Source organism: Catenisphaera adipataccumulans (assembly GCF_014202755.1).
Lineage (GTDB): Bacteria > Bacillota_I > Bacilli_A > Erysipelotrichales > Erysipelotrichaceae > Catenisphaera > Catenisphaera adipataccumulans.
The window spans coordinates 1-57,671 of sequence record NZ_JACHHK010000005.1; the positions used below are offsets into that span (position 1 = coordinate 1).

At 48.2% G+C, this 57,671-nt stretch carries 55 protein-coding genes and 2 tRNA genes (1 of these 57 running past the window's edge); 43 read left to right on the forward strand and 14 right to left on the reverse strand.

Annotated features, from left to right (window positions below; genetic code table 11):
- Positions 1-76 precede the first annotated feature (76 nt).
- From rpmE to HNQ47_RS06825, 8 genes are all read left to right on the forward strand, one after another.
- On the forward strand, positions 77-286 hold the full coding sequence (gene rpmE, locus HNQ47_RS06790; RefSeq protein ID WP_183328649.1) for a 50S ribosomal protein L31: 210 nt from the start codon (positions 77-79) through the stop codon (positions 284-286).
- Between the two features lie 57 nt (positions 287-343).
- Positions 344-1,513, forward strand: a complete 1,170-nt coding sequence (locus HNQ47_RS06795) for an aminotransferase class I/II-fold pyridoxal phosphate-dependent enzyme (RefSeq protein WP_183328650.1) — start codon at positions 344-346, stop codon at positions 1,511-1,513.
- Positions 1,514-1,548: 35 nt separating this feature from the next.
- On the forward strand, positions 1,549-2,676 hold the full coding sequence (locus HNQ47_RS06800; RefSeq protein ID WP_183328651.1) for a helicase-related protein: 1,128 nt from the start codon (positions 1,549-1,551) through the stop codon (positions 2,674-2,676).
- On the forward strand, positions 2,601-3,260 hold the full coding sequence (locus tag HNQ47_RS06805; protein ID WP_183328652.1) for a ComF family protein: 660 nt from the start codon (positions 2,601-2,603) through the stop codon (positions 3,258-3,260). The genes HNQ47_RS06800 and HNQ47_RS06805 overlap by 76 nt, the downstream gene beginning before the upstream one ends.
- A 34-nt stretch (positions 3,261-3,294) precedes the next feature.
- On the forward strand, positions 3,295-4,572 hold the full coding sequence (locus tag HNQ47_RS06810; RefSeq protein ID WP_183328653.1) for a GumC domain-containing protein: 1,278 nt from the start codon (positions 3,295-3,297) through the stop codon (positions 4,570-4,572).
- A gap of 83 nt (positions 4,573-4,655) precedes the next feature.
- On the forward strand, positions 4,656-5,645 hold the full coding sequence (locus HNQ47_RS06815; RefSeq protein ID WP_183328654.1) for a bifunctional UDP-N-acetylglucosamine diphosphorylase/glucosamine-1-phosphate N-acetyltransferase GlmU: 990 nt from the start codon (positions 4,656-4,658) through the stop codon (positions 5,643-5,645).
- Positions 5,646-5,699: 54 nt separating this feature from the next.
- On the forward strand, positions 5,700-6,674 hold the full coding sequence (locus tag HNQ47_RS06820) for a ribose-phosphate diphosphokinase (RefSeq protein WP_183328655.1): 975 nt from the start codon (positions 5,700-5,702) through the stop codon (positions 6,672-6,674).
- Positions 6,675-6,715: 41 nt separating this feature from the next.
- On the forward strand, positions 6,716-7,708 hold the full coding sequence (locus HNQ47_RS06825; protein ID WP_221248072.1) for a D-isomer specific 2-hydroxyacid dehydrogenase family protein: 993 nt from the start codon (positions 6,716-6,718) through the stop codon (positions 7,706-7,708).
- A 25-nt stretch (positions 7,709-7,733) separates the two neighbouring features.
- Here the strand turns inward: HNQ47_RS06825 and HNQ47_RS06830 are convergent, their stop codons facing one another.
- Positions 7,734-8,489 carry a TatD family hydrolase gene (locus HNQ47_RS06830; RefSeq protein WP_183328656.1) on the reverse strand — a complete coding sequence of 252 codons (756 nt, stop codon included), beginning with the start codon at positions 8,487-8,489 and terminating at the stop codon, positions 7,734-7,736.
- A 48-nt stretch (positions 8,490-8,537) separates the two neighbouring features.
- Here HNQ47_RS06830 and HNQ47_RS06835 point away from each other — a divergent pair, with 48 nt between their 5' ends.
- On the forward strand, positions 8,538-8,939 hold the full coding sequence (locus tag HNQ47_RS06835) for a DUF3284 domain-containing protein (RefSeq protein WP_183328657.1): 402 nt from the start codon (positions 8,538-8,540) through the stop codon (positions 8,937-8,939).
- Between the two features lie 8 nt (positions 8,940-8,947).
- Here the strand turns inward: HNQ47_RS06835 and galU are convergent, their stop codons facing one another.
- Entirely contained in the window at positions 8,948-9,832 is an 885-nt protein-coding gene (galU, locus tag HNQ47_RS06840) for a UTP--glucose-1-phosphate uridylyltransferase GalU (RefSeq protein ID WP_183328658.1), read from the reverse strand.
- A 108-nt stretch (positions 9,833-9,940) separates the two neighbouring features.
- On the opposite strand from galU, the gene prfA reads away from it, so the two are divergent.
- The 4 genes from prfA (at position 9,941) to HNQ47_RS06860 (ending at position 13,157) form a co-directional block, all read left to right on the forward strand.
- The gene (gene prfA, locus HNQ47_RS06845) at positions 9,941-11,017 is read left to right on the forward strand and encodes a peptide chain release factor 1 (protein ID WP_183328659.1); all 1,077 of its coding nucleotides are present in this window, start codon (positions 9,941-9,943) and stop codon (positions 11,015-11,017) included.
- Positions 11,014-11,859 (forward strand): peptide chain release factor N(5)-glutamine methyltransferase, encoded by an 846-nt coding sequence (gene prmC, locus HNQ47_RS06850; protein WP_183328660.1) that lies wholly within the window; start codon positions 11,014-11,016, stop codon positions 11,857-11,859. The genes prfA and prmC overlap by 4 nt, the downstream gene beginning before the upstream one ends.
- Positions 11,860-11,873: 14 nt before the next feature.
- Positions 11,874-12,743: a type I methionyl aminopeptidase gene (gene map / locus HNQ47_RS06855; RefSeq protein ID WP_183328661.1), complete on the forward strand. Its 870-nt coding sequence runs from the start codon at positions 11,874-11,876 to the stop codon at positions 12,741-12,743.
- A 111-nt stretch (positions 12,744-12,854) separates the two neighbouring features.
- On the forward strand, positions 12,855-13,157 hold the full coding sequence (locus tag HNQ47_RS06860; protein WP_183328662.1) for a hypothetical protein: 303 nt from the start codon (positions 12,855-12,857) through the stop codon (positions 13,155-13,157).
- Between the two features lie 41 nt (positions 13,158-13,198).
- Here the strand turns inward: HNQ47_RS06860 and HNQ47_RS06865 are convergent, their stop codons facing one another.
- Genes HNQ47_RS06865 through HNQ47_RS06875 form a run of 3 tightly spaced genes read right to left on the reverse strand, consistent with a single transcriptional unit; the run spans position 13,199 to position 15,573 of the window.
- Positions 13,199-13,945: an HAD-IIB family hydrolase gene (locus tag HNQ47_RS06865; RefSeq protein ID WP_183328663.1), complete on the reverse strand. Its 747-nt coding sequence runs from the start codon at positions 13,943-13,945 to the stop codon at positions 13,199-13,201.
- 20 nt (positions 13,946-13,965) lie between these two features.
- Positions 13,966-14,763, reverse strand: a complete 798-nt coding sequence (locus tag HNQ47_RS06870; protein WP_183328664.1) for an HAD-IIB family hydrolase — start codon at positions 14,761-14,763, stop codon at positions 13,966-13,968.
- Between the two features lie 12 nt (positions 14,764-14,775).
- Positions 14,776-15,573 (reverse strand): HAD family hydrolase, encoded by a 798-nt coding sequence (locus tag HNQ47_RS06875; protein WP_183328665.1) that lies wholly within the window; start codon positions 15,571-15,573, stop codon positions 14,776-14,778.
- 92 nt (positions 15,574-15,665) lie between these two features.
- Between HNQ47_RS06875 and HNQ47_RS06880 the strand changes: the two genes are divergently transcribed.
- The 7 genes from HNQ47_RS06880 (at position 15,666) to srtB (ending at position 26,096) form a co-directional block, all read left to right on the forward strand.
- The gene (locus tag HNQ47_RS06880) at positions 15,666-16,331 is read left to right on the forward strand and encodes a cytidylate kinase-like family protein (protein ID WP_183328666.1); all 666 of its coding nucleotides are present in this window, start codon (positions 15,666-15,668) and stop codon (positions 16,329-16,331) included.
- 183 nt (positions 16,332-16,514) lie between these two features.
- On the forward strand, positions 16,515-17,900 hold the full coding sequence (locus HNQ47_RS06885) for an MATE family efflux transporter (RefSeq protein WP_221248073.1): 1,386 nt from the start codon (positions 16,515-16,517) through the stop codon (positions 17,898-17,900).
- A 203-nt stretch (positions 17,901-18,103) separates the two neighbouring features.
- Positions 18,104-20,152, forward strand: a complete 2,049-nt coding sequence (locus HNQ47_RS06890) for a SpaA isopeptide-forming pilin-related protein (protein ID WP_183328667.1) — start codon at positions 18,104-18,106, stop codon at positions 20,150-20,152.
- A gap of 116 nt (positions 20,153-20,268) precedes the next feature.
- Entirely contained in the window at positions 20,269-23,571 is a 3,303-nt protein-coding gene (locus HNQ47_RS06895) for an InlB B-repeat-containing protein (protein WP_183328668.1), read from the forward strand.
- Complete coding sequence (gene lepB, locus HNQ47_RS06900; RefSeq protein ID WP_183328669.1) at positions 23,568-24,089, forward strand: signal peptidase I; 522 nt, start codon at positions 23,568-23,570, stop codon at positions 24,087-24,089. Before HNQ47_RS06895 ends, lepB begins: the two co-directional genes overlap by 4 nt.
- Positions 24,090-24,104: 15 nt before the next feature.
- The gene (locus tag HNQ47_RS06905) at positions 24,105-25,232 is read left to right on the forward strand and encodes a DUF7601 domain-containing protein (RefSeq protein ID WP_183328670.1); all 1,128 of its coding nucleotides are present in this window, start codon (positions 24,105-24,107) and stop codon (positions 25,230-25,232) included.
- A 3-nt stretch (positions 25,233-25,235) separates the two neighbouring features.
- On the forward strand, positions 25,236-26,096 hold the full coding sequence (gene srtB, locus HNQ47_RS06910) for a class B sortase (RefSeq protein WP_183328671.1): 861 nt from the start codon (positions 25,236-25,238) through the stop codon (positions 26,094-26,096).
- Between the two features lie 14 nt (positions 26,097-26,110).
- Here the strand turns inward: srtB and HNQ47_RS06915 are convergent, their stop codons facing one another.
- The 5 genes from HNQ47_RS06915 to deoD all read right to left on the reverse strand — a co-directional run bounded on the left by HNQ47_RS06915 (position 26,111) and on the right by deoD (position 35,282).
- Positions 26,111-27,445 carry an NCS2 family permease gene (locus HNQ47_RS06915; RefSeq protein ID WP_183328672.1) on the reverse strand — a complete coding sequence of 445 codons (1,335 nt, stop codon included), beginning with the start codon at positions 27,443-27,445 and terminating at the stop codon, positions 26,111-26,113.
- Positions 27,446-27,543: 98 nt separating this feature from the next.
- Positions 27,544-30,615, reverse strand: coding sequence for a UvrD-helicase domain-containing protein (locus HNQ47_RS06920; protein WP_183328673.1), 3,072 nt, complete (start codon positions 30,613-30,615; stop codon positions 27,544-27,546).
- Between the two features lie 2 nt (positions 30,616-30,617).
- The gene (locus tag HNQ47_RS06925; RefSeq protein WP_183328674.1) at positions 30,618-33,143 is read right to left on the reverse strand and encodes a PD-(D/E)XK nuclease family protein; all 2,526 of its coding nucleotides are present in this window, start codon (positions 33,141-33,143) and stop codon (positions 30,618-30,620) included.
- A gap of 65 nt (positions 33,144-33,208) precedes the next feature.
- The gene (locus HNQ47_RS06930; protein WP_183328675.1) at positions 33,209-34,573 is read right to left on the reverse strand and encodes an NAD(P)/FAD-dependent oxidoreductase; all 1,365 of its coding nucleotides are present in this window, start codon (positions 34,571-34,573) and stop codon (positions 33,209-33,211) included.
- A gap of 1 nt (position 34,574) precedes the next feature.
- Positions 34,575-35,282 (reverse strand): purine-nucleoside phosphorylase, encoded by a 708-nt coding sequence (deoD, locus tag HNQ47_RS06935; RefSeq protein WP_183328676.1) that lies wholly within the window; start codon positions 35,280-35,282, stop codon positions 34,575-34,577.
- Positions 35,283-35,387: 105 nt separating this feature from the next.
- On the opposite strand from deoD, the gene HNQ47_RS06940 reads away from it, so the two are divergent.
- The 16 genes from HNQ47_RS06940 (at position 35,388) to HNQ47_RS07015 (ending at position 49,694) form a co-directional block, all read left to right on the forward strand.
- Positions 35,388-36,224 carry a YitT family protein gene (locus HNQ47_RS06940; protein ID WP_246346106.1) on the forward strand — a complete coding sequence of 279 codons (837 nt, stop codon included), beginning with the start codon at positions 35,388-35,390 and terminating at the stop codon, positions 36,222-36,224.
- A 53-nt stretch (positions 36,225-36,277) separates the two neighbouring features.
- A complete protein-coding gene (gene rnmV / locus HNQ47_RS06945; protein WP_183328678.1) occupies positions 36,278-36,844 on the forward strand; it encodes a ribonuclease M5 in 567 nt (188 codons plus the stop codon).
- Positions 36,798-37,658, forward strand: coding sequence for a 16S rRNA (adenine(1518)-N(6)/adenine(1519)-N(6))-dimethyltransferase RsmA (gene rsmA / locus HNQ47_RS06950; RefSeq protein WP_183328679.1), 861 nt, complete (start codon positions 36,798-36,800; stop codon positions 37,656-37,658). Before rnmV ends, rsmA begins: the two co-directional genes overlap by 47 nt.
- Positions 37,636-38,487: a 4-(cytidine 5'-diphospho)-2-C-methyl-D-erythritol kinase gene (ispE, locus tag HNQ47_RS06955; RefSeq protein ID WP_183328680.1), complete on the forward strand. Its 852-nt coding sequence runs from the start codon at positions 37,636-37,638 to the stop codon at positions 38,485-38,487. Before rsmA ends, ispE begins: the two co-directional genes overlap by 23 nt.
- Positions 38,469-38,681: a DUF1146 domain-containing protein gene (locus tag HNQ47_RS06960; RefSeq protein ID WP_183328681.1), complete on the forward strand. Its 213-nt coding sequence runs from the start codon at positions 38,469-38,471 to the stop codon at positions 38,679-38,681. Before ispE ends, HNQ47_RS06960 begins: the two co-directional genes overlap by 19 nt.
- Position 38,682: 1 nt before the next feature.
- A complete protein-coding gene (locus HNQ47_RS06965) occupies positions 38,683-39,603 on the forward strand; it encodes a rod shape-determining protein (RefSeq protein WP_183328682.1) in 921 nt (306 codons plus the stop codon).
- 1 nt (position 39,604) lies between these two features.
- Positions 39,605-40,654 (forward strand): MraY family glycosyltransferase, encoded by a 1,050-nt coding sequence (locus HNQ47_RS06970; RefSeq protein ID WP_183328683.1) that lies wholly within the window; start codon positions 39,605-39,607, stop codon positions 40,652-40,654.
- 48 nt (positions 40,655-40,702) lie between these two features.
- Positions 40,703-41,254, forward strand: a complete 552-nt coding sequence (locus HNQ47_RS06975) for a hypothetical protein (RefSeq protein ID WP_246346107.1) — start codon at positions 40,703-40,705, stop codon at positions 41,252-41,254.
- A 62-nt stretch (positions 41,255-41,316) separates the two neighbouring features.
- Entirely contained in the window at positions 41,317-42,492 is a 1,176-nt protein-coding gene (tilS, locus tag HNQ47_RS06980; RefSeq protein WP_183328684.1) for a tRNA lysidine(34) synthetase TilS, read from the forward strand.
- A gap of 20 nt (positions 42,493-42,512) precedes the next feature.
- On the forward strand, positions 42,513-43,055 hold the full coding sequence (gene hpt, locus HNQ47_RS06985; protein WP_183328685.1) for a hypoxanthine phosphoribosyltransferase: 543 nt from the start codon (positions 42,513-42,515) through the stop codon (positions 43,053-43,055).
- A 12-nt stretch (positions 43,056-43,067) separates the two neighbouring features.
- Positions 43,068-45,086 carry an ATP-dependent zinc metalloprotease FtsH gene (ftsH, locus tag HNQ47_RS06990; protein ID WP_221248074.1) on the forward strand — a complete coding sequence of 673 codons (2,019 nt, stop codon included), beginning with the start codon at positions 43,068-43,070 and terminating at the stop codon, positions 45,084-45,086.
- A 48-nt stretch (positions 45,087-45,134) separates the two neighbouring features.
- Positions 45,135-46,028 (forward strand): Hsp33 family molecular chaperone HslO, encoded by an 894-nt coding sequence (hslO, locus tag HNQ47_RS06995; RefSeq protein WP_183328686.1) that lies wholly within the window; start codon positions 45,135-45,137, stop codon positions 46,026-46,028.
- A complete protein-coding gene (gene dusB, locus HNQ47_RS07000; protein WP_183328687.1) occupies positions 46,012-46,980 on the forward strand; it encodes a tRNA dihydrouridine synthase DusB in 969 nt (322 codons plus the stop codon). Before hslO ends, dusB begins: the two co-directional genes overlap by 17 nt.
- Positions 46,981-47,033: 53 nt before the next feature.
- Positions 47,034-47,110, forward strand: a tRNA-Pro gene (locus HNQ47_RS07005).
- A gap of 124 nt (positions 47,111-47,234) precedes the next feature.
- Positions 47,235-49,067, forward strand: coding sequence for a 1,4-alpha-glucan branching protein GlgB (glgB, locus tag HNQ47_RS07010; protein ID WP_183328688.1), 1,833 nt, complete (start codon positions 47,235-47,237; stop codon positions 49,065-49,067).
- Positions 49,068-49,115: 48 nt separating this feature from the next.
- Positions 49,116-49,694: a class I SAM-dependent methyltransferase gene (locus HNQ47_RS07015; RefSeq protein ID WP_183328689.1), complete on the forward strand. Its 579-nt coding sequence runs from the start codon at positions 49,116-49,118 to the stop codon at positions 49,692-49,694.
- On the opposite strand, the gene HNQ47_RS07020 is transcribed toward HNQ47_RS07015, so the two are convergent.
- The 3 genes from HNQ47_RS07020 to HNQ47_RS07030 form a co-directional block, all read right to left on the reverse strand.
- Positions 49,677-50,663: a Gfo/Idh/MocA family protein gene (locus HNQ47_RS07020; protein ID WP_183328690.1), complete on the reverse strand. Its 987-nt coding sequence runs from the start codon at positions 50,661-50,663 to the stop codon at positions 49,677-49,679. The genes HNQ47_RS07015 and HNQ47_RS07020 overlap by 18 nt on opposite strands.
- A gap of 18 nt (positions 50,664-50,681) precedes the next feature.
- Positions 50,682-51,581, reverse strand: coding sequence for a C39 family peptidase (locus HNQ47_RS07025; protein ID WP_183328691.1), 900 nt, complete (start codon positions 51,579-51,581; stop codon positions 50,682-50,684).
- A gap of 59 nt (positions 51,582-51,640) precedes the next feature.
- Positions 51,641-51,729, reverse strand: a tRNA-Ser gene (locus HNQ47_RS07030).
- 82 nt (positions 51,730-51,811) lie between these two features.
- Between HNQ47_RS07030 and HNQ47_RS07035 the strand changes: the two genes are divergently transcribed.
- Positions 51,812-52,975 carry a cation diffusion facilitator family transporter gene (locus tag HNQ47_RS07035; protein WP_183328692.1) on the forward strand — a complete coding sequence of 388 codons (1,164 nt, stop codon included), beginning with the start codon at positions 51,812-51,814 and terminating at the stop codon, positions 52,973-52,975.
- On the opposite strand, the gene HNQ47_RS07040 is transcribed toward HNQ47_RS07035, so the two are convergent.
- Complete coding sequence (locus HNQ47_RS07040; protein WP_183328693.1) at positions 52,972-53,727, reverse strand: DeoR/GlpR family DNA-binding transcription regulator; 756 nt, start codon at positions 53,725-53,727, stop codon at positions 52,972-52,974. The two genes, HNQ47_RS07035 and HNQ47_RS07040, sit on opposite strands and share 4 nt — an antisense overlap.
- Positions 53,728-53,875: 148 nt before the next feature.
- Between HNQ47_RS07040 and HNQ47_RS07045 the strand changes: the two genes are divergently transcribed.
- The 6 genes from HNQ47_RS07045 to HNQ47_RS07070 form a co-directional block, all read left to right on the forward strand.
- Positions 53,876-54,136, forward strand: coding sequence for a hypothetical protein (locus HNQ47_RS07045; protein WP_183328694.1), 261 nt, complete (start codon positions 53,876-53,878; stop codon positions 54,134-54,136).
- Between the two features lie 27 nt (positions 54,137-54,163).
- Complete coding sequence (locus HNQ47_RS07050) at positions 54,164-54,418, forward strand: hypothetical protein (RefSeq protein ID WP_183328695.1); 255 nt, start codon at positions 54,164-54,166, stop codon at positions 54,416-54,418.
- A gap of 177 nt (positions 54,419-54,595) precedes the next feature.
- Positions 54,596-54,856: a hypothetical protein gene (locus HNQ47_RS07055; RefSeq protein WP_183328696.1), complete on the forward strand. Its 261-nt coding sequence runs from the start codon at positions 54,596-54,598 to the stop codon at positions 54,854-54,856.
- A gap of 164 nt (positions 54,857-55,020) precedes the next feature.
- A complete protein-coding gene (locus HNQ47_RS07060; RefSeq protein ID WP_183328697.1) occupies positions 55,021-55,929 on the forward strand; it encodes a LysR family transcriptional regulator in 909 nt (302 codons plus the stop codon).
- Positions 55,930-55,992: 63 nt separating this feature from the next.
- Positions 55,993-56,868, forward strand: a complete 876-nt coding sequence (locus tag HNQ47_RS07065; RefSeq protein ID WP_183328698.1) for an aldo/keto reductase — start codon at positions 55,993-55,995, stop codon at positions 56,866-56,868.
- A gap of 383 nt (positions 56,869-57,251) precedes the next feature.
- Positions 57,252-57,671, forward strand: partial view of an alpha/beta hydrolase family protein gene (locus tag HNQ47_RS07070; RefSeq protein ID WP_183328699.1) — the 5' portion only. Its footprint extends 354 nt past the window's final position; the window shows 420 of its 774 coding nt (coding positions 1-420); it begins with the start codon at positions 57,252-57,254; its stop codon lies beyond the right edge, outside the window.

The following is a 57,671-nucleotide window of genomic DNA, read 5'->3' on the forward strand; positions in this document are numbered from 1 at the left end:
ACCAAAAGGATTGGTATAATGTTTGCGCACTTACTTTAAACTCGACTGAAGTTTAAGGCGGAAGGAGGAAAAAGCGATGAAAAAAGGGATTCATCCGAATTATCACAAGGTGAAATGTGTTTGTACGTCTTGCGGTAATGAATTTGAGACAGGAAGCACGATCAAGGGCGACGTATTGCGTGTCGATACTTGCAGCAACTGCCATCCGTTCTATACCGGCCGTCAGCGTTTCGCAGCGGCACAGGGACGTATTGAGAAATTTAATAAGAAATACGGTTTGAAGTAAGCCGGGCTCTGACGAGTCCGGTTTTCTTATGCTATAATGAATGCGGCAGGTGAGAATATGAAATTCGCAAAACGGATGGACATGTTTCAGGAGTCCATTTTTACGACATTAAAAGATAAGAAAACAGAATATACAAAAAAGACCGGAAAAGACCCGATCGACTTTTCCATCGGTTCCCCAAATATCTATCCAGAACCTTCTATCATCAAAGTGATGCAGGAATCCGTAACGGTCGGTGATAATTATCGGTATGCAATCAAAGAACTGCCGGAAATGATCGAAGCCATTCAGGACTGGTATAAAAACCGGTATCATGTTGAATTAGCGTATGATGAAATCATGTGCCTGCAGGGCAGTCAGGAAGCCTTGAGCACATTGCCGCTGGCTGTCTGTGATCCGGGGGATATCGTGCTGGTCCCGGATCCGCACTATCCGATCTTCAGCGACGGACCAAAAATAGCCGGTGCGGAAGTCGTTTATATGCCGATGAAAGAAGAATACGATTATTTGATCCAATTCGATCAGATTGATGAAGACGTGGCCAAGAAGGCAAAAATGATGATCGTTTCTTACCCGAACAATCCAACCTGTGCAACGGCACCGGATTCATTCTATGAAAAGCTGATCGCGTTTGCGAAAAAATACGATATCCTTGTTGTACATGACAATGCCTACAGCGAATTGGTCTTTGATGGTAAAATAGGCAAAAGCTTCCTTTCCTATCCGGGGGCAAAAGAAGTCGGTGTGGAACTGAACTCTTTTTCGAAGACATACGGAATGGCCGGTGCCCGACTGGGCGTGCTGGTCGGCAATGAAGAAGTGGTCCGCACTTATAATATATTAAAATCCAACATGGATTACGGTATTTTCCTGCCGGTCCAGTATGCGGGCATCGAGGCGCTGCGGCATGGCGGCTCCAGCATTCCTGAAACGCGGCAGGCTTATCAGGACCGCCGTGATGCGCTGGTCAAAGCGTTCGCAGAAGCTGGCTGGGATATTCCTGTCAGTAAGGCGACCATGTTCGCATGGGCAAGGATCCCGGATACGTATAAAGATTCCGCAGCTTTTGTGTTAGATCTTCTGGACAAGGCGGGCGTCGTCGTGACACCGGGGCAGTCATTCGGCGAAGCGGGCGAGCGTTATGTGCGCCTGGCGCTGGTTCAGGACATCGATCAAATCGAAGAGGCCGCCCGGCGGATCAAAAAATCAGGTATTTTCAGACGATGAATGGTCATCGTCTTTTTTCATGCGTATATCTGTTTATGAAATGTCTGCGTTGTCAAAATGAAGATCCGCGGCTGTTTGCGCAGGATCACGGGGTGTGGTACTGCCGCCGGTGCATCGGGTTCTCGCGTTTGGATGTGGGGATGCCGGTCCAGCCGGCCAATTTGTCTCGTCGGAAACTGCCGGTCCGGCCGGTCATGAACTATTCTTTGACGGAACATCAGGCACAGGCCTCTGCGCAGGCGCTGTCGCATCTCAAAGCCGGTTATGATGTCTTCATGTATGCGGCAACCGGTGCGGGGAAAACAGAATGCACGTTGGAAAGCATTTGTTACTATTTGAAAGCAGGAAAGAAAGTCTGTTTTGCGATCAGCCGCCGGCAAGTCGTGCTGGAGATCCGCGCGCGTATGCAAAGCTTCTTTCCAGATCTGAACGTCATTGCGGTCTGCCAAGGGTATACCGATGTGACCGACGGGGATCTGATCGTATGCACGACGCATCAGCTCTATCGCTATCCATATGCGTTTGATTTACTGATCCTCGATGAGGTCGATGCGTTTCCGTATGCGGGCAATGCCCTGCTGGAATCGATCGCTGCCCAATCATGCATCGGACAGATCCTGTATTTGAGCGCCACACCGGATGAGACATTCCGCAAAGCGATGAAAGCCGGCAAGATGAAAGAAGTTTGTCTGTTTGAACGGCCGCATCATCATCCGATCCCAGTTCCGCAGATCAAACAAATGCCGGCCTGGATGCAGGTGCTGTTTATATTATCGTTCTGTCATCATCATACGGAACCCATCTTGGTTTTTGTGCCGACCAAGGCCGACTGTATCTGGATGGCGGGCTTGTTACGGTGTCCGTATATTCATTCCGGAACAGAAAACAAGGATGAGCAGATGGAGGCATTCCGTGATCATCAGTTTTCCCGTCTGGTCTGTACGACATTATTGGAACGCGGCATCACGGTCGCCAATGTGCAGGTGCTGGTTTATCAGGGACAGCACGCGGTTTTTACTTCCGCAAGCTTGATCCAGATTTTCGGACGGGTGGGGCGCAGTTTTGATGCGCCGCAAGGAGAAGCGATATGTCTTTGTCGCTATGCCGACGACTCAGTCAAAGACTGCGTCAGGCAGTTGCAACAGATGAACGACTATGTCTGATTTGTCAGCAGCCGCTGGCGCCGTGGAATGAAGATGTGATCTGTCCGGACTGCCGGCAGCAGCTGATCGTTCGTAAAGAGATCTATCATGTGCACGGCGCTGACTGGTTCGTACTTTATGAATATGATCCGTTTCTGGAACGTCTGTTGTTTCAATGGAAGGAACAAGGAGATGTAGCTTTGGCCCCGTTGTTTTTGGATCGACGCGTGTTTCGAAAATGGAGCCGGGATCGGATCCTCCTCGGTCCGCCGAGTTCAGCCGAAAAGCGTATGGCACGTGGGTTTGAGACCATTTCGGCTATTTATGAACCATTTGAAATCTATTTTCCGTTCTATAAAACTAGTGCTGTCAAGCAAAGCAAGCAGTCGGCGGCTGCCCGCCGTCAGATCGATCAAATCATTCAGAAAAAAACGTTATATCCCTTACCTAAAGGCCCCTACCTATTGGTTGACGATGTATGCACGACTGGTTCGACATTAACTGCCTGCCTGGATCTGATACCGGCTGACCGTGTCTTTGTGCTGGCCGGGCACCCTTTATGGCTGGAAACGCATTCACAAAATTTAGTAGTAAAACGGCAATGAATTTGGTAAAATACACTCTAAAGGGGAGATCCATATGAAAGACAATGATGAAATTTCTAAATTGATCGACTCGATGGAAAGTGATGATACGTTGGAGCGGAAAATGAATGCGTTCAAGCAGGAAAAAGAGCGCAAGAGCCGCGTACAGCGTTTGCAGAAAAATAAAAAAGAAGAAACGAAACCGGAAGCAAAACCGGTATTAAGTCAGGCGGATCTGAACGATCCGGAAACAGAAGAACCAACCGATGATGCGGACGGCCGGACCATGGCCTGGAATCCGCATCAAATCAAAGAGGAAGAAGACTCGAATAAAACCGTCATCATGAGCGATGATAAGATCCAGAGATTGTGGAAACGGGAAGAATCCGGATCGCAGACATCGGCACAAAAGGATGCTGATGCGCCGAAGTTGGAACGGAAAGTCGTTTCCGGCGGTTCGGGCGGCAAGAAAAAACACAGTGCGCTGAATCAGGAAGATACGCGCAGGATCATTAAGTATATTGCAGTTGCGGTTTTATCTGTCCTTTTAGTGGTCGGTGTAGCCAAAGCGGTGACGACATTGATCGACAACAACGAGAATGCAGCCGAAGCGACCAGCGGTTATTCCGATTTAAAGAAGTGGGCAGAAAGCTATGATTCATTATCTTCTTCTGAAAAACAGGACATCACTGAATATGAGTCGATCTATAACAAGCTGACCGATGCTGAAAAGGATGAAATTGACGCGATCCTGAAAGAGAAAAGCGGTTATACGTTCAATCAGCTTTTAGCAAAGGCAAAATCGGCAAAGAAGAAATCAACCAAAAATAACAACACGAAGAACGCGGAGAAAAAGGCAAAACTGCTGTCAAGGATCAATGCGTTGAAGACCAAGCTGGCCGCCGCGCAGCAGGATCTGACCGATGCGCAGAACAGTGAGACCACGGCGCAGTCGACCATTGATTCGATCAATCAGCAGCTGACCGATCTGGATACCAATCTGAGCAACGCAAAGACAGATTATCAGTCCGCGCAGACCGCTTATGAAGCAGCGAAAAAAGCATATCAGGAAGCGGACAGCGAAGATGACAATTATGATGAATTGGAGCAGGCGTATAATGAGGCGCAGTCCGAATACAACACGGCCAAGAGCACCTATGACGGCCTGAATGCATCCTACAGTTCGACGAAAAAATCGCTGGAGACCCAGCTGTCGAGCGCGAAGGAGGACTTAAGCGATGCGCAGAAAGATGAATCCGATGCGCAGACATTGGTCAATTCTTATACGGCACAGATCAATAAACTGCAGGCGCAGTATGACAGCTTAGACTAAAGAAAACCGGATGATTCCGGTTTTTTATTGATTGATTAAAAAATTTTGCTAGAATAGATATAGCTGAAAGAGGTGGAAGCAAGATGCGCAACGCAATCATTTTAGCAGCCGGCAAAGGAACCCGAATGAAATCGGAACGTTCTAAAGTCATGCATACGATCATCGACCGACCGATGTTATCTTATATTGTTGATGCCCTGCGGCAAGTTCACGTTGAACGAATTGTTGTCGTCGTAGGATATCAGGCTGAAAGCATTCAGTCTTATTATCATGATGTAGAATTTGCACTGCAGGAACCGCAGCTGGGGACTGGCCATGCCGTGATGCAATGCCAGCAGCTGAAAGATGCGCAGGGCGACACTGTGGTCATCAACGGGGACGGACCGTGCATTCAGCCGGAAACGCTGGAACAGTTGTTTCAGGCCAATGAAGGCGCCTCGCTGACATTATTGACCGCGATGCTGGAGGATGCCGGTGCGTACGGACGGATCGTTCACAATGCCGAAGGCAATGTGACGGCGATCGTCGAAGCCAAAGATTGTACGCCGGAACAGCTGCAGATTCGTGAAATCAATGCCGGTGTGTATTGTTTCAAGAATCGCGACCTGTTTGACAATCTCGATCAATTGTCGACCGACAATGCCCAGCACGAATATTATCTGACCGATATGGTGAAGATCCTGGCCGGGCAGGGCAAAAAAGTCAACGGCATGGTGATCGAGAACCGCGAAGAAGTCCTGGGCATCAATGATTGTGCAGAACTGCATCGTGCTTATCGATGGATGTGCAGCCGCATCAATACCCATTGGATGCAGGAGGGCGTGCAGATCGTTGATCCGCAGCGGACGGTCATCGGCAAAGATGTAAAGATCGGGCACGATGTCATCATTCATCCGGGAACACAGATCACCGGGGAATCGATCATCGCAGACGGTGCTGAGATTTTTCCCAACACGGTCATCGATCAGGCGACGATCGGCAGAAATGCCAAGATCGGTCCCATGGCCTATGTCCATGGAACGCAGATTGACGAGGGCGAAACAGTGAAAGCATTCACAGAACGCAGCCGCTGAATTCAGCGTGAGGGAACATTTGAGCAGAGTTACATCAATGAGAAAGGACAACACATGGAAAATACTATTGTATTCGCATTATCATCTAGTAAGGAATTAGCCAAAGAGATTTGTGATGAGTTAGGGATGTCGCTCGGCGATATTGCGATCGAGCATTTTGCCGACGGTGAGATCCTGGTAACACCGAAAGACTCGGTGCGCGGTAAACACGTTTACCTGGTCCAAAGCACGAACAAGCCGGTCAACGACAATCTAATGGAACTGCTGATTGCGATCGACGCCTGCAAGCGTGCCAGTGCGCAGACCATCAACTGCATCATTCCGTATTTCGGATATGCACGTCAGGACCGCAAGGCGAAACCGCGTCAGCCGATCACAGCGAAACTGGTGGCGACCTTGCTGGAAAGCGCCGGAGCCAGCCGCGTCGCAACGGTCGACCTGCACGCGACACAGATTCAAGGATTCTATGATATTCCGGCCGATGATATTGCGGCCAATTCGTTGATCGCCAATTACTTCCTGCACAAGGAAGCCAGTGATCTGGATAAGATCGTTGTTGTTTCGCCGGATCATGGCGGTGCCGTACGCGCGCGCCATTTGGCAGAAGCTTTACATGCACCGATCGCGATCATCGATAAACGCCGTCCGAAACCGAACGTTGCTGTCGCAATGAATCTGATCGGTGATGTGAACGGTAAAGTTGCCATCATCATTGATGACATGGTAGATACAGCCGGTACGATCTCATCCGGTGTCAAGATGCTGAAAGAGCACGGTGCGACCAAAGTGTATGCAACCTGCTCACATGGTATCTTGTCCGGACCGGCGATCGATCGTCTGAAAGCAGCCGGATTGGAAGAATTTGTCTGCACGAATACGATCGATCAAACCGAGAATTTAAAGAAGTTCCCGGAAATGAAAGTTTTATCGGTAGCACCGCTGCTGGCTGGATTGATCAGCTCGGTCGAAACCAATTCTTCTTTATCGGCAGCACTGAAGCATGCCGTACATGGCTACATTGCAGATTGAAAGAGCTGAATTCCAGCTCTTTTTTAGCGGAAAAGAGGATCATGATGAAAATATTTTTTTATGCACTTCGGGAATTTGATGAACTGCCGTATTGTGAAGAGTTAAAGCAGGAAACGGGAATCGATTTTGATTGGGCGGCCGCCTATCCGTCGATGGAAAATGCCGATCTGGCGGCTGGGTGTGACGCGGTCAGCTTTACACCTTGTGCAATGCCGGAAAAGCTGATGAATAAATTCAAGGATCTAGGTGTCAAGTATCTGACATGCCGGTCCATCGGCTACGATCATGTTGACCTAAATGTTGCAGCTAAACTCGGCCTGCGTGTTTCCAACATCAGCTATACACCCAACGGTGTTGCCAACTATGCGATCATGCTGATGTTGATGAGCCTGCGCCGCATGAACCATATCATGAAACGCGCGGAGCTGCAGGATTATTCGCTGAAAGGGAAAATCGGCCGGGACATTTCGGACTGCACGGTCGGTGTGATCGGCACCGGCAGCATTGGCACGACCGTGGTCCGGCACTTGTCCGGTTTCGGCTGCCGGATCCTGGCTTACGATCTGTATCCAAATGAAGAAGCCGCAAAATATGCAGAGTATGTCGATCTGGATGACTTGCTGGCGCAAAGTGATGCCGTCACGCTGCATACCAACGCCACCAAGGATAATTATCATCTGATCAATGAACAAACATTGGCAAAGATGAAAGACGAAGCGGTGATCGTAAATACGGCCCGCGGCAAGCTGATCGACAGCAAGGCGTTGATCCAGGCACTGAAAAGCGGCAAGATCGGTGCAGCGGCACTGGATGTGGTCGAAAACGAAAATGGCTTATACTACTACAATCACATGGGAGATGTCATGGATCAGGATCAGCTGGCCATTTTGCGTTCGTTTCCGAATGTGATCGTCAGTCCGCATACTGCTTTTTACACACGGCGGGATGTCCGTCAGATGGTGGAAGGGATCTTTCAAAGTGTGCAATGTTTTCAGCAGGGAATCGAGAATCCGCACGAAGTCAAAATAAAATAGGGGGAGTGTCCGCTGGGCACTCCCTTTATGCGAAGACATGCGCAAAGTTTTTTTCGATCTGTGCACACAAAGATGGGACTTCCATGTCTTTCAGTTCGGCAATTTTTTCTGCCACATACCGCACATACATCGGTTCGTTTTCATGACCACGATGCGGCACCGGTGTTAAATACGGCGAATCGGTCTCACTTAAGATCCGGTCGGCGGGGCAGGCTTTGACACAAGCCGGCCCTTGCCGGGAATTCTTGAACGTGATCGGTCCGGCAAAGGAGATCACTGAATCCATTTTCAAGGCTTCCTGCATGGTTTCCGGACTGCCTGAGAAGCAGTGAAAGATGATCCGTGTATGCGCGTGCTGCCGCAGCAGATCCATGCAGTCTTTCGTGGCATCGCGCATATGGATGGAAACCGGCAGGTGATACGTATTGGCGATTTCCAGCTGTTTGACGAACAATTGTTTCTGTGCGTCTTTGAATGACGTATCCCAATGGTAATCCAAACCGATCTCTCCCAGACAATCCAGGTGACCGGCCTGGATCTCATTTTCAAGATAGGTCAGATGTGCATCGGTCATTTCTTTGGCATCGCCGGGAAACCAGCCGAACGCCAGTTTGAAAAACGGATATTGTTCCTTGATGACTTTCGCCCGTTCGAATTCGGTTTGATTCGTGCTCATGATCATGCACGATGTGACATGATGCGTTTGTATATTTTGAATGATTTCATCCACTCTTGCGTATAGACGATCGCAGGTGATGTGACAATGGCTGTCTGTGTACATTTTCAAACCTCCTAAGATATATTATAATCATAAAGCAGGAGAAAAACGATGCAAGTCAAGATGAGAGTAAATGTCAGTGCCGAAGCGTTCTATCACGTACTGGTGCAGTCGGCCATGGATGAAATCAAACAAGTCACCGGCCGTACCGTCGATGAAGCAAGGCTGACCAAAGGCATGACCTATCGGAAAAAGAGCGCCGGCCGGTCCATCAAGGTGAAGATCGGCAAATTAGTGCCGAACCGAAAATACACAGCGATATTCGTCACCGTCTTCAGCCGGCTGACCTTCACATACGCGTTTGAACCAATCGATGATCGCTCATGTACGATCACTTATACACAGGACTATCTGGGGCCAGGTTCCATGGATGAAAGGGAAGCGGCAAAACAAGTCAGAAAAACGATCCGGGATGCGGAAAAGCGCATCAGAAAAAAACAATCGGGCAAGTAAATGCCCGATTATTTTTTATAACCTAAATTTTCGATGATCTCTACCATCGCATCGTGTGTATCTTCCCGTGCCAGCGCAAATTCAACCTGTGCCTGCAGGAAGCCTTTCTTATCACCGACATCGTACCGCTTGCCGACGAAATCATATGCATACACTTTTTCTTTCTGCGCCAGACGATCGATCGCATCGGTCAGCTGGATCTCGTTGCCTTTGCCGGCTTGCTGGGTCTCAAGGAAATCGAAGATTTCCGGCGTCAGCACATAGCGGCCTAAAATGGCCATATCGCTTGGTGCTTTGTCAATGTCCGGTTTTTCAACGAACGTCTTGACCTGGATCAGACGGTCGTTGATCTTCTTTTCCGGATCGATCACACCGTATTTATTGACATTTTCATGTTTGATGGTCTGGACGCCGACAACGGTCGCACCCGTTTCGTTGTAGACGTCGATCAGCTGACGGATCGCAGTCGGTCCGCCCGGATTGCGCACGATATCATCGCCCAACAGCACTGCGGTCGGTTCATTGCCGACGAATTGTTTCGCACACAAGATCGCATGACCAAGTCCTTTTGGGTTTTTCTGCCGTACCGCAAATACGTTGATCATATTGGCGATGTCCTGTACCATTTTTAAATGTTCCGTATCGCCGGATTCTTTCAGCTTCTGTTCCAGTTCAAAACTGACATCAAAATGGTCGATGACGCAGTTTTTATAACTGTTCGTGATGATACAGATTTCTTCGATGCCGCTCTGTACAGCTTCTTCGACGATATATTGGATGGTCGGCACGTCGACGATCGGCAGCATTTCCTTCGGAACGGCTTTGGTTGCCGGCAGAAAACGCGTACCAAATCCCGCGGCCGGGATGATAGCCTTACGGACTGGTTTAAACATGACTTTTTCCTCCTTGGTTCAAACAGTATGATTATACCATGGAACATGTATAAAGTTCGAAAAGAAAATGATAAAATGATATATTAGAGAATGAAAGGATGCGAAGCTATGTCAAAAATGGAAGACCGTTTGGACGGAATCGTCGAACGATACAATGAAATCAATGAATTAATGATGCGCAGCGACATCGTTTCAGATCGTAAGACCATGGCCAAGCTCGGCCGGGAACAAAACGAACTGACTCCGATCGTTGAAACGTATCAAAAATATAAAAAGGCCAAAGAAGAACTGGCCGAGGATCAAGAGCTCCTGAAAGAGGATGATAAAGAGATCCGCGAAATGGCCCAGGCCGAGATCGATGAGCTGGAACCCAAGATCCAGGCTGACCTGGATCGCTTGGAAATCTTACTGGTGCCGAAAGATCCGAACGACTCACACAACTGTATTCTGGAGATCCGCGGCGCAGCCGGCGGCGACGAAGGAAACATCTTTGCGGGAGATCTATATCGCATGTACATCAAATACTGCGAAAGCAAGAACTGGAAAACGGAGATCATTGAAGCAGAACCGTCGGAAGCCGGCGGTTATTCATTGATATCCTTTAAAGTCACCGGCGACGGCGCGTACGGTACTTTTAAGTTCGAGTCCGGTTCCCATCGTGTACAGCGGGTGCCGAAGACTGAAAGTCAGGGCCGTATTCATACTTCGACGGCCACTGTTTTATGTATGCCGGAGATCGAAGAGGAAGACTTTGAACTGGATATGAACGATCTGGAAATCGAGACCATGCGTTCAAGCGGTGCCGGCGGTCAGCACATCAATAAAACCGATTCCGCCGTGCGCATCGTACATAAACCGACCGGCATCGTTGTTAAGTGTCAGGACGGCCGCAGTCAGCACGAGAACCGTGCTACGGCGCTGATGACCATCCGCGCCCGTGTCTATGAAGAGCAGCAGCGGGAGAAAGAAGCGAAAAATGAGGCAGAGCGGATGTCAAAGATCGGCACCGGCGACCGGGCCGAAAAGATCCGCACCTACAATTATCCGCAGAACCGCGTGACGGATCACCGGATCGGCTATACGGTCAATCAGCTGGATCGGATCATGGACGGCCGTCTGGATGATCTGATGAATGCCCTGACGGCAGCGGATCAGAAAGCCAAACTAGCAGGAGAACGTTCATGACCTATCATGAATTGGTCAAAGAAGGGCAGGAACGGCTGTATCAGGCCGGGCAGGGGGAACAGGCAGCCCAGGTGCTGATGGTGGAACTCTGCCGGCAGAAGGAGATCAATTTATATTTGGAAATGGACAATGACTGCCCCGAAGCGTTGATGACCGATTATCTGGAAGGCATTCATGAGATGGAGAAAGGCGAACCGCTTGGTTATGTCTTAGGGTATGAATGGTTTTATGGCTATGATTTTATCGTAAATCCTGATGTGCTCATCCCGCGTCCGGAAACGGAAGAACTGGTCGGTCTGGTGCTGCAGAAATTTGATGAGAAATTTTCAGACCGTGAGCAGGTGACGGTATTCGATGTGGCAACCGGATCGGGCGCCATCGGGATCTCCTTAAATAAAGAAGAACCGCGCATGCATGTCATTGCTTCGGATATTTCTGCGGCAGCCTTGAAGGTAGCCCGTGCGAATCGGGAGAAGTTCGATGCGGATGTGCAGCTGATCCGCGGGGATATGCTGGAGCCGTTCATCGACCGTGATCTGCATTGTGATATTTGTGTCTGCAACCCGCCGTATATTCCGCAGGCCGAAAAAATGGAACATAGCGTGGTGGATTATGAGCCGCATGTTGCCTTGTTCGGGGGCGAAGACGGATTGAAATTTTATCGGGATGTCTTTGCGCATGCGGAACAAGTCTGCCGGCCGGATGCTCTGCTGGCATTTGAGATCGGCTATGACCAAAGGGAACGGCTTACGGCACTGGCGAAGTCGTATTTTCCGCAGGCAGTCATCGAAGTGCATCAAGATATGAGCGGGAAAGATCGAATGTTGACGATCGAAAAATAGAAAGAAGCTGAAATATGAAAATGAATAAAAATGCACCATGCTGGTGCGGATCAGGAAAAAAGTACAAGAATTGTCATGAAAAATGGGATGAAACGATCAATGTTCTGCGGCTGCAGGGAAAGATCGTCCCGGGACATAATTTGATCAAAAATGCAGAGGATATCAAATGGATCAAGAAAGCGGCCGCCATCAACAACGGTGTGCTCGATTTGATCGAAGAGAAGATCTGCCCCGGCATGACGACGGAAGAAATCGATCAGATGGTTTATAACTATACGACGGAACATGGCGGTATTCCGGCGGATCTGGGCTTTGAGGGCTATCCGAAAAGCGTCTGCACATCCGTCAATAATGAAGTCTGCCACGGCATCCCGAGTCCGGATGTGGTCTTAAAAGAGGGCGATATCGTCAATGTCGACTGTACGACGATTTTCCATAAACATTACGCAGATGCCAGCCGGATGTTCTGTGTCGGCAAAGTCAGTGAAGAGGCTCAGCGTCTGGTGGATGTGACCAAAGAATGTATGGAGAAAGGCATCGAAGCGGTCCGTCCGTGGGGATATCTGGGCGATATCGGCGCAGCGATCCAGGAACATGCGCATAAGAACGGTTATACCGTCGTACGGGATTTCTGCGGCCACGGTGTCGGCAACGGTTTTCATGAAGATCCGTATGTCCGCCATATTGGGGTGCGCAATACCGGAATGATCCTGGCGCCGGGCATGGTTTTCACCATTGAACCGATGATCAACCAAGGTGTCTATCAGCTGTACATTGATCAGAAAAATGGCTGGACGGCTTATACCAAAGACGGCAAGCTGAGCGCACAATGGGAAAATACCTTGTTGGTGACAGAGCACGGTGTTGAAATTCTGGCGTGGTAAGTTAACCGCTTACAGTTTGCCAAATGGCGCGAAACGGCTTGAAAAAGGCCTTGAAAGCTTGTATTCACGGGTTTCTTGTGCTATTTTATAACCGTATTAGGAGGAAGTATTATGGAAAAATGGACGCAAGAACAGTACGCATCCCGCCTGCAGGAAATGAAGCAGGAAGCGCACGATAAGATGTGGTTATATATCGAAGTCAATGCAAAAGACTTCATGGAAGAAAACGAGCCGGGAGTTAAGAACTTACGGCCGTGCTGCAAGGCCATGTTGGATGCGATGCTGGAAGGTGACGGATTTATCGTTGAACCGAAGGTCCGCACGAAGATTGCCGGTACGTTAACGATTCGTTACTACGTTGACAATCTGGATCCATCACGCCGCAAATACGCTGACGTTGTTGCTGAAAAGTAAACAGAAAAAAAATGGGGCTGTCCGTATCGGGCAGCCCCTATTTAAATGATTTCCAACTGCATAAAAGCTTTATATAAGCCCTCTTTTCCAACCGGGTCTGTCACATGGTCAACTTGCTGTTTGACAACAGGATCGGCGTTGCCCATCGCAACAGAAACATCGGATTTCAGAAACATCGGGAGATCGTTATCCGAATCGCCGCAGGCAATGGATAAATACGCATCTCCGTAGTAACTTTCTACTGTATCGATGGCCGTTCCTTTATTGAAACGGGCATCGGTGATCTCACCGCCGAAGCGGCCGAAACGAGTCAGTTTCAGATCATCCGGCAGCACGGCCCGGATCTCATCATCGAAATGCCGATGGCTGTGGATCGCGATCTTCATGATCTGGCGGTAGTCTTCTGCACGCATCGCTGTGACCGGCGGTTTGGATTCCAGATGCTGCAGCAGGACGTTCTGCGAATTGGCAAAAGATTGCTGCGAGCCTTCCATCGCATAGCGGTAGCCAAGCGTTTTGATCCGCTGCTCGATCTCTTGTGCATCCTTGAGCGGATGATAGAAGATCGGCCGGCCTTCCGCTTCGATGTCGGTGCCTGCTGAAAAACAATAGCCGTTCAGTCCCAACTGCAGGATAGAGCTATTGATCTCACTGCGGGCACGCCCGGTATTCAGGAACACTTTGTTTCCGTTTTTTTGTGCCTGTCGGATCGCACGAATTGCTGAGCGCGGGATCTTGCCGCGGTCCCATAACGTGCCGTCCAGATCCAGGAAGATGATCCTTTTCATACTCTCATATTAGCATGTTTTCAGTCCAATAAACCAAAATGGGCAAAAGCGTTATATAAACCGGCATTTCTGACATCATCGGTCACATAGGTCACGATTTGTTTCACGCTCTGCGTGGCATTTCCCATGCCGATGGATTCATCGGATGCCTTCAGCATCGAGATATCGTTATCGGAATCGCCGGCACTGATGGTGCGGTAATTTCCGCCGTAATAGTTTTTCACAAAATCGATCGCCGTGCCCTTGCTGTAGTGGCTGTCGGTGATCTCACCGCCGGTATTGCTGTAGGTGGTCCAGATCAAATGCTTTGGCAGGGAATCCAGGATCACTTCTGGTTTGAGGATACCGTAATAGTTGATCTGCACTTTCATGATCTGGCGGAAATCTTCCTCCTGCATGTCGGTCACGCTTGGAAATAAGGAACGCCGATGGAACAAGATCTGCCGGGTATCCTGCTGATACAGCTTCTTGAACAAACGGCGGTTGATGCTGTCGGTAAAGCTGATGCGCGAACCTTCCATCGTATATCCGAAATGCAGAGAGTAGATGTGTTCCTGTATTTGTTTGGCAATGGAATCTTTCATCGGGTGATAGAGCAGGCGTCTGCCGCCGATCCATATTTCCGTACCGGCAGAAAGACAGAATCCGTCCAGATCCAGGTCCATCATTTCCCGCATTTCGCTGCGGACCCGTCCAGTATTGATGAATACTTTATGACCGTTCTGCCGCGCGATCCGGATGGCTTCCAGGGCAGAGGGCGGAATCTTTTCGTACAGGCTCAACGTACCGTCAATGTCTAAAAATACGATACTTTTCATATCGTCATTTTATCATATCAAGTGAAAATGTTGAAAGGCGTTGTACAGACCGTCCTGGTGAATGTCAGAAGTGACATAGTCGCCCAGCGGTTTTACGCGCGGACTGCCGTTGCCCATGACGACGGCCAGGTCGGCTTCTTTCAACATTGGAATATCATTTTCGGAATCTCCCATGGCCATGGTCTCATAAGAATCATCGAACAGTTTGCGTACTGTGCGGATGGCTGTGGCCTTGTTGTACTTGCGGTTGGTGATTTCACATTTCCAATCGGCAAACTCTGTAAGCTCTGTGGTCTTCGGCAGTTTAGGAATGATTTGTTCGTAAGGAACATGTTCGATGTTGTAGAGGTAGATCTTCATGATCTGATCATAGTCTGCTTCGGTAAACTCATCCATGCCCGGACTGTTCAGAAAGCGCAGCAGCGCGAAGGTGTTGGGCATCGTGTTGAAGGCATGCAGATACATTCCTTTGTTGATAAAGTTACAGAAGCTTTTTGCGGATCCTTCCAGCGAGATCCCAAAGTGCAGATCGTTAAGCAGATCATAAATGGTCTGAATGTCTTTTTTCTTCAGCGGTTCGTATAAGATCCGTTTTCCTTGATAATAAATTTCACTCCCTGCTCCGAAGCAATAGCCATCCAAATGCAGCGGCTCTAATACATCGATGGCTTCGTTCCGCGTCCGTCCGGTGTTGACAAAGATTTTATGACCGTTTGCCTGGGCCCGTTCGATTGCCCGAACGGCTGAGTGCGGAATGTTTTCATTTTCCCATAAGGTGCCGTCTAAATCCAAAAATACCAATTTATTCATAATGATCCTCCCCATCTATCTTATCAAAAAAGCAAGGCGTTATTGTAATGAATATATTTGTAGATGGAAAAAAATAAGTATAAAATAAAAATATGGAACCACATGTCATTATTACCATCTCCCGTCAATATGGAACTTACGGACGGGAAATCGGCCGGCAGCTGGCGGAATATCTGGATATCGGCTACTACAATAAAGAAATCATGAAGCACATTGCGCAGGATATGCACATCAATCCGGAATTTTTTTCCAATGAAAATGTCAATGATGCCGGCTTTTTCAGTGTCAGCAATCGTCACGGCAGTCTCATCAACATGACGGAGCTGTCGATCAATTCCCAAGTGTTTGAGAAATCCTGTGAATTGATCCGAGGCATTGCCGAGAAGGAGTCCGCAGTGATCATCGGCCGCTGTGCGGATTATATTCTGCGGGATAATCAGCATTGTATCAAGGTATACTTTTACAATGATGTGGAAGAGCGGATCCAGCTGGCGATCAAAGAGTATGAACTGGCACCGAAACAAGCCCGCAAGTTTGTGATGCGTCAGGATGAACGGCGGTCCGGGTTCTATGAATTTTATACCAACCAAATTTGGGGCGAACCGAAAAACTATGATCTGATGATCAACACGTCGCAGATGAGCAAGGACGAGGTCATCGATTTATTGGCGGCGGTCTATGACCGCAAAAAAGGCGTGACCACGCTCAAGGGTGCGTTCAAGGATCAATACATCGAGCAACGTTCTATGAAAGAATGATGCAGTAAATGAATTGAACAAATAACAGACAGGTATGGATATACCTGTCTTTTTATTGATCGTGAAAAAAGATTGACAAATGGAAGGATCGGGATATAATGTAGCTAGCTACAGAAATATGTAGCAAGCTACAGTTCAAAGGGAATCAATGTGATTTGAAAGAATGTAAGGGAGACGATAGCTATGGGACAATCACTTGAAAAATACGATAAAATGACCGTCAGCCAGGCGATCTTCAGAAACGCATTGCCGGCAGTTATCGCGATGTTGATGACGTTGATTTATAATTTGGCGGATACTTTTTTTATCGGTCAGACCCATGATGCGTACCAGGTGGCCGCAGTTTCGCTGGCGACACCGGTTTTTCTGGTATTTATGGCGATCGGAACGATTTTCGGTGCCGGCGGAACGAGTGTGATTTCCCGCGCGTATGGTGAAGGAAAGCATGAGTATGCAGGAAAAGTTGGTTCTTTTTGTATGTGGAGCTGTATCGGAATTGGAATCCTTTTAACGATCTTGATGTTGGTTTTTATGGATCCGCTTCTTTCATGGATCGGTGCCAGTCAGCAGACATGGACCTATACGAAAACATATTTGACGATTGTCAGTTTCTGCGGGACATTTTCCTTGTTATCGAGTTGTTTTTCCAATATCCAGCGGGCAGAGGGACAGGCAACGCGCGCGATGATGGGTCAGATCATCGGTAATCTGACGAATATGTGTCTGGATCCGTTGTTTATTTCTGGTTTTCATTGGGGCGTAGCCGGTTGTGCGCTGGCGACTTTTTTAGGAGAGACACTGGGTGCTGTTTATTATCTACAGTATTATGTGCGCGGTAAATCCGCTCTGGATGTTCGACTGAAAAATTTCACGGTACAGGATCATGTGGCGTCTAACGTGCTGGCCATTGGGATTCCGGCTTCGTTGGGATCGTTGCTGATGAGCGTAGCGCAGATTATCATGAACGCGAAGATGGCAGCCTACGGGGACATGGCTGTTGCCGGTATCGGCGTAGCTATGAAGATCGTCATGATCACTGGTATGATTTCCATGGGGATCGGCCAGGGCGTACAGCCGCTGCTGGGTTATTGTGCCGGTTCAAAAAACACAAAGCGGTTTCATGCCTATATGCGGGCGGCGATGTTGTTTGCCACCGCGTTAGGAATTGGACTGACCTTGCTGTGCTATCTCTTTATGAATCCATTGGTATCGGCATTTTTATCGGAGCCGGCAGCTTTCGACTATGCCGTGGAGTTTGCACGGATCCTTTTGGTCACAGGTCCATTATTTGGTATTTTCTATGTGATGACCAATGCACTGCAGGCCATGGGCGCTGCGACCGCATCTTTGATCGCGAATGTCAGCCGGCAAGGATTGGTTTATATTCCGATGTTGTTTGTTCTTGGTTCTCTTTTCCAGGCCGATGGACTGGTGTGGGCCCAGCCGGCAGCAGATATCGTTTCATTTCTTGTCAGCATCGTGATGTATCGGGTCGTATCCAGGAAAAAGCTGCAGGAAAATACCAATGAAATGGTCCATGAACCATCTTATGCTCACACAAATCGATGACGGAATCGGAAAATGAAAGTGGCAGCCAGCCTGCTGCATGAAGCGGCAGGCTGGTTTTTTGTCTTCAATCACTTTTATATAAAATAAATAGAACAATAATTGACGTATAATTATATTACATAACAAAGATTGAAAAACAGGGTGCGTACTTTTATAATGGTATAGAAAATTCTATTCAGTGATAGAGAGCGGAGGGAATAATTATGAAAAAGAAAATCAGAGGCGTTTTTGCCTTTTTTTTGGCTGTCACGCTTGCCTGCAGCTGCAGGATGCTGATCCAGGCAGATCCTGTTGCAGCCGATCCAGAAGCGGATACAGCCATTCTTCCATCGAATACAGATACGCAGACAACCGAGGCGGAAAATGATACAACCACAGCAGCATCTGATTTTACAGGCTCCCAACAGGAACCGACATCATCAGCGGAAAGAAATGCAGCGGTTTCAGTGCCGGCGGCAGGATCACCGGTTTTGCGCAGAACATCGGCCGGAAGCACAGACATTTCAGCCGCCGCAGTGGATGGCTTGTCAACCAATGTGAATGCGGTCAATGAAGGAGATTCTTTTACTGTTACAGTGAATTTCTCAGAAGATGATGCAAACGGCAGTCAAAAAACAGATCTAGATATTGAAAGCGGCGATAAAATTTATATCACGTGGTCCGCGCCGCAGGGGATAACATTTAAAGGAACAACAGGCAGTAGTTCCAACACAATTGAATTATATGATGAAGGAATTCATCTTGGAACAGCTGTGGTAAGCAACGACCAAGTGGTCATCACCTTTGATGAAAGTGTGAACGATCTGCAGCATGTGCATGGATCTGTCACGTTTACCATCCAGACCACAGGGGAGCTTGAATCGGCAAGTGAGAATACAGGAACGATCACAGCCGGCCGCATAACGAAGTCGGTCACCATCAATTCAAATGGTTCTTCTCAGGAACAGCCTTTTGGATCAAAAGGCGGCGAATATGCTTCAGATGGACGGATCAAATGGACCATCTGGATCAATAATACATTTAAGGAAAATTTGTCCGGAAATATTGTGATAACGGAGCCGCTGCCGGATACGGAAACCTGGAAAGATGACAGTTTTATATCATATTCGCGCGGTGAAGATGATACTGTGAACAATTTAGATGATTTTAAACAAGAAGGCCGTAAGATTGAGATCGACGAAACGAACCATACGATCACGTTCACGATCCCGGCATCGGAACTGAATGGGGAATATGGTGAACTGCAGTTTTATACTTATACTTCCGCTTCAGCCGGTACAACGGTTGCCAACAGTATCATAATGAAACATTCAGAAACCACTGATGATACAACTACGAATTATTCGGATAATTATATCGGCCGGGCTACCGTTCCTGACTCCGGCGGTTCGGTAAATGGACAGCCGACGGGAAAGATCCAGATCAATAAAGTCGTCCGAGACACGACCGATCCGATCGCCGGCGTACATTTCCGCGTTTATCAAGTACGCAGTGAAGATGATCATACACGGGTCGCTGGATGGTACAATGGGGCAGATCATGCAGAAATTGTTACGGATGCCGATGGCACGGCGATGCTGAAAGGGCTGAACGACGGATATTATGAGATCGAAGAGGTGGCTGATGCGCTTCCTAACTGGATCGCGCGTTCCAGTTTGCCGAACAGTGTAGTTGTTGCGGTCAGCGGCACAGCCGGAACCCGTGTGAAAATTGAAAATCAAGTAAAGACCAGATCCATTACGGCCGTTAAGAACTGGGTGATGCCGGATGGAACAACAGCGGATACAGGCGATCATCCGGTCACATATTTTAAACTGTATCGAACGACGGATGGGGAAACCGATGAAGATGCTGGTCAGTCGATAAAAACAGTAAAGACCGTATCCGGAAAAAGCACGGCTTCAGTAACGTGGACCGATCTGCCAGCTTACGATAACAGCGGCAATGCCTATACGTACATTGTGAAAGAAGTGAATGCACAGGGCGAGGATGCAGTACCGGATGGTTACACAAAGGCCGAAGACGGCTTAAGCGTCACCAACCGATCCATTTCAAAAACCAGTACGAATTCCAGTTCATCGGATCATACAACGAGTTCCTCAGCAGCGACAAAAACGAAGGATCAGAAAAAAGTGAAAAAGGCGCAGACAGGGATGCAGACCCAGACCGGGCTGTATTGGATCCTTTGTCTGGGCGGTGCTGCTGCAATTGGAATTCTGGTCTATCTGAACAATAAGAAAAAACAGAAATGATCCGATAAAAAAGCAAACAGAAAAACTGACAAAGGCAGGTGTTCTTTATGAACATCTGCCTTTTTTTGTCAACATTTTCCGATCGTACGTATTTAAGAAAGACTGGAGGGTCTTATATGAAGTGTATCAGGAAAGTTTTATTATTTTCACTATGCATCAGTATGATCGGATTACCGATCCGGGCTGAGGAAACCCGAGACAAACAGCGGCAGACACTGCAGGCAGAAATCTATACCGATGCTTCTTATACGAAACGTATGCAGACAGCTGATTCGATCACCCTTCAGGGAGACTTCGAAAAAGGTACGCAAGTTTATGCCTATCCCACAGATGTTGATCTGCCGGGTGCGAAAACCAAGGCTGCCTACGATATTACGATCATGGATCCGGACAAGGAACCCGTTGAGCCGGACCAACCGGTCACGGTGCAGATCCATACAGAGAAGAAACTGAATACAGATGTAACAAGTGTTTATCATGTGACCGGAAGCATTGATGAAATAACGGCACGATCGGCCGCGCATCAGGTGACGTTTTCGGCTGATTCCTTTTCTGTTTATGCGATCGGTGAAAAATATGCGAGATCGATGGTATTTCAGATGGACGGGGAATCATGGTATCACGAAATCTTGACTGAAGGGGAAATTCCGACACGACCTGCAACGCCTACAAAAGCGGATTGTCATTTTAAGGGATGGAAAAATACCAAAACCGGCCAGCTGATCGATGAAACATTTTGGAACACACCGACGGAAAATTTGACTCAGGATGAAGAAATTCTCTTTGAACCTGTTTTTGAAAAAATATTCCACGTTGCTTATAAAGGCGATGCGCAGGCCTCGGCCGGTATTTTTCATACGCAGGAATATGCCGCCGGCGGTCAGTTAAATACAGCTGCCGTGCCGTTTACACCGGCAGAGGGCTTCAGTCTGGTTGGCTGGAGCACAAAGCCAAATGCACAAACACCGGATGTACAGGATGGTATGACCGTTACGCAGGATCTTGTCTTGTATCCGGTGCTGCAAAGCGGACAGTGGATCACATTTGATGTCAACGGCGGGGAATCCATGAATCCTTGTTTTGTGCCAAGCGGGGAAAAACCGTCGCAATGTATGAAAGAAGATCCAAAACGGACCGGATATACGTTTGCGGGCTGGTATACAGATCCGTCTTTGCAGCATGCCTGGACAGCTGCTGATCAGCCGCTGACCAAGGCTTTGAAGCTGTACGCAAAATGGATACCAGATGATGCGACCTATCAAATTATTTACATGAAACAGAATACATCCGGTACAGGGTATGACTACGATCGATCCGTTACGCGTACGGCAAAAACCGGAACCAAACTGACGGTCGCTGCCGGCGATCCGTATGTGCTGAAGGAAGACGGCAAGACAGTCTGCTCACTGAATCAGACAAAAACGGCGTATTTTCATTATGTACCGATCTCAGTGGGTTCTCAGTCTGTCAAAGGAGATGGAACGACCGTTGTCTATGTTTATTTAGACCGCAATGTCTATCACATTACGTTTCATCTGGAGTCCATGGCTATCGTGAAGAACGGGATCACATACACGTCTGCTTCGCCGTATACGTTGACTGCCCGCTACGGTGAAGAGATCAAAGATCGCTGGCCGGCTGGGGATGACATTAAAAATTTAGACGGCACCAATACCAAATGGGTCGGCTGGAATAATGTGAACCAAAAATCATATTACAGTTCCGAACGACGCTGCACGCTGGAATCGGATATGATTCCTAACGATCTGGCCAATCAAAACGATGCCCGTTTTACCGTGGAGGGACGGACGAGCACGACCTCATACGATGTGAATATCACCTATATGGAGGGGACAAAAGAAGCTCCGATCGGTGTGATCAATCAATTCGTTGGCAAGTCTAGATATAAAGGCGGATATTGGCGCCCAAACGAACTCGCGGGCTTTACGATCAACGGCGGAAGTAACTCGCAGAAGACCTATGTGAAGGCCGGCGAATCGGTGACGTTCTATTTTACCCGCAATATCTACACGGTTGATTGTTACAACGCCGCCGGGACCAAGGTAGAACGATCGGTTCAAGTGCCATATGACAAATTGGTGAAGAACTATCTTCCGAGCAATCTGAAAGCACCGAACAAAGGGTATCAATTCGGCGGATGGTATACCACACCGACGTTTGAAGAGGCTTCTCGCTGGAATGACAATAACAAGATGCCGGCTGCGAACATCCGTTTATATCCGAAGTGGATCGCACCGGTCCATACAGTGCAGTTTGATTTGAACGGCGGACATGCTCCGGATGATCAAGCAGACTATACGGCTCAGTTGGTCGTTGATAAGCAGCAAGCCGTCCGTCCGGCAGATCCGGTGCGTGAGGACAGCCGCTTTATCGGCTGGTATCAGGAGAATGGTTCACCGTTTCATTTCTCGGCCCCGATCACCGCTTCGATCACGCTGCAGGCAAAATGGATCCCGCTGCACAGCACCCATGTGCACTACGACAGCAATGGTGGTTCAAAAGCGGGCTGGACATCGGCGAAAGCGTATACGGTCGGTGCCCAGGCAGAGGCAGAAGAAATGCGTTCGGACTGTCACCCGCCGGAAGGAAAAAATCGTTTCTTGTATTGGAATACAAAAAAAGATGGATCCGGCGCATCCTATTATGCGCATGATTTATTTACCGTTGATCAAGAAGATATGACGTTGTATGCGATTTGGGCGGATCAACGTCATGCGCAGCTGACCTTTGATGCCAACGGCGGAACCTATCCGGATCAGAAAGCAACACGTACCGTACAGTTCAGCGATGCCGACGGGCATACCGGATCGATCCCGAATGATGAATTTACCATTACATCGACATATGTACCGACCCGTCCGGGTTATCGATTCATTGGCTGGACCAAGATTCGTTCCGGAGACGGGACGGAGTATCGTGTAGGGGATAAAGTACGTGTCTCCGGCGATGCGGTGCTCTATGCACAGTGGCAGAAGCTGCATACATTGACGATCGTGAATCAAGTTGAAGGTACTTATGACGATGATTCATTGTTTCATTTTGATGTGACATTGACCGATGCGCAGGGCAAACCTTTATCCGGCACATGGCAGGGCAAAACAGCCGATAAAAATGGAACGGTTTCATTCTCATTAAAAAAGGATCAGTCTTTCTGCTTCGATGAACTGCCGGATCAGGCAGACTATCGTATCGAAGAAACAGGGCCGCAAGGCTATCAAACAACGGTCGAAGGAGATCCGGAAGCCGGTACGCTGAAAGAAAAAGATGATTTTAAAGTTATTTATCGTCATCGTTTCCAGGTCGTTGAAACCGGGATCCGAAAGAATATACATGGTTTATTGATGTGTGTCGGTCTGCTTTTATGCGGGCTTTGGTACCGTAGGAAGTTCATCCGATGAATGATATGAAATCGACGCCCGGACCGCCTTCTTTAAAACAGGCGTGGAAAGCGTTCGGTCTAAAATGCTTGTTTACGGCGTTGTTCCTGGTGCTTTTGACTTCAGTCTTTTTCGGGGTCCAGCAGGCGGATGACGGGCATATGGCACCCGCTGTAAAAGCTGGTGATCTGATATTTTTTGATCGGCTTGATCATAGCTATGTGAGCGGGGATCTGGTCATGGTCAATCAGAAACAGGGAATGGAAGCACGCCGAGTCGTCGCGGCCGCAGGAGATACGGTCGATCTGACGGAAGAAGGTCTGGTGATCAACGGCTATCTGCAGCAGGAAGATGAAATCTATACAGAAACGCTTCCATTCCAGGACGGGATCCGCTTTCCTATCAAGGTCCCGAAAGGAAAGATCTTTGTATTGGCGGATGATCGGACCCATGCATCGGACAGCCGTTTGTACGGCTGCGTATCGCTGCGGTCCGTGCAGGGAAAAGTGATCACGATCATTCGCAGAAGAAATTTTTAGAAAGAAGGATAATAAATGAAAAATAGAATCGTGCATTCGATCATATCGATCTTGACTGCTTTTGTTTTCCTGATCGATCCGGTTTTTGCCGCCGAAGATCCGTCGACATATCCTGTGGCATCGGACGGTGAAAAAACGACGGCTCCGTTTGTGACCAAAGAATTGATCGGAAACAAGGGCGTTTCCTTGACGCATACATTTACGTTTACCTTTACACCGGCCGGTACGACAACGGTAGATGCCGGCGATCATCCAGCAATCGCGGATGTGACCATTGATATCACGAAAAAAGATTCGGAAACTTCCGCTGTCTCATCGGCCGATGTCACTTTGCCAAGTCAGTTTTCCAAACCGGGTGTCTATGCGTATAAGGTGGCTGAAAAAGAAGATGCTGGTTTCAACAGTCAATATGAAACCAACGGAAAGATCGAGTTTGATCAAGAAACTTATACCATGTTGATTTATGTCGACAGTGATCTGCAGATCACTACAGTAACAGCTGTCAAAGATTCGACAAAACAGAAAACATCCTGGGATACAGGAAAAGGAATGAAGTTTGAAAATAAGATCATCAAAAACGCCAATCCGGATCCAGGCAATCCAGATCCGGACAATCCGTCCAGCGACCGTACAGCCGATGTGATCATCAAAAAACAAGTTGAAGGTACTTACGGCGACCGAAACAAAGCGTTTAACTTTACGGTCACGTTCAGTACAGACGGCACCGTGGCACTGCCGAAGGACTGGAGCTTATCTTCGATCACCGGCAGCACCGGCAGCACAAAACTGACCAATAAGAACGGTACATTCACATTTACGCTGAAACATGGCCAGCAGGCTGAATTTTCCAACGTACCGGCCGGGGTCACCTATACGGTCAAGGAAGATGGCGCCAAGGGATATACAGCCGTCTATAAAGATGCCAAGATCACGGATGCGTTTACCGACACCAAAGGCCAGGGAGTCACTGCTTCCGGCTGTCTGATCCATGAAAACGGCGGCGCCAACGGCCAGATGACCAACACATATGAAAATATCACACCAACGGGCATCGTCACGAAAAACGCATCGTTCCTGTTTATGATCCTGGCGGCGGCAGCAGCGGCCATCGTTTCCATTCGTTCGAAACGCGAACAGGATTAATGTATGAAACATCCGACACATAGGCCGGTCTCCCTGGCCTGGTCGGTGCTTCGCCTGGGTGAGGTGTGTTTGGATGGTTTTATTTTTATCTTTTTCTTTTTGGTCGGGCTTTATGGTCTGTACGGATTGATCGACAATCAACGGATCCATGCGCAGGCATCGCCGCAGATTTATGCGACCTACAAACCGACGCAGGATCATTCGATGAGTTTTGAAAAGCTGCAGAAAAAGAATCCGGATGTGATTGCCTGGCTGCAGATTTATGGGACCGGGATCGATTATCCGCTGGTGCAGGGAAAGGATGATGAAGAATATTTAAATAAGGCACCGGATGGATCGGATTGTCTTTCCGGCAGTCTGTTCGTGCATTGTGCCAATGCGCCGGATTTTTCCGATTTTAATACGATCGTATATGGCCACCATATGGAAGACCATAAAATGTTCGGGGATATTGATTTGTTTGTACAGCCAAAGTTCTTTCAAGCGCATCGTTACGGAAACCTATACTACGGCGGTCAGAATCATGGCGTCGAAATCATCGCCTGTCTTATCACCGATGCCTATGATTCATCGATTTATCGTGTTGTTTCTGATGATGCCGATGGATACATGAAACGAATCAAGGAATGTGCGGTCTGTCAAAGAAAAATAAAAAGCACGGATCATTTGATCGTGCTTTCGACTTGTGCAGACGGACAAACAAATCAGCGCAGACTGCTGGTTGCTCGTATTACCGACCAGACCTATAAGAACCATTTCCGATCAAAGACGCCAAGTCTGGATATTCCTGCTCGGCTGCCGTATTGGCCGATCATCGGTTTGGCAGCCGTAGGGATGATATGGTACAAAAAAAGCGGGCATTAAGCCCGCAATTATAATTACATCATTGACGGTGTCGCAAAGTAAATAACGAAGATCACCAACAGGACCCAAACGGTCGGGTGGATCTCTTTACTGCGTCCGTCGGCAATCATCGCAATAGTAAAGGCAATGAAACCGAATGCGATACCATTCGAAATGGAGTAGGACAGGATCATGAAAATGATCGTGATGAAGCCTGCTGTCGCATAAACCATGTTGTCCCAGTCAATGCCGCCGAGCTGCTGAGCCATCATGATGCCGACGACGATCAATGCCGGCGCCGTGACCGCGTTTGTAACAGCGTTCAGGATCAATGGTGAGATAAAGATCGAAAGCAGGAACAGAACACCTGTCGTGCAGGCAGTCAATCCAGTCCGGCCGCCGACACCGACACCGGCTGACGACTCCACAAAACTAGTGATCGTACTGGTACCTAAAACTGCACCTAAGCAAGTACCGATAGAATCCGCCAACAAGGCTTGCTCCGCACCTTCCAGTTCGCCTTCTTCATTGACCAAACCAATACGGTTGCCGATCGCAACCAAAGTACCGGCAGTATCAAAGAAATCGACAAACAAGAATGAGAAGACAATGACGAAGCACGCAAACGGATTCGCAAACAGTTCGCCGAATCCTTGCGCGAACGCACCGAATGTATCCATTTCAAAATCAACAGTGACCCACTGTTCAATTGGCAGCAGGACCGGCATATTTTCGACGCCGCATTTACCCAAGACGACACCGATTGCAGCCGTGATGACCATACCGACAAATACGGCAGCCGGCACCTTTTTAATGACCAGCGCGATCGTGATTGCTACACCGAATAAAGCCAGTAATACTGTCGGATCAGTGAAATCACCCAACGAAACGATCGTGGCATCCGAAGCAACAATGATCGCGGCGTTCCGCAGTCCGACAAATGCGATGAAGAAACCGATACCGGCTCCGATCGCCATTTTCAGCTGTTTTGGAATGGCGTCGATGATCTTTTTACGAATGTTGGTCACCGTAATGAGCACAAAGATGATTCCGGAAACCAATACGGCAGCTAATGCTGCTTTCCACGAATATCCCATGGCACCGCAGATCGTATAAGCAAATAAAGCATTCACACCCATTCCGGCAGACAGCGCTACCGGATAGTTGGCAATGACACCCATGATGATGCTGGTGATACCGCTGGCAATTGCTGTGGCCATAAAGACCGACGGTACGTTCATTCCTGCATCGCCTAAGACGGTCGGATTGACAGCCAGGATGTACGCCATGGACAGGAACGTCGTGATACCGGCAATGATCTCTGTGCGGGCATCCGTTCCCTTTTCCTTCAGATGAAATAAATTTTCCATGTTTTTCTCTCCCTGTCGCATTGAACAACGACGCAATTATTGTAGTACATTCACGGCTTGAATTCAAATGACCCTATACGACAATACGCTCATTCTGTCTATGATAAAGGGATCAGCGCATCCAAATGGAAAGAATACAAATAGGTCCGGACCGGTTTATCCTGAAGCGACTGCATCGCTTTCCGATATGTATCCAGCTGGGCACGGTAGCGGCTGATCAATTCCTGCGCGTTTTCTACATGATCGGTTTTATAGTCGAGGATGATGATCTCATCGGTATCAAAAACCACCAGATCCATGAAACCGTGCACCAAACGTTCGCCGTCTTTGCAGGCATACGGGCATTCAAATCGGTGGGGCTTGGTCATCCATTCTTGGTACATGGGCTGTTCATTCAGCTGCAGCAGCTGACGCAGATCCGTCTGTGAAAGCTCGAAATGATAACGGGATGCCGTTTTCATCAAATCGGCCTTTTGATATGGATATGGATCGGCCATCGCTTCATGAAACAGATCGCCGCGGATCGTAGCCTGGTTTTTTTCCAGCTGCAGCGGCTGCCATTCACGCTTCACTTTGGTGCCGCTGGCGGTCGCATTTCCAAAACGATGGATCACATGATCATAAGTCTTGGCAGAAATAGGAGCTGCCGTTTCCGGCTCCAAGGCCGGCCGCGTACCGTCGCAGACAACACGTTGAAACTGGACCGGGCTGTTTGGATCATTGAAATAAGTATGAAACAGCCAGCCGGTATAACCGGAGTTTTCCAGCAAAGCCGCCGTTCCGAACGGCAGTGCATATTGATCCGGATCCCGGATCGCATCAACAAAGACCAGTTCCTTCTGGGCCCGGGTCGTGGCGACATAGAAGGCCCGCATTTCTTCCTGCAGCTGATCGTGCAGCGCTTTGGTTTTCAGCGCTTCTTCTGAAAAGGAAGTTCGTTTGACGGTGCCAGCCGCGTTCAGACCATGTAAAGAAATACCTAAGTCTGCATCCATGCGGATCGGTGAACTGCCGGCACTGCTCATTTTTGACTGTGACAAGATATAAACGACCGGGAACTGCAGACCTTTGGAGTGGTGCATTGTCTTGATCTGAACGACATCATCATTTTTTCCGTACGCGTACGCATCGGCAGCCGCATCCTGTCCGGCATCCTGACGCAGCTGCTCGGTAAATAAGGCGGCATCGTCCTGATCCGCTGCCTTTTCCAATAAAGCATCGAGATTGGTCCGTTCCTGACGGGTGATCTTGGTCTGATAAAAATCACCGGCAGTATAAATGGCCTTGAGAACATCGACCGTCGGTTCATAACGACAGGCCCGCAGCGCGTTCCAGTTCTCCATAAAATCAAAATTTTTGATATGGTTGTAAAGTGAACTGCCTTTTGGTTTATCGATGCAGGCTTTGGCCAATGTTTCATTGTCGACACCGCCGATCGGTGAAAGCAAGGCGGCCGTTAAAGCAATGTCATGGTGCGGATAATATAGCGACTCCAAGACTGCCAGCACAATTTGTACCGCGCTGTTGGAATAAAAGCCTTGATTTAAATCGGCCACCGCCGGGATCTGGAATGCGGCCATCGTCTTCAGTAAATCCTGCTGCGGAGAATGGCTGCGGGTCAGGATGCAGATATCACGGTAGGGAATACCTTGTTCCCGATGCTTCCGGGCAATGTCGGCGGCAATAACGTCCATACGCATTTGACGCGGTGACATAGGGTTTTTTTCTTTGGCGTCCGAATCGGTTTGATCGAGATAAAGGAACCGGATCGGGATCTGCGGTGTTTCGCTTTGGGCCGACAGACCTGGGCGGGCTTCATCGATTGATTCAAACTGCGAACCAAGCAGTTCGGTATTCATGATTTTTCGGTAGAAGTTATTGTTGAAGGCGACAATATTCGCATTCGAACGGAAATTCTGATCCATGACCAAGGTCTTGTTTGCGGACGAGCGCATGTGCTGACGCATGATATCCGGTCTGGCCTGACGGAAACCGTAGATCGACTGTTTGATATCGCCGACGCGGAAAACATTGTCCGGATGTGCGATCAAACGGATGATGCTTTCCTGCAGATCGTTGGTATCCTGGAATTCATCGATCAGGATGGCTTGGTACTTCTCACTGACTTCCTGCCGGATAGCCGGCTGCTTGAGCAGTTCATACGCAAAGCTTTCCATATCGCCGAAGTCGATGATCTCCATTTCTTTTTTGATCGCGTTGTACTGTCGTTTTGTTTCCAGACAGAGATCGCAGAATTCACGGATGATTTCCTGTTCTTGTTGGTGATCGGATTGATAAATTTCTTCGGGAAGCAGACGTTTTGTGATTTCTTTTTCCAGCTCACGCGAGCTGTCTTTGATCGGCTCCAGTTCGTTTTTATATTCCTTTGGGACCCGATAGTACCCGGTCGTTTCCATATAGACACGGAATGCCTGATAAAAAGCCGGGTAGTCCTGCTGTCTGCAGGCATCCAGACAAGGAGCCAATGCCTGGATTTTCTGCATGAAAATGTCCGCATAGGCTTCCCCTTGCCGGCAGTAATCAAGCAAAGCGTTGATACGGTCTTTAAATCCCCTAAAAAACCATGTTTCCATCGCTTGATGAAAAGCATCGTTCTTAATTTGTTCAAACCAGTCTTTTGGATCCGCTTTTGCCCAGGCGGCATCAATGGTCTTGGCTACGATATCCTGCATGGCAGTGCTGTCCATTTTGAAACGGTGGGCATACCACAGTAAATGATCAGGCTGTACATGACTTAACGCTGCCTGATAGCCGCGGTCAAACGCCTCTTTTCGTTGAGCGTCGCTTGCGGTCTGCTGCGCCATGGTATAGCTGATGGGGATCTGGTAATAATAGTTCGTAACGATCTGCCGGCAGAAACTGTCGATCGTACAGATGCTTGCGGTTTCCAGTGCGGCCACCTGCCGGCGGATGTAGTCCGTCTGCGGTTCGGCATTCAGACGGCCGCGCAGGCGTGATTTCATTTCGGCGGCGGCATCATTGGTAAAAGTCATTGCCAAGACGGCGTCGATCGGAATTTTATCATCAATGACCAGCCGGCACAGCCGTTCGACCAGGACCCGGGTTTTTCCGCTGCCGGCGCTGGCACTGACAACGACATTCGTATGGCGGATCTCAATGGCTTCTTTTTGTTCCGGAGTAAAATCCATAGTTATTCCTCCTTCAGCCTTGAAGGCTTGCTGACTTCCTGTTCAGCGTTCCGGCAAATGGGTCGATACGGGCAAAAGGTGCAGGCGCCGGCGGCATGATCCGGCTTGATATTGCCGGTGCGGATCTCATCGCCGATCGATGAAAGAATTTCTTCCTGCTGGCTGCGCATGGTCTCAAAAGACGGCAGTCCTTTTGATGATTTAAACCGATTAACATTATCCGCATACGTAGAAAGATCCTGAAACGTCCAGCCGTTGGCCGTGAAGGACATGCGGAATTTTTCCTGCAGGCTGGCTTCCTCGACCGGCTGCCAAATATTTTTCTTACTATTATAGGAAGATTTGACGCCGATCTCTTCTTCCGGGGAAGTCGATAACGTGATATAAAATGCACCGACCGGCAGTTTGCCGCATTCTTGTTGGTAAGCAACTGTATAAACAGCCAGCTGCAAGGATCGCCCGGATTCAAAATCAGCTTTCCGCAAAGTGCGGCTGCCCGTTTTATAATCAAAGACACAGAATGAGGTCTCGGATGCATCGATGCGGTCGATATAACCGGTAAAAGAAATGGTATAGCCGTCCTTGACGATGGTCTGGCGGATCTTATGTTCTTGTGCATCGATCCGCATATGCCATTCGGATTCGAACGCGGCCAGTTGTGTGAAGATGGCGGTCAAATCGGACATGACTTCATTTTTCTGCGCCGTCAGCCAATAAGCAGACGAAGGAAATGTCTGCAGCACCCATTCGAATTCATGATCGACAAAGGTCTGCAGTTCTTTCTCCGTGATCTCCGCATAATGGCTGCCGTATACTTTGGCAGTTTGTTCCAAAATACGGTGCAGCAGGCTGCCGCGTATTCGCAGGTCGGTTTGATCCCGTTCTTCCCGCAGACGCAGTCCGTACTGCAGGTAATGTTTCAGCGGACAGTTCGCAAAGGTCTCAAAACGACTGACCGACCCGTGCAGAGAATGATCGGGGAAAAAGAGTTCTTCAGCTGTTTTCTGCGATAACGTGAATGCCGGCGGGGAATATGTGTCGTATTCATGAAGCGAAACGAAATGCGCAGTTTGTCCCATCCAATGTTCCAACTCGCTGGAAGGCTGCAGTTCGGCGGATTGGTAGTCGTATTCCGGGACGATGGCGATGAACTGTTCCGGCTGTGATAACACATGAAACAGCTGCTGCCGCTGCTCTTCAAGACGGTCAGCCAAAGCAGGCAGAGATGTTTTGGCATAATAGGCTTCGTTGAAAATACCGGTATATTGTTGGTAAGCCGGAAAACGGGCAGCTGTGGCACCGAGCAGGAACGTGATCGGGCGCAAGGATGAAATCTGTGAACGGGTACCGATCAGAACGCCGCTGATCGTGCTGGGCATGCCGGCATCGGAAATGTTTTCAACGGCATCGATCAATGGATCCAGATCCTCGGGCTCGTGCAGATAGGGCATCGCCTCTTGGATCAGTGTTTCGATGCGCGCAAAGCATCGCCGGTTGTCATCCGTCGCCGGCAGAATGGCCTGGATATCTGCCGCGGCCTGATCCAAATGATGGATATCCCAATTCAGAGGATGGGTTTTTCGCCAGTCCCGTGCTCTTGCGGTCAAATCTTGCAGGCGGGCATAGCTGAATTCATCGATAAAGACATTTTCTTCATACGGCGGCAGCGTTTTTTCAAAGTCCGGGAATGTTTCCGGGAACTGATCAAGCACTTCTTCCAGAAACAAATCACTCGGGTACAGCGCATGCAGCAGCTGCCGAAACTGCTTTTCGTCCGGCTGACGGATCCAGCGGAGCAAGGCGGCCCATTGTTTTGCGGCCTGTACATCTTTATGAGCGGATAAAGCGGTATATGGAATGCCGCGGTTTTCAAGCATTTGGGTCAGAACGGCCAGATCTTTCGGATCCGACAAGGCGATGAAGATATCTTCTGCCTCCCAATCGTTTTGAATGATCAAATCCGCTGCCAGCTGCGCCTGCCGGCGGGCATTGGCCGCACTGTAATAGGCCTTGATCGGTGCGGTGTTGTTCCCCAGCCAGTGCGCACCAGCATCGATCAGCCGGCGAATCCGGCGCCGGTCGGCCGTCCCGTATTCTTGGGGCAGAATGTAGACGGAATCCAAATTTGGATAAATCAGTTCGGACTCGGTTTTTTCCGGCAGATCGATCGTATTCAGAATATCAAGGATCGATTTCAGATCCTGCTCTTTTTTTGTATCATCCGGAAAGGTGTCGATGCCTTCGTACTGTGCGTCTTTCAGGAAATTCAGACAGGCACGCAAAAAGGCCGGATCTTTCCGGCTGGTGCTGAATACATTTTCAGGATCGATCGCTTGCAATGCTTCACGAAAGCGATAGATTTGTTCAAAATCGCTGTATTCCGGCTGTTGGGCATAGCGCTGCAGAAAGGCAGACAGCGTGATGACTTCAATGTTGAAGGTGCCGCCGTATTGTGCCAAAATTTTTTGATACAGCGCCAGGTGCAGCGAGGCCGGCGCGATGATCGTTGAATGTTCAGGAATTTTCATATTCTTATTATATCAGTTTATATGACAGTATGAGTGTCGGAAATAAAAAAGAACCCGAAGGTTCTTTATTCAGCCAAAATTTTACGGGCAACATAAACGCCGGATGCACTGGCATGCGAAAGCGAGTGGGTGACGCCGCTGCAGTCACCGATGACATACAGACCTTTATGAACAGTTTCCAAATTATTGTCCACTTCCACCTGCATGTTATAGAATTTCACTTCTACGCCGTACAATAAGGTATCGTCACTGGCCGTCGAAGGGCAGACACGATCCAAGGCATAGATCATTTCGATGATATCATCCATCTGACGTTTCGGGATCACCAGCGAGAGATCGCCAGGTGTGGCTTTCAAAGTTGGACGGACAAAACCATTGTTGATGCGGTTGATCGTGGAACGCTGACCGCGGATCAAATCGCCGAATCGCTGTACGATGACCCCGCCCCCTAACATATTCGAAAGCCGGGCAATGCTTTCACCATATTGATTGCTTTGATGGAATGGTTCGGTAAAGCGGTTCGAAACCAAGAGCGCAAAATTCGTGTTCTCGGTGTATTTTTCCGGATCGTCATAACTATGACCGTTCACAGTGACGATCCCGTTGGTATTTTCATTGACCACAACACCGTGCGGGTTCATACAGAACGTACGCACGCGGTCCTGATATTTCTTCGATTGGTAAACGATCTTCGATTCATAAAGAGAATCAGTCAGTTCACTGAACGTATCCGCATTCAGTTCCACGCGGACACCGATGTCGACACGGTTGCTGCGGGTACGGATCCCCAGCCCCGCACAGACACTTTCCATCCACTTGCTGCCGGATCGGCCGGTCGATATGATGCATCGTTTGGCGCGGAAGGTTTCCTGGCCGGAACGAAGCACATAGTCCTCTTTGTCGATCGTGACTTGATCGATGTGGGTGCGGAAGAAGAAATGTACATCATTTTTCAGTTCTTCAAAGAGATTCTTTAAAACGATATAATTCACATCCGTACCCAGATGTCGGACATTCGCTTTCAATAAATGCAGATTGTTCTGCAGACATTTCTTCGCGATCTTTCGATCGTTGTTCACATACAATTTGGTCTTGCTGCCGCCGTGGGCGCAGTTGATCTGGTCAACATATTCCATCAGTTCGATGGCCTTTTCCGGACCGATGTATTCATATAAATTGCCGCCGAATTCATTGGTGATATTGTATTTTCCGTCACTGAACGCACCCGCACCGCCGAATCCGTTCATAATGGAACAAGGATCGCAGTGGATGCATGTCTTGATCTTGTCCCCGTCGATCGGGGACTTTCTTTTTTCCAGCGGATTTCCCGTCTCAAATATCGCGATCGACAGACTGGGATCGTGTTTGATCATTTCGTAAGCCGAGTAAATACCGCCCGGTCCGGCGCCGATGATTGCTACATCATACATATTATATTGCCTTTCTTGCTGCTTCCAAAGCCAGCTTCATCATATCCTGAAAGGATGTCTCGCGCTGCTGCGGCGTCGTGTCTTCATCGTATACGAAAGAATCCGATACCGTACACAGACAGGCGGCTTTTTTGTGTGTGATGTCCGCATTGTGGAACAGCGCAAAGCTTTCCATTTCCACTGCCATGCAGTTGTGTTCGGCAGCACCGTTGTTGATGCCTTCTTCATAATAGAACACATCAGAAGAATGCAGACGGCCGATGTGCAGCGGGATGTTCAGCTGCTGGGCGGTCATCTCGATCGTGTGCAGCAGATTTTGGTCCGGATATTGAATGTCACGCGTATCGCCGGACTGTGCCTGCGCATAGGTCGAAGGAGACCAGCACGAATCGGCTGCCAGGATATCGAAAGTATGCAGATCCGGTGAATAGGCACCGCAGGAACCGATCCGGATGATGGCTTCGACATGATAAGTCGTATAGAGTTCATAGGAATAAATGCCGATGCTCGGCATGCCCATGCCGGAACCCATCACGGAAATGCGGGTTCCTTTGTATGTGCCTGTATAACCGAACATATTGCGCACCGTATTGAAACAAACCGCATCATCCAGATAGTGCTCGGCAATGTATTTCGCGCGCAGCGGATCACCGGGCATCAAAACGATCGGGGCGATCTCACCAGGCTGCGCCTGATTGTGTGGAGTCATACTATCATCCTTTCTGACAAAATCAGAATAACATATGTTCCTTGTCTTGTCATGTTCGTGAGAAACCGATACAATAAAATCGTTTGCGAAAGAAGGAGGACTCAAATGAAACCACGTGATGTGATAAGAATCGTGTTCGGGAATTTTCTGGTCGCGGTCGCGACATGGTATTTTGTGATCCCCAACGATATTTTAAACGGCGGCACCGCCGGTCTGGCCATTGCACTGAAGCCAGTGCTCCATACCGATACGGTGCTGATGAATAATTTGTTTACGATTGTTTTCTTTGCGATCGGTGCGTTAACTTTGGGCAGGCGTTTTGCGGCCCGCTCCCTGCTGTCTTCGATCAGCTACCCGGTGATGCTGACGGTGCTGAGCGCGGTCATGCAGCCGGCGGAAGAAATGCCGATGTATATCGCTGCCATTTATTCCGGAGTCCTGTCCGGCATCGGGCTGGGATTGGTCTTCCGCACGGATGCAAGCACCGGCGGCATGGATGTGCCGGCCTTGATCTTGGCAAAATACACCAATATGAAATCCGGCGATGCGATCTTTTTGGTGGATGCTTTGGTCGTGCTGCTGGGTGTTTTTACCTATGGCATTGTTCCGGCACTGATCGGTATCATAGCGGTCTATGTGACCGGAGCTGCGGTCAACCGTACGGTCTTATTGGGCGCTCAGCCGGCAAAAAATGTCATGATCGTCAGCGACGATTGGCAGGAAATCGAAACGACATTGATGAAGAAAGTCAACCGCGGCGTGACCCGCTTGTCCGCTCAGGGCGGTTATACGAAAAAAGAACGGCCGGTCTTGATGTGCGTGATCCGTCAGAAACAGTATCCGCAGCTGGAAGAACAAGTTCGGGCGATCGATCCGCATGCGTTCATCATTGTCAATGATGTCCATCGAGTCGAAGGCGAAGGCTTCAGTGAGAATATTTAATAGAGTTGAAAACATTTCGCTGACTTTATAAAATAGGAATATATCAATAGTATATGAGAACCATCAAAGAAATCATCGTCGTTGAAGGCCGGAACGATACGAATACGCTGCAGCGCTGGTTCGACTGTGATACGATCGAGACCGGCGGCGACCGGATCGATCCGGAAACCATCACCCGTATCCGGCAGGCGCAGAAGACCCGCGGCGTGATCATCTTCACCGATCCGGACAGTCCCGGGGAACATATCCGCCGCTGGATCAATGACCAGGTTCCGGGATGCAAGCAGGCGTTTATTGAAAAGGCCAAGGCGCGGACCGAAAAGAAAGTCGGCGTGGAACATGCCGGAAAAGAAGATCTGGAAGAAGCTTTATCTCATTGTGTGACTTTTACCGACCGCGGGGAAACAATTACTTATGCACAATTTTTGGATTCCGGGTGCATCGGCCGAAAAGCTTTGCGCTTTGCGGTATGTGAAACGTTTCATATCGGTCCATGCAATGCGAAGACATGTTTTAAGCGACTGAATCAGATGGGCATCACTCCGGATCAATTGGAAAAGGCGGTCAGTCAATATGCAGGCAATTGCGACAGTCAAAAAAACAAAAGAAATTCAAAATAAATACCATATTTATACAAAAAAGAGCTACGGGCAGAATTTTATCATCGAACCGAAAGTCGTGGAAAAGATCGCCGATGCGGCCGTGCACGATGCCGGCGAATTGGTTTTTGAGATCGGACCGGGCATCGGTGCCTTGACACAGTTTTTGTGTGCCAAGGCCGATCGGGTCATTGCTTATGAAATCGATCAGCGGCTGCCGGAGATCTTATATAACGAAATCGGCCGTGACCATCTGCAGGTGATCCTGCAGGATTTCATGGATGTGGATGTCAATGAAGCCATCCGCACCTATCGCCAGAACAACCAGCCGGTGGTCTTTGCGAGCAATCTTCCCTATTATGTAACGACACCGATCTTATTTAAATTATTTGAAGCAGAAGAACCGATCGAGCGCATCACGGTCATGATGCAGAAAGAAGTCGGTCAGCGCTTTCTGGCACGGGAAAATGATAAAGAGTACAATGCATTGAGCGTGATCACGCAGTTTCGCTGCGAAATGAAAAAGGTCATGGATGTATCGCGGCATGTTTTCTGGCCTAGTCCGCGCGTCGATAGTATGGTGGTGCAGTTCGTATTTCATCATCGTTACGATGATGTGGATGCCGCATTTTTTATTGCGATGGTCAAAAGTTGTTTTACACAAAGGCGGAAAACCATATATAATAATTTTCAAAGCTATGCGGGCGATAAAGCGTCCGCCAAAGAATTATTGGAAAGAGCGGGAATCAATCCGGGGCTGCGCGCCCAACAATGCACGTTGGCGGATTTTTTACGCTTGTATGAGGTGAGTTATGAGAGTCTATGCACCCGGTAAAGTAAATCTGGCATTGGATGTCATCGGCCGCCGGCCGGACGGTTATCACGAATTGGATATGGTCATGGCACCCATTTCATTATATAACGTGTTGGATATTGTTCCGGCCCGCCATACCGTCATCAGCTGCACCAACGGCGATATTCCGGCCGAAAATACGATGAAAAAAATGTTGTGCATCTTAAAAGAACGATTTCCCGCTCTGCCGGGATTTACCGTGATCATTGATGAATATATACCGATGAAAGCCGGCCTGGCCGGCGCAAGCGCCAATGCGGCTGCTGTTCTGCGCGGCATCAATCAATTGGAACACTTAAACTTGAGCGAGGCGCAGATGATCGAGATCGGCAAACATGTCGGGGCAGATGTACCGTTCTGTATTGTCAATCGACTGGCGCGGGTCAAAGGCATCGGCGAAAAGATCAGCGTCTTCTGTCCGCAGTGGACGACCAACGCCTTGTTGGTAAAACCGGATGTCGGAGTTTCGACACCGGAAGCGTTCCGCCTCTGGCATGAACAAGCGCCGCTGCATCCCTCTGTCGATGATGTGCAGAAGGCCATTGCCGAGAATGATGCCGATTTGTTCCACCGGGCGATGGGCAATGCACTGGAACCGGTCGCTGAACGACAGCTGCCGGTGATCACGGAAATCAAAAATGGCATGATGAAAGCCGGTCTGCATCGGGCGATGATGACGGGTTCCGGCAGTACGATCATGGGCTTTGGGAATGTGGAGATCATGAAGAAACTGAAAGAAGAATGGAAACAGAAGTATTCTTTTGTGGATATCGTCAAGATAGGAGGAGACGCATGGCCTATACAATTATAAAATATGTTATTTTTGCCGGCTGTTTCGGCCTGGCGTTTCAGGCGCTGAGCTGCATCCAATTTGAAAAGTTTGTCGATGTCCGTCAGCCGCGCAAGGCCATGCTTCTGCTGTTCATCCTGTCGTTCGTGGTTGCTTATCTGATGACGCAGGGAATCTTATCCTTGACGATGTACAGCGACTGGGGAGCGTATTGATATGTTTAACCACCGTTATGCGCTGGATCCAGGCAGCTTCATGTGCCGGTTTTATGATTATGAGACCGAAGCAGAAACTGCCGTACGCACATGCACGGCATCTGAGAACGGCAAAGTGATCGCCGTCGGGCAGGAGGCCCTGAATTATTTATATCGTCCGGATGATCAGATCCAGGTGCATTATCCGATCGATCATGTGCAGATCCTTTCTTCGATCGTTCCGGTGATTCATGCCGGACTGGACGAATTAGGCGCCTTTGATACCTTGTTTACAGCGGACCTGGTCGTGACGGTTCCGGATGATATGCAGGAATCGTTTCAGGAAGAGTGGCAGCGGGAACTGCTGGATGTCGGCATTCATTCTGTTCGTTTCATGCCTCTGCACACCGGGTGGCATGATGAACGGCCGACGCTGCACGTACACAGCGGTCATTCTTTTACGCAGATTGGTATCTATGCGGAAGACCGCATTTATGCGGAGAAAACGATTTTCTTTGCCGGCCGGCAGATCGATGAAAACATCATTGCCGCTGTACGAAAAAACGGCTATTCGATCCTGCCGGAAGATGCAAGGGCCTTGCGGGAAGCCGCATCCGATGCGTTCTGGAGGCATCGGAATCCGACCTTGATCTGCAATGCCTATGCACAGACAGGCTGGATCCGGCTGCGCATCAAAGCCGAAACGCTGTGGCCGTGCCTGAAAAATGTTTTTGATCAGATCACGCTCTGGACCAAACAAGCTCTGGAACAGGTGGATGTCGAAGTGAAAGAAAGCGTGCACCAAAATCAGATCCAGTTAAGCGGCGGTCTTGGTAATTGTTTTGGATTGAAACAATCTTTAGCCTTTGCACTGAATATTCCGGTTGTCTGTGCAGATAAACCGGAAAAGGTCGTGATCGATCAAATGAAAGGATGGAGATAACGTGCTCGATTATCGAATCATCATCGTTCCGTTTTTACTGTCCGTGTGTCTGACACCGTTGATCAAAAAGTATTCTTATTATGCCAAGGCATATGCGAAAGAAAACAAACGTACGGTCCATCATGGGATCATATCCCGGATCGGCGGCGTGGCCATCTTTCTTAGCTTTCTGATCAGCGTCACGATGTTTTTGAATGCGGACCGGGCAATCATCGGGATCCTATTGGGCGGCAGTTTGATGTTCTTCACAGGGTTGATCGACGATCTGATCGATATCAAGCCGATGACCAAACTGGCGTTTGAATTGCTTTCGGCGTTGATCCTGGTCTATTTTGGTGTTCGTATCGATACGATCCATGTGTTCAACTTTGTGATCGACAATGACATCATTTGTCTGCTGGTGACGATTTTCTGGGTAGCTGGGATCACCAATGCGATCAACCTGATCGATGGTCTGGACGGATTGGCCGGCGGGATGAGCGTGATCATTCTGGTGGTCATCGCCTCGGTTTCTTTGATGGAACGGCGCCTGGATATTGCTTATATCACGTTGATCCTGGCTTCCGCAACGGGCGGGTTCCTTGTGTTCAATGCCCATCCGGCCAGTATCTTTATGGGAGACTGCGGATCGCTGTTTCTCGGTTTCATGATCTCGGCCATCTCACTGCTTGGATTCAAAGGCTCGACGATCATTACGCTGGCACTGCCGCTGATCTTATTGGCGCTGCCGATCATCGACACCCTTTCGGCGATCTTACGGCGGACGTTAAAAGGGATGAAATTCTCACAGGCGGATAAAAGCCATATCCATCATCTATTGATGAAACAATTCGGCCACCGCAATACCGTCATCATCATGTGTGCGATCACGGCTTTATTCGGACTAAGTGCCTATGCTTATTTGATCAATACACGCATTGGTGTGACGGTCATGGTGATCATTTTGTTTGGTGTGGAGCTGTTTATCGAAAAGTCGGCAATGATCTCGGAAAAGTTCCATCCGATCTTAAGTCTGGCCGCAAAATTTAAAAGAAAGTCAGCCGAAAGCTGACTTTTTTCCTGTCATGTATTTGTCATCTTTTTTTGATTTAATGAAGGCATGGAACCAAAAGAATGGATGAAACACAAACAGCAGGGCATGAAGTATCAAATGGATGAACTGATGAAAGAATCGCAGACCTTGGAAACACATATGCTTCAAAGCCTGTCTGCATCCGAAGAATATGATTATCTGGTTTCCAAGATGAATTTCTGCCAGCGAAAAGAGCTGAATTCCAGTCTGGATCTAGGGGTGCGGGTCCATATCGGTGATATTTGTTTCGTCGATTACGGACTGGCATATATATTGGAAATCGGTTATCTGCACTTTGGGCTGATCTTGGCGATGCAGCACGGGAAAGCTTTCATCGTGCCGGTCAGCGGCAATTATAGAGCATACTTGCAGGCGTATGCACCGGATCATAAACAAGGCAAGCGTCATTTAATGCGCTTAGGCTGTATCCCAGGTATGAACAAAGTTTCCGTGCTCTACATGAATGATGCCAAATGGATCAATACGGCCCGGATCATTGATGTAAAAGCCCATTTGGATCCGCAGGAAAAACTGTTTCAGGAAATCAAAGGCCGGATCGTTGAATTAATTGTTAGCTGAGCATACGTTTTCGACAGAGCGATTCACAAGAATCGCGCTTTTTTTTGGGGTATAATGAGCGTATGAAAACGATTGTATTAGCTTGCTCCGGCGGACCGGACAGTATGGCGCTGCTGGATCAATGCCGCGGACGGTATGAGATCCATGCGGCACACGTGAATTATAAGAAACGGGAAAGCGCCGATCGTGATGAGCACATCGTGAAAACGTATTGTGACCGATATGGCATCGCTTTTCATGTGCTGTATCCGAAATGGGATCATACCGGCAACTTCCAGGCATGGGCCCGCGACGTTCGGTATCAATTCTTTGAACAGCTGGCCGATACGTACGGCACGGACTTGATTTTTGTCGCGCATCAGCTGGATGACCGCATTGAGACCTATATTTTCCAAAAACGCCGGCAGATGCTTTGTGATACATACGGACTGGCGCCGACGGCGCGTCGGCACGGCTACACGATCGTGCGTCCGCTTTTGGAACAGGAAAAACAAGAACTGGAAGATTATTGTCTGGAACATGGTGTCCCTTATGGGATCGATGAATCCAATCTGACGGATACATATACCCGTAACCGCATCCGCCATCATATCACGGCAGAGATGAGCCGATTTGAAAAAGAACAGCTTTGTAAAAAAATTGACGAAGAAAATGTGCAGCTGACTAAGCGTCGGCAGGCGGCCGAAAGCTGGATGGAAAAATGCAGTGCCGAAGAACTGCTGCAGCATCCGGATGCCCCGTTTGTGCTGGACCATTTTTTGTCCCGCATCAGTCACCGGCATTATGCCTATGATCATTTGGCATCGCTGCTGAAACAGATGCAGAGCGACTGCCTGATCGATCTGGGACAAATTGAACTGGAACGGTTTCACGATCGAATCTATTGTCTGCCGAAAGCCGATCGAATCGATCGGGCATTCGACGCAATCCAAATGGCCGATCATGAAACATTTGTATTTCAAAAAGAAGGCCGAACGATCGAAGGGGTCACCCTGACGGAAAAAGATTTCCCGATCCATGTGCGTACCGTGCAGGATCGTGACCGGATCATGCTTCGTTACGGAACAAAAAAGGTGCATCGGTTCTTTGTCGACCGCAAAATACCGCGGATCTTCCGTAAACGTTGGCTGGTGATGACGGATCGAAACGGCCAGGTGATCTTTGTGCCGGGCATCGGCTGCGATGTCGAACATTTTAGTGGGAAACCTACGGTGTTTATGATACAATTAATTCCGTAACTTAAGGAGAAAACAATATTATGGTGCAGGATGATATTCTGAAAGTATTAGTGACAGAAGAGGAAATAGAACAGCGCTGCGTTGAATTAGCAGAACAAATTGAAGCGGATTACCAAAAAGAGGGAACCGTTCCGGTCGTTGTTGGATTATTAAAGGGAAGCGTGCCGTTCATGGCCGAATTGATCAAACGATTCAAATTCCCTTGTGAAATTGATTTTATGAAAGTCAGTTCTTATGACGGCACGGAGTCGATCGGCGACGTGCGCATTGATCTGGATATGCAGATTTCAGCCAAAGAGCGTCCCATTTTACTGGTCGAGGATATCGTGGATACCGGCCGTACGCTGGTCGAAGTGAAAAAGATGTTCAAAAACAAGGGCGCGACGGATGTGAAGATCGTATCGCTGCTGGATAAACCGGACCGCCGGGAATTCGAGATCGAAGCGGACTATGTCGGCTTTACGGTTCCGAATGAGTTTGTGGTCGGATATGGTCTGGACTATAATCAGAAATATCGGAATTTACCATTTATAGGAGTTTTAAAACCTGAAATCTATGAATAAGGAGGCTTTTGAATGAAAAGAAACTGGCTGAATTATTTGCCAACGCTTTTCGTCATCAGTATTATCATCTCTTTGATTGCGTATACGTCGCAGGGAACAAGTGACCGGATGAATTATTCGGAGTTCCGTAAAGTCGCGAAAACGGCAGAATTTGGTGATACGACGATGGAAATTGACAGTACGATCATCAAAGTTAACGGAACGTACACAAAAAACGCTGATTCGAAAAATAAAAGCGAACAGTCCAAGAAACAGTTCTCAGTGATCGTACCAAATACGGAAGCAAACCAGGAATGGCTGGAAAAAACACTGACGGATGACGGCGGAGAAATCTCGGTCAGTGATCCGAGCAGCGGGAATACCTGGATCACGATCCTGGCCAATATCATTCCGCTGGTGATCCTGGCGATCTTCTTCTATTACATGTTCATGCATATGGGCGGCAGCTCAAACAATAAAGCGTTTGATTTTGCGAAATCAAGGGCCCAGATGGAACAGAACGTCAAGACCCGTTTCAAAGACGTGGCCGGCTGTGAAGAAGAAAAAGAAGAAGTCAAAGAAATTATCGACTATCTGCGTTCACCGAAACGCTTTACGGATATGGGTGCCCATATTCCAAAGGGCATCTTGATGGTCGGCCCGCCGGGCACCGGTAAGACCTTACTGGCCAAAGCCGTTGCCGGTGAAGCCAATGTGCCGTTTTTCTCCATTTCCGGCAGTGATTTTGTCGAAATGTTTGTCGGAACTGGTGCCGGACGTGTGCGCGATATGTTCAAGAATGCCAAAAAAGCAGCCCCTTGTATCATCTTTATCGATGAGATCGATGCGGTCGGACGCCAGCGTGGTGCCGGCATGGGCGGCGGCAATGATGAACGGGAGCAGACCCTGAACCAGTTGTTGGTGGAAATGGATGGTATGACGGATAATGTCGGCATTGTCGTAATTGCCGCGACCAACCGTCCGGATATCCTGGACCCGGCCTTACTGCGAAGCGGCCGTTTTGACCGTCGGATCACCGTCTCGCTGCCGGATGTCAAAGGCCGTGAAGCCATTTTGAAAGTGCATGCCCGTAATAAAAAACTGGCAGACAACGTGGAGCTGCATAACCTGGCAGCCCGTACCCCGGGATTCTCCGGTGCAGATCTGGCCAATGTCCTGAACGAAGGAGCGATCCTTGCAGTCCGGAATCATGAAAAACAAATCACGATGGAAGACCTGGATGAGGCCATCGACCGTGTCATGATGGGACCGGCGAAAAAATCCAAGACCTACAATGAAAATGATAAACGCCTGGTTTCTTACCATGAGGCCGGCCATGCGGTCATTGGTCTGAAACTGGAAGATGCCGAGAAGGTGCAGAAAGTAACGATCATTCCGCGCGGGGAAGCCGGCGGATACAACTTGATGACGCCGAAGGAAGAAAAATACTTCCACCGCAAAAGCGAACTGCTCGCGCAGATCACTGGCTTACTTGGCGGACGTACGGCAGAACAGCTGGTCTTCGGCGAAGTCAGTGCCGGTGCGGTCAATGATATCGAACAGCTGACGAAGATCGCCAAGAACATGGTCCGTGTCTACGGTATGTCCAGTCTGGGACCGATCCAATATGCGGATCCGCAGGGCAATGTGTTCTTAGGCCGCGATTATACGCAGGGAAACAGTTATTCGGACGGCATCGCCGGAGAGATCGACCGGGAAGTCCGCAAGATCGTCGACGAATGCCAGAAGAAATGTACGAAGATCCTGACCGAAAACCGCAGTCTGCTGGATTTGATCGCAGGTTCGCTTTATGAACATGAAACGTTGACCAATGAAGAGATCATGAATCTGATGAACTACGGCACGATCGAAAATCCGAATGCGCCGCAGGAGGATGATGCAAAACCGGCACCGATCATCGATGAACCTGCTGAGCCGGAAGAAAAAGAACCGGAAGAAGAAGAAAATGATAAAGAGCCGGAGAAACCTGCCGGGGTCAACCAGCAAGATCTGGATGATGCATTCAATGAATTGACGAAACGAAAAGATTAAGACGCCCGCGCGAAGCGCGGCTGCGTCTTTTTTTGAAAGGATGAAAATATGAAAGATCAATTAACCAAGGCCCTGGTCTGTGAAGGACGGGTCCGTTTATATCTGGCACGCACGACCGATTTGGTACAGGAAGCCCGCGATCGTTTTGACTGCTACCCATGTGCGGTCGCGGCCCTGGGACGTACGCTTTCGGTCGGCACGATCATGGGCAGCATGCTGAAGAGCGCCGATGAAATGCTGACGATTGCCATCAACGGCGGCGGTCCGATCGGCTCGATCATTGTCGATGCGTATTCAAACGGCAATGTCCGCGGCTTTTGTTCGAATCCGCATGTCGGCACCGTGCAGTATAAAAGCGGCAAACTGAATGTGGGCGCCGTTGTCGGTAAAGACGGTACGCTGACGGTCACAAAAGATCTGCATATGGCAGAGAACTTTACCGGTACGGTCGCTTTGCAGAGCGGCGAGATCGGTGAAGATTTTGCTTATTATTTTACATTGTCGGAACAGATCCCTACGGCCGTTGCGGTCGGGGTCAAGATCGATACGGACGGCAGTGTATGCAGTGCCGGCGCTTTGGTGCTGCAGATGATGCCGGACGCCGTTGAGGCCGATATTCAATATTGTGAGCATGTGATCGGCGGACTGAAACCGATCTCACAGATCATGGAAGAGTATGATGATACGACATTGGAACAGCTGGCAAAAGATATGTTTGATGATGCACAGATCCTGGAAACATGTCCGGTCATGTTCTCGTGTCCATGTTCTAAGGAACGCATGGCAGAGGCGTTGAGCACGATTGCCTGCGAGGATCTGGAAGCGATGATCCATGAAGATCATGGGGCAGAGGTGACCTGCAACTTCTGCAATGAGCGGTATACGTTTACGGAAGCAGAGCTACAAGAGATCCTGCAGAAGAAAAATGAACAATTCTCTTAAGATCGGATCCGTTACGCTGGACAACCCGGTCGTGGTAGCGCCGCTGGCCGGCGTCAGTAATGCGGCTTTTCGTTCCATTGCCAAAGAGTTTCATGCCGGTCTGGTCTGCAATGAGATGGTCAGCGATAAAGCCTTGTATTATGATTCCAAACGTACGGAGAAGATGTGTGTCTGTCTGCCGGATGAACATCCGGTCAGCTTCCAGTTGTTCGGGCATGATCTGGATACGGTCTTGTATGGGGCCCGTTATCTGGATGAACAGACTGACTGTGATCTGATTGATTTTAATATGGGCTGTCCGGTCCACAAAGTTATAAAAGCCAAAGCCGGCAGTTATTTGATGCAGGATGTTGATTATGCAGCCGAATTAATGAAAAATGTCGTGCAGACGGTGCATAAGCCGGTGACGGTGAAGATGCGGATCGGCTTTGATCAGGATCATATCAACTGCGTAGAATTGGCCAAAGCTTTGGAACAAGTCGGTGTCAGTGCGGTCACGGTACATGGCCGGACGCGTTCTCAGATGTACAACGGCAAGGCGGACTGGACGTGGATCCGGAAAGTGAAAGAAGCGGTTTCGATCCCGGTCATCGGCAACGGTGATGTGCGCAGTCCGGCGGATTTTCTGCGGATGCAGAAGGAAACCGGCTGTGATGCGGTCATGATCGGCCGCGGTATCATCGGCAATCCGTTTTTGATCCAAGAATGTGTGGATGCCTTGACTGGTGAAACGCATACGTATTCAGTTGAAGACCGGATGCGGATCTGTCTGGAGCATGCGAGACGGCTGACAGAACTGAAAGGTGAGACCATTGCGATCCGGGAGATGCGCGGATTGGCGTCCTGGTATTTCAAGGGACTGCCGCATTCGCACCGGATCAAAGATTCGCTTAGTCATATTCGTACATTGGATGAACTGACGGCGATCCTGGAGAGCTATTTGACGGCTTGAAAAAAGGTTTGCATTCTTTAAACGGTTTGTGCTATACTATCTGAGCAAGTCATCGGATTGTAGCACAGCTTGGTAGTGCGTTCCGTTCGGGACGGAGAGGTCGCAGGTTCAAATCCTGTCAATCCGACCATGAAATCAACACGGGAAAGCCCGTGTTTTTTTTGTACGGAAAACATCTGAAAGCGATTTCATCATTTAAAATTCTGACAGTTTCATATATAATTATTTTTGAGAGAGTAAGGAGGCCTGGAAGTATGGACCATAATAAAACAAAAGCTTTTTTTGAAGGCCGAGAGCTTCATGCATACAATTTATTCGGTGCGCATGTAAATCATAATAGTGTAGATTTTTCTGTCTATGCACCGAATGCGCAGTGGGTTTCTGTGATCGGTACATGCAACGACTGGGATGAAGATGCCGGTAAAATGCAGAAAGACGATCAGGGGATCTGGACATTGAATGTGCAGGGAGCGAAAGCCGGCGACCACTACAAGTATCGTGTCTGCCAAAAGGACGGAACCATCGTCGATAAGATGGATCCTTATGCATTTTACAGTGAACTGCGGCCGAATACGGCGAGCATCGTGTCGGATCTGACCAAGAAAAAATGGACAGATAAAAAATGGTTGGCACAGCGGAACAAAGGCTTTGACCGCCCGGTGAACATCTATGAAATGCATATTGGTTCCTGGAAGATCAAAGAAGGTTTGGATGAAGACGAATTTATGCACTACGGGGACATTGTCGATGATTTGATCGCACATTGTAAAAAACATAATTTCACGCATGTGGAAGTCATGCCGCTGTGCGAATATCCGTTCGACGGTTCCTGGGGGTATCAGTGCACGGGATATTTCTCGAGCACATCCCGCTTTGGTACGAACCAAGAACTGATGGATTTTGTCGATAAGATGCATGCCAACAACATCGGCGTGATCATGGACTTTGTACCGGTCCACTTTGTCAAAGATAATTATGCGCTGGCAAATTTTGACGGCACGCACCTGTATGAATATGAAAAAGACAGTGATGCGAACTCTGAATGGGGCACATGCTATTTTGATTTATGGAAAGAAAGTGTTCGTTCGTTCTTGATGAGCGCCGCAAACTTCTGGATCGATGTTTATCATTTCGACGGTCTGCGCATGGATGCCATCAGTAATGCGATCTACTGGCACGGCAATAAAAACAACGGCCGCAATGACGGCGCCTGCGATTTCATGAAACGTATGAACTTCATGCTGAATGATGAATGGCAGGGCAAGATCATGTTGATCGCCGAAGATTCCACCGATTTCCCGAATGTTACGAAATCGACGTTTGATGATGGTTTGGATTTCGACTACAAGTGGGATATGGGCTGGATGAATGATACGCTGAATTATTTAAAGAAAGACCCGATCTACCGTCAGTGGCATCATTATGATGTGACGTTCTCGATGGCATATTTCTATTCTGAAAAATTCATGCTTACGTTCAGTCATGATGAAGTTGTTCATGGCAAGGCGACGATCGTCGACAAGATGTGGGGCAGCTATGAAGATAAGTTTGCTCAGGCCCGCGCCTTGTACACATATATGTATACCCATCCGGGCAAAAAGCTGAATTTCATGGGCAATGAGATCGGTCAGCTGCGTGAATGGGATGAAAAAAAGAGCTGTGACTGGTTCCTGTTGGAGTATCCGATGCATGATGCATTCGAGCACTTTATCATCGACTTGGGTCAGATGTATGTGGACAATGATGCATTCTGGAAGCACGATTACGACGGCGAGTCCTTCCAGTGGATCGATGCGGACAACACCGGTCAGAACATGTTCTCGTATATCCGCCGCGGTGAAAAGAAAGACTTTGTGATCGTTCTGAACTTCAGTACGAATGGATACACGCACCAACAATTCGGTGTGCCGGAAAAAGGCTTATACAAAGAAATCATCAACACGCAATGGGCAAAATACAACGGCAACCGCAAAGACAACGATGCGCAGCACTGCCGTGCCGTGCGCCTGCCGCGCAACAATCAGCCGTTTATGATCGAAATCAATGTACCGCCGCTGGGTGCCGTGGTCTTTGAAGTCGAAAAATAAACAATAAGTGTTCAGTAACCTGAACACTTTTTTTGGTATAATCAGGATATGAGCCAATATTTTGAGAATGATCCGAAGCTTGCCAGCAAGATTACTGAAATGACCTTTGATTTTGACGGCCGGACCTATCATTTACGAACCGATGCCGGCGTCTTCAGTAAAGATCGACTGGATACCGGCACCCGGATCCTTTTGGAAACCGTCATTGCCCATCAAAGCGAACCGTGTTCCGTGCTGGATATGGGCTGCGGCATCGGATCGGTCAGTGTGATCTTATCGCACTATTGGAACAGTGCGTTTACAATGATCGATATCAACCAGCGGGCGGCCGATCGTGCAGCGGAAAATATACAGCGCTATCATCTTCAAGCGAACCTTCTTTGTCAGGACGGCATCACGGACGGACAGTTTGACTGTATCGTCTTCAATCCGCCGATCCGAACCGGCAAACAAACCATTTACCGTCTGTTTGATGAATGTTTGGAGCATTTAAACGGCACGTTGTGGATCGTCATGCGCAAGCAGCACGGTGCGGCCAGCGCTTTGAAATTTTTCGAAGAAAAAGGACTCGAAGTACATCGAGTCCGTCGGGATAAAGGGTACTGGGTCTTACAGATCCTCAAATAGGTGCGCATCGGCAGCCGCTGCATCGACCACTTCCATCACCTCGATGGAAGTCTGCAGCCAGTGTCTCATCGTGTCATAGTCTTTGTTTCGGAAGACTTCTTCAAACTCCAGGAATTCATGGACCATACGGTGTTCATACTGATTGTATGCATGCCGTGTGGCTTTTTTCGTTTCATTGTAATAGAGATCATAGTAAGAGAAGGCGTTGGTCGGAGACTTCATATCGATATAGCCCAGATCGCCCTGGATCGTGACATGGCCGGGGCTTTCGGAATCTTTGGCACCGGTTGCCAGCGCATAGAAATCTGGATAACGCATGATCACAGTGCCGGATGTATCGACACCGTTAAAACCGATGTTGGCCAGATAGCGGACCGACTGCGGTTTCCCAAACAAGCTGACGATCACGTTGAGGTTGTAGATGTTGATATCCATCAGTGCGCCGCCGTAACATTTCGGATCCAGTGCCGGTTTGACGATATGTTCTTTATAAGCATTGTAGCGGGAAGAGTACTGTGAATAGTTGCACTGCACGACTTTGATCTGGCCGATGGTCTTCATATCTTCTTGAATATGATGGAAATTTGGGTTGTGCAGCGATGTGACGGCTTCAAAGATGTACAGATGCTTCGCTTCTGCGAGCTCGGCCAATGTTTTGATCTGTGCGGCTTGAACACAGCTTGGCTTTTCGAGAACAACATTTTTGCCGGCTTCCAGTGCCTGCTTTGCGTATTCAAAATGAACCTTATTGATGTTGGCGATGTACACAAAATCGCAGTCATCCTCAGCCAGCAGCTGAGCATAGTCGGTATATACCGTTGGGATGGCGTGATCTGCTGCGATCTTTCTGCCCTTTTCTATACTATGCGGGCGGGCAAAGATGCTGGTGACTGTGATACTGTTGATTTGTGCCAGAGCCTGTAATGTGACCGGAACGATGAATCCGGTGCCGATCATCGCAATTTTCATAAATGGACCTCCTGTTTTTTATTGATTGGAAAAGGAATAAGCCATTACGCCTTGTGACAATAATGTATCCATCTTCCATGATTTTTTGGTATTCTTTTTACTGTTTGGATCACAGATCTTGACCGTACCGTCCTTATTGATGCCGGATAATACGATAAAGTGACCGACGCTGGTAAAAATGCCTGCTTTTACGCTCATGATGATCGGATGGCCGGCCTCCAGTTCGCTTCGGATCGAATCAGCGTCCAGTGAAACAGACGTGCAATTGACACCGTAATATTCGGCAGCCTTCGGGAAGAGATCCCACGAAGTACCGGCGCCGTCTACGTATTCATTGTTGGCTTCCGAAAACCGGTCCAGTTCTGCCGGCGTCAGAGAACGGTCCTGTTTGAGATAGGAAAGGACCATGGACAGTGAGGTCGGCGCACAGCCGGTGCGGGCCATGGCGGCTTCGCCGTAAGTTTGATAGCCCCAGCGTGTATCCCATTGGATCAGGCTGACGACATGATCTGAATTGACTTCGGATTTTTTCAGCGGTTTTGTGTAGCTTTTACCTTTCCGTTTTGGATATTGATAGAGGTATTCAAAACGGTCGGTATCCTTTGAGGCATATTTGATGATATCGGTTGGATAATCCTTGTAATGTTTGATGATCGAAATGACCTTATCCGGATCCTGGGTATAGAGGAAAGGTTTCAGATATTTCTTTTTAGCAGCGCTCATTTTCGATTCACGGTAAAGCTTTTTGATTTCCTGCTTTTTTTGTGCGCGCTGCTGTGCGATTTTTTCAGCGTTTTCCTGCTGCTGATTTTGATAAGCGGCATAGCCTAGGCCAAGCGCTAAGGCCAGAATGACAAGGACCGCAAGCAGCCGGCGGATGAAACGCTGACGTCTTTTTTTGGTTTCTACTTTTATCATATAGAAGATTATACACCGATTTTAATAAAAAAAGCGCCGTTTCGGCGCTGTATATGCGATGGCGGAGACGGTGGGATTCGAACCCACGTGCCCGTTAAGACAACTCGATTTCGAGTCGAGCTCGTTATGACCACTTCGATACGTCTCCAGTCGACGTTCATTATATCATGATTTTAATAGACGTGCCACAAGATATTGAGAATTCTCCGGGACCGTGCTACACTGCTGTCATGGTAAATTTTTTGATTCGTAAATATGTTTCCGACTACGAGAAAACCGAAGATCCGACGGTCCGAAGCAAGATCGGCCGATTAAGCGGGATCGTCGGGATCTTTTTCAATATATTGCTTTTTGCGCTGAAGTTTGCGATCGGCACCGTTGTGCATTCGGTCTCCATTCAGGCCGATGCCATCAATAACCTGACGGATTCCGGTTCCAGCTTCCTGGAGATCATTTCGTTTCATTTTGCGCAGAAACCAGCCGATGAGGAGCATCCGTTCGGTCATCAGCGTACGGAAACGATCGCTTCGTTTTTAGTAGCGATCATGCTTGGGTATCTGGGCTTAAAGATGATGGAAGAAAGTGCGGTCAAGATCCTGCATCCGGGAACGATCGATTTCCGGATGACGTCGGTGGTCATCCTGCTTTTTTCTGTCGCGGTCAAGCTTTATATGTATTTTTACAATCGGTCATTGGCCCGCCGTTATTCGTCCTCTTTGCTGCAGGCGACTGCGGCCGATTCAATCTCTGATGTGATCGGCACGAGCGCAGTATTGATTTCTACTGTCATTTCGCCGCTGATCCATTTTAATTTGGATGGTTATATGGGTGCGGTCAGTTCGATCATCATTTTATACGGCGCATACCAGCTGCTCAAGGAAGTCGTGGATTCACTGTTGGGCAAGGCGCCGGATCCGGAAATGGTCAAAGAGCTGAAACAGCGGATCATCGATCATAAAATGATCCTGGGTGTTCATGACTTGATCATTCATGATTACGGTCCGGGGCAGATCTTTGCGAGCGCGCATGTTGAAGTGGACGCGGATGCGAATATTCTGAAGATCCATGATGAGATCGACAACATCGAACGGCAGATCCACAATGCGATGAACATTGAATTGGTCCTGCATATGGATCCCATCAAGGTCAATGACCCGGAAACCGATTTATACAAAGACAGGCTGGCTGCCGCGATCAAGGAAATCGGTGCTCCGTGGTCCTTCCATGATTTTCGCATCATCAACGGTCCGACCCATACGAACCTGGTATTCGATCTGGTGATTCCGTTTGATGAACCGCGGACCAAAAAGGAAATCATCCATACACTGCGTCAGCACATTGATGCCGATCATCCAATCTATCTGGTCATTACTTTAGATCATCCGATGAGTTAAACTTCGATAATTTGTTTGACGTCACGGACGATTTCCTTTTGTGCCGGTGTCAGCTTATTGGTGATCAGCAGATCAAATTCACCGAATTTACAGAAAGAATAAGAAGTTTTCTTGAGAAATTTGGACTTATCCGCGATCGCGACCAGCTTTTTTGCCCGGGTGATCAAATGACGCTTGATCGGAATTTCGTCATATCCCAGCGTCGTAAAACCGGAATTTTCGGCAATGCCGGCAGTGCCGACGATCGCGATATCAAACATGAACCGTTCCAACATATCAATGACATCCGGTCCAATGGTGCGCAGACCGATGTTCAGAACGCTGCCGCCGCATAAAATCACATTTAAATTCATTGAACTAGCCTGATATGCCAGCGGGATACTGCTCGTGACAATTGTCAGGTCTTTTTTGTGGGCCAAAGCCGGCAGACCGGATATAACTGTGCTGCCTGCATCAAGATAAACGACTTGACCATCGTGGATTTCCTGCATGGCGCGATACGCGACCCGGCGTTTGTCTTCAACGTTTTCTTTACCGCGCATCATGATCGGCAGTTCTGTAATGGCAGTAACCGCCCGGGCATAACCATGTTCACGGCGGACCAGGTTCTGCTGTTCGAGTTCGTTTAGATCCGTGCGGATCGTTTCCGGTGTGACTTGCAGGCGGTCGGCCAGCTCAGCGATCCGAATACGATCGCACGAATCGAGGATCCGGCGGATCTCAAGCATCCGTGTATCTTTTTTTTTGGACATAAAATTCGCTTCTTTCTTTTTTAAACCGAAAAATAATAGATCTAATTTTATTAAAACAGAATATTTTTCTTTTGAATAGGGATTTTTTCGCGAATTGGCAGTTTTTTGTGTTTCTTTCTGGCATACTGAAAGTACAAGGAGAACAACTATGACGATCATCCATCTGGAACCGCAGGAATTTACCGAAAAATTATTTGTTTATCGCGCGATCGTGTATGCGAGACCGTTTGTTTTAGAAAACCATATTGCCGGTATGGTTTATCTGTTCGATGGTTCTGATGGGGATGTGTACTATTTGGATCGTATTTATAATGCATATCGTCAGGAGGAAATAGATCGAATGGATCCGCAGCGGCGGCATGCAGATTTATATCGGAAAGTCGCTCTTGATGCCTGCCTGACGCATTGATCATGCAGAAAAGAAGGAGGGCCGATCATGCAAGTGATTCATTTGGATGCGCGGGAATTCATCACGGCGTCGCATCATCGTTACGATATCACGGCCCGCCCGTATGTCCTAGATAATGGTATTGCGGGAATGGTCTATATGTTTGAAGGCGAAGGCAGCCGGGTCTATTATCTGGATCATATGTTTACGCCGCGGAAAGAGGATCTGAAAAGGATGGATCCGGAAGATCTCCATGCCGAGCTGTATCGCAAAGTGGCGCTGGATGTGCGCTTGAAAAATTAGCTTCCTCGTCTCCCCGAAAGGGGAGATTTTTTTGAAAAAATAATGAAACGAAAAATAATTCATTAAATATTTATTAAACAAAGAAAATAATCATTTGAATAATCTAAAATCAAAAATTTTTATTGATATGTTGAATTTCTCATGGCATACTGTGACCGTAAACAGGAGGTACATCATATGACGAATGTAGTACATTTAGAACCAAAAGAATTTGTTGAAAAACTCAGCGCACAGCACAAACAAATTTATGCACGCCCGTATGTGCTGGACAACGGTATTGCCGGCTTGGTTTACATGTTTGACGGCAAAGATTCAAATGTCTACTATCTGGACCGGATGTATGCTCCGCGCCAGCAGGAAGTCGATCAGATCGATTTCTATACGCTGCATGCCGAACTGTATCGCAAAGTGGCATTGGATGCCCGTCTGACACATTGATCACGATCGTTAACATATAGAATGCAGCCCATGAAAATACTCATGGGGGTTCTTTATGCGAAGTTTTTATCGGATATGAATTTCGTTTTCCTATAAATGAAAATGCTATACTGTATGAAGAAAGACCGAATCGATCGCCTATTGCGGCAGAAAGAGGGTGCGTCATGTATAATCAACAATTAGAAACTTTTATTGCGGTTGCCGAAGCGGGCAGCTTTTCAAAAGCGGGTGAAAAATTATATATTACATCCACGGCTGTGATCAAACAAATCAACATTCTGGAAGAACGGCTGCAGGTAAAGCTGTTTTCCCGTTCCAATAAAGGCGTAGCTCTGACCAAAGCTGGGGAGTCCTTTTATAAAGATACAAAGTATATTTTACAATATATGGATGATTCAGTTCGACGGGCGAGACAGACCATGCATAGGGAGGAAACTGTGATTCGTATCGGAACTTCACCGATGACGCCCGCGCAAGTTCTGCTTGATTTGTGGCCTTCACTTCATAAAGAATGCCCAAGTCTGCAATTTCAGTTGGTTCCTTTTGAGAATACGCCAGAAAACGCAAAAGAAATTCTGGAACATCTTGGTGATCATATTGATATGGTGGCTGGCATTTTTGATGAGGATCTTCTGAAACAACGAAAATGTCAAGGATTGATCCTGCGGCGAGAACCCATTTGCCTGGCTGTATCACTGAATCATCCATTGTCGGCGAACAATCGATTGACAATGCAGGACCTTTACGGGCAGAGTATGATGCTGATTCGCCCCGGTGCATTTCATGAGGTGGATCTGCTCCGTGAAGAACTGAGGAAACAGTATCCTAAGATCGATCTTAAAGAGTTTTCTTTCTATAATACCGAGATCTTTAATCAATGTGAAAAAGGTGAGAGCCTGCTGATGGCGGTTAAAAATTGGGAAAACGTCCATCCGCTTCTAAAGATCATTCCAGTCGAGTGGGATCATTCCATTCCATTTGGTCTGTTGTACTCTGCTCATCCATCAGACACTGTCCAAAAATGTATAAATTCGATCAAGAAGATCTATAACCTTAAGGTTCATGCAAGGTAAATTATCGGAACTTCCTTTCTCTTTTCTTCGATTCTAAAATGAATTTAAATAAAGGAGGAGAACATGGAATATAAAACATTAAATGATGGTCATAAAATGCCTATGGAAGGATTCGGCGTTTATCGTGTAACGGATCGAACAGAATGTGAAAATGCGGTCTATCAGGCAATCCGTGCTGGTTATCGTCTTCTCGACACGGCGGCAATTTATGGCAATGAAGATGCTTTGGGCAATGCAGTCCGAAAAGCGATCCAGAATGGTCTGGTCAAAAGAGAGGAGCTTTTCATCACATCAAAAATCTTCCCGTCGGATATGATGTCTTATGACACGGCCAGAGCTGCAGTGAATACTTCTCTTCAAAAAAGCGGACTTGACTATTTTGATCTTTATTTGATCCATCAACCTTATGGTGATTATTTTTCTGCATGGCGTGCGATGGAAGATGCGAAGAAGGAAGGAAAACTGAGAAGCATCGGAGTTTCCAACTTTTTCCCGAACTTGTTGGTTAACTTTTGCGAAACAGTTGATACAATTCCTGCTGTCAATCAAATTGAAACACATCCTTGGTACGTCCGTAATCAGGATCTTGGTACAGCGCATCACTATGGTGTCGCTGTAGAAGCCTGGGGTCCTTTGGGAGGAACGAGATATCACGCGGATGAATCAGATATCTTAAAAAGTATCGCAAAGAAATATCATAAAACACCTTCACAAATCGTTCTTCGCTGGAATATTGAACGCGGCGTCATGATCATTCCGAAATCGGTTCATGAAGAGCGGATCCGCCAGAATATTGATATTTGGGATTTTAGTCTGACGAAGGAAGAAATCCAAATGATCAATACGCTGGACACCAATGGCATCGCTACCAGTTCACGCAGAAATGATCCCGATCAAGTTCGGCTTATCTTTGAAATGGGACGAAATATGAAAAAGTAACCATAAAATCCGGCGCAATTCAACATTGTTTTTGAAGTAGATATCCATTGTATTTACATAAAAAATCATCGATGAATTTCAGGGAGCCTTTGAACGGTTGCTTATATTTTCTCTCTATTATCTCATCATGAATCAGCGAAATCCCATTATCAAAATGGAAAACGCTGATTTTTTTTATGGACAGCGATCGAATGAACTCGTCATAAGGATAAATGCTTCGTGTAAGGGAATAGAATTCCTCTTTAAAAAAACCAGTAATGATGATATTTCGTATTGGAGGAATTTTTTTCATGCTTGAATGAAATAATTAAAGAGTCTATACTAAATCTGTGCCTGTATGGAAGACAACTGTCGATTATTAACAGACACATGAAGGAGGAAACATGGAACAATATGTAGAATGTACCCATGACGGAAGGACCCTGCGCGGCATGATGCACGTTCCGTCTCATACCGGGAAGGTCCCAATGGTCATCCTTCTGCACGGATTTCAGGACGACCGCAATGAAATCAATTTTGTGCATACCGAGCTTTCCCGCCGCTTGTGCGATGCCGGCATTGCCAGTGTGCGCTTTGATTTATACGGCAGCGGTGAAAGTGACGGATGCTTTTCCGACATCACTGTTTCCGGTGAAATTGCGGATGCGGAAGCCATTCTGGCGTATGTGCGCAGCCTGGATCTTGTCGATCCGGACCGTATTGCCTTTCACGGCACCAGCCTGGGCGGCTGTGTTGCGGCAATGACTGCGGGACGCCATCATCAAGAAATCCGCGCTTTGTCCACGTGGTGCGCAGCCACTGAT

Coding starts and splice junctions, on each gene's coding strand:
- hslO (WP_183328686.1), top strand. CDS start 45,135: ATGAAAGATCAATTAACCAAGGCCCTGGTCTGTGAAGGACGGGTCCGT.
- HNQ47_RS07035 (WP_183328692.1), top strand. CDS start 51,812: ATGGTAAATTTTTTGATTCGTAAATATGTTTCCGACTACGAGAAAACC.
- HNQ47_RS06965 (WP_183328682.1), top strand. CDS start 38,683: ATGTTTAACCACCGTTATGCGCTGGATCCAGGCAGCTTCATGTGCCGG.
- HNQ47_RS06895 (WP_183328668.1), top strand. CDS start 20,269: ATGAAGTGTATCAGGAAAGTTTTATTATTTTCACTATGCATCAGTATG.
- HNQ47_RS06875 (WP_183328665.1), bottom strand. CDS start 15,573: ATGAATAAATTGGTATTTTTGGATTTAGACGGCACCTTATGGGAAAAT.
- HNQ47_RS06810 (WP_183328653.1), top strand. CDS start 3,295: ATGAAAGACAATGATGAAATTTCTAAATTGATCGACTCGATGGAAAGT.
- prmC (WP_183328660.1), top strand. CDS start 11,014: ATGACCTATCATGAATTGGTCAAAGAAGGGCAGGAACGGCTGTATCAG.
- HNQ47_RS07045 (WP_183328694.1), top strand. CDS start 53,876: ATGACGATCATCCATCTGGAACCGCAGGAATTTACCGAAAAATTATTT.
- HNQ47_RS06825 (WP_221248072.1), top strand. CDS start 6,716: ATGATGAAAATATTTTTTTATGCACTTCGGGAATTTGATGAACTGCCG.
- HNQ47_RS07020 (WP_183328690.1), bottom strand. CDS start 50,663: ATGAAAATTGCGATGATCGGCACCGGATTCATCGTTCCGGTCACATTA.
- HNQ47_RS06930 (WP_183328675.1), bottom strand. CDS start 34,573: ATGTATGATGTAGCAATCATCGGCGCCGGACCGGGCGGTATTTACTCG.
- HNQ47_RS06835 (WP_183328657.1), top strand. CDS start 8,538: ATGCAAGTCAAGATGAGAGTAAATGTCAGTGCCGAAGCGTTCTATCAC.
- HNQ47_RS06905 (WP_183328670.1), top strand. CDS start 24,105: ATGAAAAATAGAATCGTGCATTCGATCATATCGATCTTGACTGCTTTT.
- dusB (WP_183328687.1), top strand. CDS start 46,012: ATGAACAATTCTCTTAAGATCGGATCCGTTACGCTGGACAACCCGGTC.
- HNQ47_RS06940 (WP_246346106.1), top strand. CDS start 35,388: ATGAAACCACGTGATGTGATAAGAATCGTGTTCGGGAATTTTCTGGTC.
- HNQ47_RS06920 (WP_183328673.1), bottom strand. CDS start 30,615: ATGGATTTTACTCCGGAACAAAAAGAAGCCATTGAGATCCGCCATACG.
- HNQ47_RS06890 (WP_183328667.1), top strand. CDS start 18,104: ATGAAAAAGAAAATCAGAGGCGTTTTTGCCTTTTTTTTGGCTGTCACG.
- HNQ47_RS06915 (WP_183328672.1), bottom strand. CDS start 27,445: ATGGAAAATTTATTTCATCTGAAGGAAAAGGGAACGGATGCCCGCACA.
- hpt (WP_183328685.1), top strand. CDS start 42,513: ATGGTGCAGGATGATATTCTGAAAGTATTAGTGACAGAAGAGGAAATA.
- HNQ47_RS06795 (WP_183328650.1), top strand. CDS start 344: ATGAAATTCGCAAAACGGATGGACATGTTTCAGGAGTCCATTTTTACG.
- map (WP_183328661.1), top strand. CDS start 11,874: ATGAAAATGAATAAAAATGCACCATGCTGGTGCGGATCAGGAAAAAAG.
- HNQ47_RS07015 (WP_183328689.1), top strand. CDS start 49,116: ATGAGCCAATATTTTGAGAATGATCCGAAGCTTGCCAGCAAGATTACT.
- HNQ47_RS06870 (WP_183328664.1), bottom strand. CDS start 14,763: ATGAAAAGTATCGTATTTTTAGACATTGACGGTACGTTGAGCCTGTAC.
- glgB (WP_183328688.1), top strand. CDS start 47,235: ATGGACCATAATAAAACAAAAGCTTTTTTTGAAGGCCGAGAGCTTCAT.
- ispE (WP_183328680.1), top strand. CDS start 37,636: ATGAGAGTCTATGCACCCGGTAAAGTAAATCTGGCATTGGATGTCATC.
- HNQ47_RS06820 (WP_183328655.1), top strand. CDS start 5,700: ATGGAAAATACTATTGTATTCGCATTATCATCTAGTAAGGAATTAGCC.
- HNQ47_RS07050 (WP_183328695.1), top strand. CDS start 54,164: ATGCAAGTGATTCATTTGGATGCGCGGGAATTCATCACGGCGTCGCAT.
- HNQ47_RS06860 (WP_183328662.1), top strand. CDS start 12,855: ATGGAAAAATGGACGCAAGAACAGTACGCATCCCGCCTGCAGGAAATG.
- HNQ47_RS06925 (WP_183328674.1), bottom strand. CDS start 33,143: ATGAAAATTCCTGAACATTCAACGATCATCGCGCCGGCCTCGCTGCAC.
- HNQ47_RS06805 (WP_183328652.1), top strand. CDS start 2,601: ATGTCTTTGTCGCTATGCCGACGACTCAGTCAAAGACTGCGTCAGGCA.
- srtB (WP_183328671.1), top strand. CDS start 25,236: ATGAAACATCCGACACATAGGCCGGTCTCCCTGGCCTGGTCGGTGCTT.
- HNQ47_RS06885 (WP_221248073.1), top strand. CDS start 16,515: ATGGGACAATCACTTGAAAAATACGATAAAATGACCGTCAGCCAGGCG.
- rnmV (WP_183328678.1), top strand. CDS start 36,278: ATGAGAACCATCAAAGAAATCATCGTCGTTGAAGGCCGGAACGATACG.
- HNQ47_RS07060 (WP_183328697.1), top strand. CDS start 55,021: ATGTATAATCAACAATTAGAAACTTTTATTGCGGTTGCCGAAGCGGGC.
- galU (WP_183328658.1), bottom strand. CDS start 9,832: ATGTTTAAACCAGTCCGTAAGGCTATCATCCCGGCCGCGGGATTTGGT.
- HNQ47_RS07040 (WP_183328693.1), bottom strand. CDS start 53,727: ATGTCCAAAAAAAAAGATACACGGATGCTTGAGATCCGCCGGATCCTC.
- HNQ47_RS06865 (WP_183328663.1), bottom strand. CDS start 13,945: ATGAAAAGGATCATCTTCCTGGATCTGGACGGCACGTTATGGGACCGC.
- rsmA (WP_183328679.1), top strand. CDS start 36,798: ATGCAGGCAATTGCGACAGTCAAAAAAACAAAAGAAATTCAAAATAAA.
- HNQ47_RS07055 (WP_183328696.1), top strand. CDS start 54,596: ATGACGAATGTAGTACATTTAGAACCAAAAGAATTTGTTGAAAAACTC.
- tilS (WP_183328684.1), top strand. CDS start 41,317: ATGAAAACGATTGTATTAGCTTGCTCCGGCGGACCGGACAGTATGGCG.
- HNQ47_RS06815 (WP_183328654.1), top strand. CDS start 4,656: ATGCGCAACGCAATCATTTTAGCAGCCGGCAAAGGAACCCGAATGAAA.
- HNQ47_RS06800 (WP_183328651.1), top strand. CDS start 1,549: ATGAAATGTCTGCGTTGTCAAAATGAAGATCCGCGGCTGTTTGCGCAG.
- HNQ47_RS06975 (WP_246346107.1), top strand. CDS start 40,703: ATGGAACCAAAAGAATGGATGAAACACAAACAGCAGGGCATGAAGTAT.
- ftsH (WP_221248074.1), top strand. CDS start 43,068: ATGAAAAGAAACTGGCTGAATTATTTGCCAACGCTTTTCGTCATCAGT.
- prfA (WP_183328659.1), top strand. CDS start 9,941: ATGTCAAAAATGGAAGACCGTTTGGACGGAATCGTCGAACGATACAAT.
- rpmE (WP_183328649.1), top strand. CDS start 77: ATGAAAAAAGGGATTCATCCGAATTATCACAAGGTGAAATGTGTTTGT.
- HNQ47_RS06880 (WP_183328666.1), top strand. CDS start 15,666: ATGGAACCACATGTCATTATTACCATCTCCCGTCAATATGGAACTTAC.
- HNQ47_RS06830 (WP_183328656.1), bottom strand. CDS start 8,489: ATGTACACAGACAGCCATTGTCACATCACCTGCGATCGTCTATACGCA.
- deoD (WP_183328676.1), bottom strand. CDS start 35,282: ATGACTCCACACAATCAGGCGCAGCCTGGTGAGATCGCCCCGATCGTT.
- HNQ47_RS07025 (WP_183328691.1), bottom strand. CDS start 51,581: ATGATAAAAGTAGAAACCAAAAAAAGACGTCAGCGTTTCATCCGCCGG.
- HNQ47_RS07065 (WP_183328698.1), top strand. CDS start 55,993: ATGGAATATAAAACATTAAATGATGGTCATAAAATGCCTATGGAAGGA.
- HNQ47_RS06960 (WP_183328681.1), top strand. CDS start 38,469: ATGGCCTATACAATTATAAAATATGTTATTTTTGCCGGCTGTTTCGGC.
- lepB (WP_183328669.1), top strand. CDS start 23,568: ATGAATGATATGAAATCGACGCCCGGACCGCCTTCTTTAAAACAGGCG.